The sequence below is a fragment of the Allobosea sp. BE125 genome, from assembly GCF_031456075.1.
GTDB lineage: Bacteria > Pseudomonadota > Alphaproteobacteria > Rhizobiales > Beijerinckiaceae > Allobosea.
The window spans coordinates 1-55,700 of sequence record NZ_JAVDTY010000002.1 but is presented as its reverse complement, the minus strand read 5'-3'; the positions used below and the strand labels follow the sequence as shown (position 1 = coordinate 55,700).

At 62.9% G+C, this 55,700-nt stretch carries 54 protein-coding genes, 1 tRNA gene and 1 pseudogene; 25 read left to right on the top strand and 31 right to left on the bottom strand.

Translation table 11 applies throughout. The annotated features are described in order from the left end of the window. Positions 1-267: 267 nt before the first annotated feature. Positions 268-966 (bottom strand): hypothetical protein, encoded by a 699-nt coding sequence (locus J2Y55_RS05585; protein WP_310148931.1) that lies wholly within the window; start codon positions 964-966, stop codon positions 268-270. Between the two features lie 437 nt (positions 967-1,403). Between J2Y55_RS05585 and J2Y55_RS05580 the strand changes: the two genes are divergently transcribed. Beyond that, positions 1,404-2,753 (top strand): tyrosine-type recombinase/integrase, encoded by a 1,350-nt coding sequence (locus J2Y55_RS05580; protein WP_310148929.1) that lies wholly within the window; start codon positions 1,404-1,406, stop codon positions 2,751-2,753. Then, positions 2,732-3,091 carry a hypothetical protein gene (locus tag J2Y55_RS05575; protein WP_310148926.1) on the top strand — a complete coding sequence of 120 codons (360 nt, stop codon included), beginning with the start codon at positions 2,732-2,734 and terminating at the stop codon, positions 3,089-3,091. Before J2Y55_RS05580 ends, J2Y55_RS05575 begins: the two co-directional genes overlap by 22 nt. 226 nt (positions 3,092-3,317) lie before the next feature. On the opposite strand, the gene J2Y55_RS05570 is transcribed toward J2Y55_RS05575, so the two are convergent. After that, positions 3,318-3,803 carry a hypothetical protein gene (locus tag J2Y55_RS05570; RefSeq protein ID WP_310148922.1) on the bottom strand — a complete coding sequence of 162 codons (486 nt, stop codon included), beginning with the start codon at positions 3,801-3,803 and terminating at the stop codon, positions 3,318-3,320. A gap of 1,029 nt (positions 3,804-4,832) precedes the next feature. Here J2Y55_RS05570 and J2Y55_RS05565 point away from each other — a divergent pair. Next, positions 4,833-5,900 (top strand): hypothetical protein, encoded by a 1,068-nt coding sequence (locus J2Y55_RS05565; protein ID WP_310148920.1) that lies wholly within the window; start codon positions 4,833-4,835, stop codon positions 5,898-5,900. Positions 5,901-6,154: 254 nt separating this feature from the next. Here the strand turns inward: J2Y55_RS05565 and J2Y55_RS05560 are convergent, their stop codons facing one another. Genes J2Y55_RS05560 through J2Y55_RS05550 form a run of 3 tightly spaced genes read right to left on the bottom strand, consistent with a single transcriptional unit; the run spans position 6,155 to position 7,914 of the window. Then, a complete protein-coding gene (locus J2Y55_RS05560) occupies positions 6,155-6,877 on the bottom strand; it encodes a hypothetical protein (RefSeq protein WP_310148918.1) in 723 nt (240 codons plus the stop codon). A gap of 27 nt (positions 6,878-6,904) precedes the next feature. Continuing rightward, the gene (locus J2Y55_RS05555) at positions 6,905-7,360 is read right to left on the bottom strand and encodes a hypothetical protein (protein ID WP_310148914.1); all 456 of its coding nucleotides are present in this window, start codon (positions 7,358-7,360) and stop codon (positions 6,905-6,907) included. Then, the gene (locus tag J2Y55_RS05550; RefSeq protein WP_310148911.1) at positions 7,357-7,914 is read right to left on the bottom strand and encodes a hypothetical protein; all 558 of its coding nucleotides are present in this window, start codon (positions 7,912-7,914) and stop codon (positions 7,357-7,359) included. The genes J2Y55_RS05555 and J2Y55_RS05550 overlap by 4 nt, the downstream gene beginning before the upstream one ends. A 659-nt stretch (positions 7,915-8,573) precedes the next feature. On the opposite strand from J2Y55_RS05550, the gene J2Y55_RS05545 reads away from it, so the two are divergent. The 3 genes from J2Y55_RS05545 to J2Y55_RS05535 all read left to right on the top strand — a co-directional run bounded on the left by J2Y55_RS05545 (position 8,574) and on the right by J2Y55_RS05535 (position 9,849). Beyond that, entirely contained in the window at positions 8,574-8,768 is a 195-nt protein-coding gene (locus J2Y55_RS05545) for a hypothetical protein (protein ID WP_310148908.1), read from the top strand. A 9-nt stretch (positions 8,769-8,777) separates the two neighbouring features. Then, positions 8,778-9,347 carry a recombinase family protein gene (locus tag J2Y55_RS05540; RefSeq protein WP_310148905.1) on the top strand — a complete coding sequence of 190 codons (570 nt, stop codon included), beginning with the start codon at positions 8,778-8,780 and terminating at the stop codon, positions 9,345-9,347. Positions 9,348-9,498: 151 nt separating this feature from the next. Further along, positions 9,499-9,849 (top strand): helix-turn-helix domain-containing protein, encoded by a 351-nt coding sequence (locus J2Y55_RS05535; RefSeq protein ID WP_310148902.1) that lies wholly within the window; start codon positions 9,499-9,501, stop codon positions 9,847-9,849. 261 nt (positions 9,850-10,110) lie between these two features. Here the strand turns inward: J2Y55_RS05535 and J2Y55_RS05530 are convergent, their stop codons facing one another. The 5 genes from J2Y55_RS05530 to J2Y55_RS05510 form a co-directional block, all read right to left on the bottom strand. After that, entirely contained in the window at positions 10,111-10,404 is a 294-nt protein-coding gene (locus tag J2Y55_RS05530; protein ID WP_310148899.1) for a hypothetical protein, read from the bottom strand. Then, the gene (locus J2Y55_RS05525; protein WP_310148896.1) at positions 10,401-10,988 is read right to left on the bottom strand and encodes a hypothetical protein; all 588 of its coding nucleotides are present in this window, start codon (positions 10,986-10,988) and stop codon (positions 10,401-10,403) included. Before J2Y55_RS05525 ends, J2Y55_RS05530 begins: the two co-directional genes overlap by 4 nt. A 238-nt stretch (positions 10,989-11,226) precedes the next feature. Continuing rightward, a complete protein-coding gene (locus J2Y55_RS05520; protein WP_310148892.1) occupies positions 11,227-13,767 on the bottom strand; it encodes a helicase RepA family protein in 2,541 nt (846 codons plus the stop codon). Positions 13,768-14,164: 397 nt separating this feature from the next. Beyond that, positions 14,165-14,995, bottom strand: coding sequence for a hypothetical protein (locus J2Y55_RS05515; RefSeq protein ID WP_310148888.1), 831 nt, complete (start codon positions 14,993-14,995; stop codon positions 14,165-14,167). A 9-nt stretch (positions 14,996-15,004) separates the two neighbouring features. Continuing rightward, the gene (locus J2Y55_RS05510) at positions 15,005-15,217 is read right to left on the bottom strand and encodes a helix-turn-helix domain-containing protein (RefSeq protein ID WP_310148885.1); all 213 of its coding nucleotides are present in this window, start codon (positions 15,215-15,217) and stop codon (positions 15,005-15,007) included. 547 nt (positions 15,218-15,764) lie between these two features. Between J2Y55_RS05510 and J2Y55_RS05505 the strand changes: the two genes are divergently transcribed. Beyond that, on the top strand, positions 15,765-16,937 hold the full coding sequence (locus J2Y55_RS05505; protein WP_310148882.1) for a DUF6161 domain-containing protein: 1,173 nt from the start codon (positions 15,765-15,767) through the stop codon (positions 16,935-16,937). Positions 16,938-17,359: 422 nt separating this feature from the next. On the opposite strand, the gene J2Y55_RS05500 is transcribed toward J2Y55_RS05505, so the two are convergent. From J2Y55_RS05500 to J2Y55_RS05480, 5 genes are all read right to left on the bottom strand, one after another. Beyond that, entirely contained in the window at positions 17,360-17,632 is a 273-nt protein-coding gene (locus J2Y55_RS05500) for a hypothetical protein (protein ID WP_310148880.1), read from the bottom strand. A 584-nt stretch (positions 17,633-18,216) separates the two neighbouring features. After that, a complete protein-coding gene (locus tag J2Y55_RS05495; protein WP_310148878.1) occupies positions 18,217-18,417 on the bottom strand; it encodes a hypothetical protein in 201 nt (66 codons plus the stop codon). Next, on the bottom strand, positions 18,398-19,126 hold the full coding sequence (locus J2Y55_RS05490; RefSeq protein ID WP_310150612.1) for an SOS response-associated peptidase: 729 nt from the start codon (positions 19,124-19,126) through the stop codon (positions 18,398-18,400). Before J2Y55_RS05490 ends, J2Y55_RS05495 begins: the two co-directional genes overlap by 20 nt. Before the next feature lie 218 nt (positions 19,127-19,344). Further along, complete coding sequence (locus J2Y55_RS05485) at positions 19,345-19,728, bottom strand: hypothetical protein (protein WP_310148876.1); 384 nt, start codon at positions 19,726-19,728, stop codon at positions 19,345-19,347. After that, positions 19,725-20,267: a hypothetical protein gene (locus J2Y55_RS05480; RefSeq protein WP_310148873.1), complete on the bottom strand. Its 543-nt coding sequence runs from the start codon at positions 20,265-20,267 to the stop codon at positions 19,725-19,727. The genes J2Y55_RS05485 and J2Y55_RS05480 overlap by 4 nt, the downstream gene beginning before the upstream one ends. Positions 20,268-20,374: 107 nt before the next feature. Here J2Y55_RS05480 and J2Y55_RS05475 point away from each other — a divergent pair, with 107 nt between their 5' ends. Then, entirely contained in the window at positions 20,375-21,319 is a 945-nt protein-coding gene (locus J2Y55_RS05475) for a peptidoglycan-binding domain-containing protein (RefSeq protein ID WP_310148871.1), read from the top strand. Then, positions 21,294-22,802, top strand: a complete 1,509-nt coding sequence (locus J2Y55_RS05470; protein WP_310148868.1) for a hypothetical protein — start codon at positions 21,294-21,296, stop codon at positions 22,800-22,802. Before J2Y55_RS05475 ends, J2Y55_RS05470 begins: the two co-directional genes overlap by 26 nt. A gap of 723 nt (positions 22,803-23,525) precedes the next feature. Here the strand turns inward: J2Y55_RS05470 and J2Y55_RS05465 are convergent. Next, positions 23,526-23,615: transfer RNA gene (locus J2Y55_RS05465), tRNA-Ser, on the bottom strand. A gap of 547 nt (positions 23,616-24,162) precedes the next feature. Between J2Y55_RS05465 and J2Y55_RS05460 the strand changes: the two genes are divergently transcribed. From J2Y55_RS05460 to tmk, 3 genes are all read left to right on the top strand, one after another. Continuing rightward, on the top strand, positions 24,163-25,242 hold the full coding sequence (locus J2Y55_RS05460) for a septal ring lytic transglycosylase RlpA family protein (protein ID WP_310148865.1): 1,080 nt from the start codon (positions 24,163-24,165) through the stop codon (positions 25,240-25,242). Positions 25,243-25,291: 49 nt separating this feature from the next. Then, a complete protein-coding gene (locus tag J2Y55_RS05455; RefSeq protein WP_310148860.1) occupies positions 25,292-26,512 on the top strand; it encodes a D-alanyl-D-alanine carboxypeptidase family protein in 1,221 nt (406 codons plus the stop codon). Between the two features lie 163 nt (positions 26,513-26,675). Then, positions 26,676-27,311, top strand: a complete 636-nt coding sequence (gene tmk, locus J2Y55_RS05450; protein WP_310148856.1) for a dTMP kinase — start codon at positions 26,676-26,678, stop codon at positions 27,309-27,311. Positions 27,312-27,349: 38 nt separating this feature from the next. Here tmk and J2Y55_RS05445 read toward each other — a convergent pair whose 3' ends face one another. From J2Y55_RS05445 to J2Y55_RS05415, 7 genes are all read right to left on the bottom strand, one after another. Then, positions 27,350-28,630, bottom strand: coding sequence for an MGH1-like glycoside hydrolase domain-containing protein (locus J2Y55_RS05445; RefSeq protein WP_310148853.1), 1,281 nt, complete (start codon positions 28,628-28,630; stop codon positions 27,350-27,352). A 22-nt stretch (positions 28,631-28,652) separates the two neighbouring features. After that, on the bottom strand, positions 28,653-29,699 hold the full coding sequence (locus J2Y55_RS05440; RefSeq protein ID WP_310148851.1) for an ABC transporter ATP-binding protein: 1,047 nt from the start codon (positions 29,697-29,699) through the stop codon (positions 28,653-28,655). 9 nt (positions 29,700-29,708) lie between these two features. After that, positions 29,709-30,515, bottom strand: a complete 807-nt coding sequence (locus J2Y55_RS05435; protein WP_310148848.1) for a carbohydrate ABC transporter permease — start codon at positions 30,513-30,515, stop codon at positions 29,709-29,711. Beyond that, positions 30,512-31,360 carry a carbohydrate ABC transporter permease gene (locus J2Y55_RS05430; protein ID WP_310148845.1) on the bottom strand — a complete coding sequence of 283 codons (849 nt, stop codon included), beginning with the start codon at positions 31,358-31,360 and terminating at the stop codon, positions 30,512-30,514. Before J2Y55_RS05430 ends, J2Y55_RS05435 begins: the two co-directional genes overlap by 4 nt. Before the next feature lie 157 nt (positions 31,361-31,517). Next, positions 31,518-32,801 carry an extracellular solute-binding protein gene (locus tag J2Y55_RS05425; protein ID WP_310148842.1) on the bottom strand — a complete coding sequence of 428 codons (1,284 nt, stop codon included), beginning with the start codon at positions 32,799-32,801 and terminating at the stop codon, positions 31,518-31,520. 77 nt (positions 32,802-32,878) lie between these two features. Beyond that, positions 32,879-33,886, bottom strand: coding sequence for a LacI family DNA-binding transcriptional regulator (locus J2Y55_RS05420; RefSeq protein WP_310148838.1), 1,008 nt, complete (start codon positions 33,884-33,886; stop codon positions 32,879-32,881). A gap of 245 nt (positions 33,887-34,131) precedes the next feature. Next, positions 34,132-34,995 (bottom strand): MurR/RpiR family transcriptional regulator, encoded by an 864-nt coding sequence (locus J2Y55_RS05415; protein ID WP_310148835.1) that lies wholly within the window; start codon positions 34,993-34,995, stop codon positions 34,132-34,134. Between the two features lie 158 nt (positions 34,996-35,153). Here J2Y55_RS05415 and J2Y55_RS05410 point away from each other — a divergent pair, with 158 nt between their 5' ends. The 8 genes from J2Y55_RS05410 (at position 35,154) to J2Y55_RS05375 (ending at position 42,871) form a co-directional block, all read left to right on the top strand. Next, complete coding sequence (locus J2Y55_RS05410) at positions 35,154-36,443, top strand: ABC transporter substrate-binding protein (protein ID WP_310148832.1); 1,290 nt, start codon at positions 35,154-35,156, stop codon at positions 36,441-36,443. A 70-nt stretch (positions 36,444-36,513) separates the two neighbouring features. Next, positions 36,514-37,434, top strand: a complete 921-nt coding sequence (locus J2Y55_RS05405) for a branched-chain amino acid ABC transporter permease (protein ID WP_310148828.1) — start codon at positions 36,514-36,516, stop codon at positions 37,432-37,434. Positions 37,435-37,438: 4 nt separating this feature from the next. Next, entirely contained in the window at positions 37,439-38,467 is a 1,029-nt protein-coding gene (locus J2Y55_RS05400; protein WP_310148825.1) for a branched-chain amino acid ABC transporter permease, read from the top strand. After that, the gene (locus J2Y55_RS05395; protein WP_310148822.1) at positions 38,467-39,216 is read left to right on the top strand and encodes an ABC transporter ATP-binding protein; all 750 of its coding nucleotides are present in this window, start codon (positions 38,467-38,469) and stop codon (positions 39,214-39,216) included. Before J2Y55_RS05400 ends, J2Y55_RS05395 begins: the two co-directional genes overlap by 1 nt. Continuing rightward, positions 39,209-39,904 (top strand): ABC transporter ATP-binding protein, encoded by a 696-nt coding sequence (locus J2Y55_RS05390; protein WP_310148820.1) that lies wholly within the window; start codon positions 39,209-39,211, stop codon positions 39,902-39,904. The genes J2Y55_RS05395 and J2Y55_RS05390 overlap by 8 nt, the downstream gene beginning before the upstream one ends. 1 nt (position 39,905) lies before the next feature. Beyond that, positions 39,906-40,544: an ATP-binding cassette domain-containing protein gene (locus tag J2Y55_RS05385; RefSeq protein WP_310148817.1), complete on the top strand. Its 639-nt coding sequence runs from the start codon at positions 39,906-39,908 to the stop codon at positions 40,542-40,544. After that, positions 40,541-41,362 carry an SDR family NAD(P)-dependent oxidoreductase gene (locus tag J2Y55_RS05380; protein ID WP_310148814.1) on the top strand — a complete coding sequence of 274 codons (822 nt, stop codon included), beginning with the start codon at positions 40,541-40,543 and terminating at the stop codon, positions 41,360-41,362. The genes J2Y55_RS05385 and J2Y55_RS05380 overlap by 4 nt, the downstream gene beginning before the upstream one ends. A 69-nt stretch (positions 41,363-41,431) precedes the next feature. Beyond that, a complete protein-coding gene (locus J2Y55_RS05375; RefSeq protein WP_310148811.1) occupies positions 41,432-42,871 on the top strand; it encodes an NAD-dependent succinate-semialdehyde dehydrogenase in 1,440 nt (479 codons plus the stop codon). A gap of 11 nt (positions 42,872-42,882) precedes the next feature. Here the strand turns inward: J2Y55_RS05375 and J2Y55_RS05370 are convergent, their stop codons facing one another. The 7 genes from J2Y55_RS05370 to J2Y55_RS05340 all read right to left on the bottom strand — a co-directional run bounded on the left by J2Y55_RS05370 (position 42,883) and on the right by J2Y55_RS05340 (position 49,207). Then, positions 42,883-43,152, bottom strand: coding sequence for a hypothetical protein (locus J2Y55_RS05370; protein ID WP_310148809.1), 270 nt, complete (start codon positions 43,150-43,152; stop codon positions 42,883-42,885). 52 nt (positions 43,153-43,204) lie between these two features. After that, positions 43,205-43,900, bottom strand: coding sequence for a GntR family transcriptional regulator (locus J2Y55_RS05365; protein WP_310148806.1), 696 nt, complete (start codon positions 43,898-43,900; stop codon positions 43,205-43,207). After that, a complete protein-coding gene (locus J2Y55_RS05360) occupies positions 43,897-44,934 on the bottom strand; it encodes a Gfo/Idh/MocA family protein (protein ID WP_310148803.1) in 1,038 nt (345 codons plus the stop codon). Before J2Y55_RS05360 ends, J2Y55_RS05365 begins: the two co-directional genes overlap by 4 nt. Beyond that, positions 44,934-46,091, bottom strand: a complete 1,158-nt coding sequence (locus J2Y55_RS05355; RefSeq protein WP_310148800.1) for an ABC transporter ATP-binding protein — start codon at positions 46,089-46,091, stop codon at positions 44,934-44,936. Before J2Y55_RS05355 ends, J2Y55_RS05360 begins: the two co-directional genes overlap by 1 nt. Positions 46,092-46,100: 9 nt before the next feature. Continuing rightward, positions 46,101-46,961, bottom strand: coding sequence for a carbohydrate ABC transporter permease (locus J2Y55_RS05350; RefSeq protein WP_310148797.1), 861 nt, complete (start codon positions 46,959-46,961; stop codon positions 46,101-46,103). A gap of 1 nt (position 46,962) precedes the next feature. Next, a complete protein-coding gene (locus J2Y55_RS05345; protein WP_310148795.1) occupies positions 46,963-47,823 on the bottom strand; it encodes a carbohydrate ABC transporter permease in 861 nt (286 codons plus the stop codon). Positions 47,824-47,926: 103 nt separating this feature from the next. Next, entirely contained in the window at positions 47,927-49,207 is a 1,281-nt protein-coding gene (locus J2Y55_RS05340) for an ABC transporter substrate-binding protein (RefSeq protein ID WP_310148791.1), read from the bottom strand. Positions 49,208-49,405: 198 nt separating this feature from the next. On the opposite strand from J2Y55_RS05340, the gene J2Y55_RS05335 reads away from it, so the two are divergent. The 5 genes from J2Y55_RS05335 to J2Y55_RS05315 all read left to right on the top strand — a co-directional run bounded on the left by J2Y55_RS05335 (position 49,406) and on the right by J2Y55_RS05315 (position 55,557). Next, positions 49,406-51,118, top strand: coding sequence for an IlvD/Edd family dehydratase (locus J2Y55_RS05335; protein ID WP_310148788.1), 1,713 nt, complete (start codon positions 49,406-49,408; stop codon positions 51,116-51,118). A gap of 151 nt (positions 51,119-51,269) precedes the next feature. Next, positions 51,270-52,340 carry a DNA polymerase III subunit delta' gene (locus J2Y55_RS05330; protein ID WP_310148785.1) on the top strand — a complete coding sequence of 357 codons (1,071 nt, stop codon included), beginning with the start codon at positions 51,270-51,272 and terminating at the stop codon, positions 52,338-52,340. A gap of 22 nt (positions 52,341-52,362) precedes the next feature. Further along, positions 52,363-53,922 (top strand): methionine--tRNA ligase, encoded by a 1,560-nt coding sequence (gene metG, locus J2Y55_RS05325; RefSeq protein WP_310148783.1) that lies wholly within the window; start codon positions 52,363-52,365, stop codon positions 53,920-53,922. Further along, positions 53,922-54,737 carry a TatD family hydrolase gene (locus J2Y55_RS05320; RefSeq protein WP_310148780.1) on the top strand — a complete coding sequence of 272 codons (816 nt, stop codon included), beginning with the start codon at positions 53,922-53,924 and terminating at the stop codon, positions 54,735-54,737. Before metG ends, J2Y55_RS05320 begins: the two co-directional genes overlap by 1 nt. A 13-nt stretch (positions 54,738-54,750) precedes the next feature. Next, positions 54,751-55,557: an MBL fold metallo-hydrolase gene (locus J2Y55_RS05315; protein ID WP_310148778.1), complete on the top strand. Its 807-nt coding sequence runs from the start codon at positions 54,751-54,753 to the stop codon at positions 55,555-55,557. A 43-nt stretch (positions 55,558-55,600) separates the two neighbouring features. Here J2Y55_RS05315 and J2Y55_RS05310 read toward each other — a convergent pair. After that, positions 55,601-55,700, bottom strand: a pseudogene (locus J2Y55_RS05310) (IS481 family transposase); the annotation flags it as partial.

Below are 55,700 nucleotides of genomic sequence, written 5' to 3'. Positions count from 1 at the left end.
CAGCGCCGGATTCGCTGGCGGCCTGGATTCTGGCGCATGGCGCGGCGATCCGGCGGGAGTGCGGCGATCAAATGTATCGAAATGTACCGCCGGGCCGCTCGCGCAGGTTTTGAGACAAACCGGCCGGGTGGCGGCAATATCCTGCGACGTGCGGCCGATAGCGTGCCCGGCAGGATCGGGAACCGGCGCTGTAGGCGGCAGGGGCATGAGGGGGGCGGACGCGTCTTCCCTAGGGGGGCTGACCGATTTTTAGCCGGATGTCCGTGGTCACTGCGGTAGGTCAACAGACCGAGAGCGAGCGTTCACTGCGATGAAATCTCTCAAGGCGACAGATGCCTTGTGTATCTGAGCGAAACTCAACTCGCGCCCCGTGGGCCAAAGCAAATTTCCCTTCCACGGCCATATCTGCCGAAATAGAAGTGAGTGCTCAGCCGCATATTCAATGCCGAGACCTATGATTTTTGTACTGAAGGCGTTGACGACCAGCTTTCCAAACCCAAACGTGATCATCTGCATGTTTTTGGCGAGGGTCTCAACGTCTTTAAATTCTTCACCGTTTCCATCGGACGTAACTAACGTGGAGGCGTACCTCTGCCACTTGGTATTCCATTCGGCTTGGCTGTGTTGTCCAATGAATATCTGCCAGCCGGGAGGAGGGCGGAGGTGGTCACGCACCCAAGTTCGATCCTCGAAAGTGGAGACCATATCGACCGGGTTATCGGCTTCCTGGACCATGATCTTCATGGCAACCCACGCTGCCAGCTTACGCTGGCTATCCTCATCAAGGACCAGTGGCTGAGCCTTGATAAGGGGCCCGAGAATGGGCCTCACGGTGGCCTCCCGCTGGCTCATCCAACCGTTGTTGCAGTCCCCGCAGACAGCCTTCACAGTCAGATTGAAGAGCGTCCCCTGAAAATGACGAACGTTCTCAACACTGGCAAAGTTAGGCTTTCCCTCGGGGGTCATATAGCGGGTGCGGCGGTGGGCGGCGTTAGGCCGAACGTCGAGAAGGCCATGCGCCCAGGAGGGCCAGATGTGTTCGCGTGTCAGGCCCCGGCCACCACAGAATAGGCAGGTCCTCGCTGGCTTCGGCCCATGTGTTACTGCCTTGCCGCGCATGCCCCCGGGTCTGCCCCATGCACTTTGTGCCGATTTTTCTAGGTCTTTTTTAAGGAGCCTTCTAGGTCAACCTTGCGATGATTTGCCGAGCTGGTTGAAAAATATACGGTTTTTGCAGCGCGAATTATGTGGCGGAGGGGTTGTCCGCCTCACTCTATGATCCGGCGGCTTCAATTGCGCTTAAAAATGGGCATTATCCAGAGATACTGGCGATTTCACTTGCCTATCCACTCTCATGATGTCTCATGATCGCAGTCAGAGCTTAGGGTGGATATTAGGGTAAGATGGCCCGCCAGATCAATCGACTGACAGCACGAACTGTCGCGGCGATCACAGAGCCGGGTCGCCACGCCGACGGTGGCAATCTCTATCTGGTCGTCGACAAGTCCGGCGCGAAGCGCTGGGTATTCCTCTATTGGCTGAACAAGAAGCTCCGCGAGAAGGGTCTCGGTAGTGCCGGCACGGTATCGCTGGCTCAGGCCCGCGACTTCGCTGGTGCGGCACGCCTGGCCTTGAAGAACGGCAAGGATCCGCTTGCTGCGGAGCCGGCTCTTCCTGTGGCGGACAAGCCAACGTTCGGGGCGGCGGCAGGCGACTACGTCAAGGCAATGGCGCCGGGCTGGCGCAACCCGAAGCACGTCGATCAATGGCGGACCACGCTTGGCATTAACGAGGCCGATGCGAGCAAGCTGCGGATCGACGCCGCCGCGGAGAAGGCGCACAGGTCCGCTCTGGCGGCTCTTCGCGCTCTGCGGGTTGACGAAGTCGAGACCGAGCACGTGCTGGCCGTGATCGCCCCGATCTGGAAAGAGAAGCCTGAGACTGCCTCAAGGCTCCGCGGCCGCATCGAGGCCGTTCTAGCCGCGGCAAGCGCAAAGGGGCAGCGCCGCAGCGCAAACCCAGCTCAGTGGCGCAACCACCTAGATCGACTGCTGCCGAAGCGCAGGAAGCTCTCTCGCGGCCATCACGCCGCCATGCCTTTTCCCGACGTGCCCGCCTTCATGAAACGGCTCACGGCGCTCAAGTCGCCTTCCGCGTGCGCGCTGCGGTTCACGATCCTGACAGCGGCGCGCTCGGGCGAAACGTTTGGTGCGACGTGGCGCGAGTTTGATCTCGAGCAGGCTGTGTGGACCGTGCCAGGCGCTCGCATGAAGGGCGGCCGAGAGCACCGGGTTCCGCTATCGGTACCGGCGGTCGCAGCGCTGGATGAGATGTCGAGGGTAGGGCGGGTGCCTGACGCATTCGTTTTCTTCGGCCGCAACACCCACAAGCCGCTCTCCAACATGGCGATGGACATGGTTCTGCGTCGGCTGCAGCTCGACGTGACTGTGCATGGCTTCCGATCATCGTTCCGCGACTGGTGCGGGGAAACGACGTCCTTTCCTCGCGAAGTGGCCGAGGCCGCGCTGGCGCATCTGGTCGGCGATGAAACGGAGCGCGCCTACCGCCGTGGCGATGCCCTGGCGAAGCGCCGAGAGCTCATGGAAGCTTGGGCGGCATTCTGCGCAGGAACCGAGCCTGCGGCAGAGCCTCCGGCGCCGGCCGTCATGCCAATGCCCGCCGCAAAGAAGCGCGCCAAGACCAAGAAACAGGAAGGGCAGGGGGAACAGGGATGCTTCGACATCTTTTTGTGAGTTCGGCTGTTTTGGTCCTTGTCGCCGGAGGCTGCACGACGAATGCTGAGATTGCTGCGCGGCGCGACGCAGAATTCCAGTCTCTCGTCGGCGGGACCATGGCCGACTTCATGCGCCGCACTGGCCTGACGCCAACCGACATGTATCCGACGAGCTCGGGCCGGACGTTCGTCATTTTAGGGCCGGTGAGTACGATCGTGCTGCCCGGCAGCTACGGCGTGCCGACGATAGCGGCGCAAGGGCAATGCCGCATGCTGATCGACACGGTCGCGATCGACGGGAAAGGCCTGGCCGATACATGGCGCGTGACTGGAATCACGAGAAACGGCTGTGGTTGAGCGAAACGCGCAAGCACCGACTGTTTGCCCAGCGGCAGCCGGCAACCTAGGCTTGGCCGCATCGGCATTGGTTTAGAAGCATGCGCACTGAACGATAGGAAGAAATCTGCGAGCTGAGTGACATATACGCCCGACACCTCCCGCGGCATTCGGCTGACGTAGCTGTTTCACCCCAAACATCGTCCGGAGCATCAGGGGCTCCGGGCTCGTCGGACTGGGTTTTGCTTCAGCCTTCGGCGGCGCGTTTTTCACGCCAGAGTTCTGCCATCGGAGCATGTGCATTCACGACATAAGGGCGAACCGCGTCCAGTGTGACCTTCATGTCGAGCACCTCTTTCGAGATCGCCGGGCGTGCGGCCGTATGCTCTTCGACATAAGCTTCCAACTCAGCGAAACTCATGTCGTATGGGCTTTTGCGGGCCTTCTTTCCGTCTTCGCGAACGATCGTCACTGCTCGCTTCAGCCTGTTACGCCGCCAAAAATCGATTTGGTTGTCGTCGAGCTCCGTTGCTCGACCACGCGTCTTGCACACCCGGTTGAGAAGTTCGGCCAAGGCAAGGCGGTTCAACTCACGTTGTTCAGCCGCCAACGTGGCTCCGTGCGACGCCTCCAGCATTTCGAAGATTGTGTCGGGGTCTCTGCGAGTGTCAGGCAGTGTCGCGATCAGCTTCGCGATGAGGGTACGCGTCTTCGGGGCAAGCGTCTTGGCCATCATGCAGCCTCAGCATAGCGAATCGGTTTAGCCAGTTTATCGCTGTGGGCAGCTTTGTCTCGATTTCACGATCGTCCAGGTAGATTAGCTCGATTTCTTCTGGGGATATGTCCAGACTGGCGAGTATGGCGATGGCTTGTCGTAGTTTGGACGAACGTTCGCACCGAACAGAGGCCGCTTGTTGAAGCGCCCTCCGTTGCTGGTCGAGACGACGGTCAACTGCTGTCTTCTTTGGGTACCAGCGGCCATCCGCGGCCTTCACTCGCTTGCCCATGACAAGCGCCATCGCCCTGGCCTCCGCTGGAGGTGGGCGCTTTCCATATTTCCGAACGTACTGCGTATACGCATCTTGACCGTGGTCGCGTTCGCAGTCGGAGATCTCCAGCAGGAGGAGTGCTCGACGATATTCGACTTCCACGCACACAGCATCCCCAGCCTCATTGACCGGAACTGCAGGCACGTCTTCGTCGCGGACGAGGCGGAGCATGGGCTTAGGCATGGATGACCTCCGAGCCAAGCATTTGCGACTACAGATTAACGTGGGGTTGCTCCAGGAAGCAGGGCGCCTGAGAAATCTCACCACGACCTGCGGCGACGGCTCCAGTGCTACGCGGTTTCGCAGCTAGTTTTGGACCTCCACTTCGCCAAGCCTCTCCAAGGCGGCAACCGATGCGAAATTCACGGGCGCATCGTCCGCGTCAGCTTCGCGCTGCGCTTCGAGTTCGAAGAAGCCATCGATCGCAATTCGCGTTGATGCCGCGCCGCCAAGCTGGGCCGGCTCGATGATCTTTATCGGTGCCGCGCGATGGGCGACCGCGCCGGGAGCGGCGGCTAGAACCAGGCGAGCGCCGCGGCACGGCTGCTGACACGGTCTCGTCCTCGGATGCGGGAAAATAGAAAGACAAACCTTCCGATTGAGGCAAGCCACGACCCGGTCGGATGACAGTGCTGTGCACGGCTACCCGCTTCTATTGATCGCCGCGCTCAGCCGCGCAATTCTACTGATCTACAAAAGGCAGCAGAGATTCGATGTTTATCCGCCCCACGGTCTTTGTTGTAGGCGCTGGTGCTAGTAGCGACGTCGGACTTCCCTTGGGGGCCGGACTGGTCAAGATCATTGGCGGAAAGGTTGATATTCGGCACGAAGATGCGTTCCGACAGACGCACGGAGACCCAGTAATCGCTGCCGCGATCAAACTTCGAAATGAGTTGAGTACGAAAGACGCGGGGGGCGCTCACCCATACTTTGCGCCGAATGTCTATTTCCAATCAGGTGGATCAATCGCCGCGTCAATGAGTCAGGCCATATCGATTGATAACTACCTACATACGCACTCGTCTGATGTTACAATAAATTGGATGGGTAAAGCAGGCATCGTCTCATCTATCCTTGAGGCGGAGTCAAAAAGCTCTATGTCTCACTCCCGTAATCGCGGCCGAATGCGATTGGATGATCTAGAAGATACTTGGTATAATGTATTCTTTCAAATGCTAACTGAAGGCGTTCTTAGGGAGGAATTGGAGTCTATTTTCACTAATGTATCTTTCATATGCTTTAATTACGACAGGTGCATCGAGCATTATCTTGCGAGTGCGATTGCGAATTATTTTCGAATAACATTGGACGGTGCTCAGCAGATCACTTCCCGGCTACAGATCATCCACCCCTATGGTCAGGTGGGGCGTTTGCCATGGCAAAGTGTAACTGGCGCAATCGACTTTGGTAAGGCACCTTCTGCTGATGAGCTCATCGAGCTTGTCGGTCAAATTAAAACTTTCACGGAGCAAATCGAGGAAGAAGATGTGCTCAAGCGGATGCACAGCGTATTAAGTCACGCGAAAAGGATCGTTTATTTAGGGTTTTCGTATGCGAATATAAACATGAAGTTAATGAATATATCTACAACGCAGCCGCCGGGTGGAATAAAGAGAGTATTTGGTACCGGATTTAATTTATCTTTACAAAATGTCGAATCAATAAAGGCGCAAATAACATCGTGTTTGCCTGGGCAGCACGCGCCTTTAACTAGCGTTTCAATCGCTAACTCAAAGGCCGCACCGTTCTTGAAGGATCACTGGAAGCCAATAATGGAATAGGGGTTGAACAGGCTGAACAACGCAGCAACAGCACCGCGACGAAAAGCCTGCCGTTGGGGAGGCGGCGGGCCTTTTGACCCCTGCCAGAACTAGGGGGTGGCCATCGCCAGGAAACCGGCTCTGCCCTCTTGTCGGCTCGCGGGGGCCTGTCAATGCATGCGGGCGCGGCGCGGAATTACGCCCACGGACCGGCGTTGGCTGGCGCGATCGGAAAGATGCAGAATTGAGCCCGCAGATCGGCCATCTTGCACCTATCAGCGAGCAAATAGCGAGTACGGGTTGATACCGCCGATCTGAAGGCCTGGATCCTTAAAGGGACCCATTCCAGTGTAACCGCCAGAGCCGTAGGCGTAGGGCGAAGCCGTGTTCGGGACGAAGTTTGCCTTAAGCGGGTCCGGAGTCGACAAGCCCGCGCTGACGCCGATCTTGCCGAGCCCGCCGGCCACATCGCCGAGCATCTTCATGCCCGAGCCCTTGGAATTGGCTGCCTCGAGCTCGTAAGGCAGCACCGCCGACGAGCCCTTCTTGAACCCGCCGATTTGACCGACCGTGATGGCGTCGCGCGCCGTGCCGCGGCCGAGCGTGCCGAGAAGATCGCCGAACGAGCGCATCCCGGCCAGCGTGTCGCCCTGCTTGTCGGTGAACGCCTTGGCCTGGCCTCGCGCCGTATTCTCGGCCTGGACGGTGACGTTGCTGGACGACTGCGGCAGCGCGACAGGGCCGGTCTGATCGACCGGCTGCGCCGTCTGAGCCTTGTAATAGTCGGCGAGCTGCGTCTTGCGATCGCCCTGTTGGGCCTCGAAATTCTGATACTGATCCTGCGCGTGCGCGTTCGTGGCGTCGGCCTGCTGGTCGTAGCCCTTCTGCCGGATACGCTCGGCCGCCATCGCGTCGTCGCGCGCGGACTGGACTTTCGACTGTGCGGAGGCGTTCGCGGCAGCCGCGACCCCGCTCAGAACGACGCCGGTGATGGTCAAGGGATCACAAATTGTCGCCTCCTATCGTTACTGCAACACAAGCGACGGTGGTTGCCGCGTCGCAAGCGTAACGTTGAGCTTCGACGCGATCCGGTCGCCTCGGCCGTCGATCTCGCGCTCGTTGAAGATGATGCCGAGTGTGAAAAAAGTGATGCGGAGATACGCCTGCCAGTCGGCTTGCAGGTGCGGATCCGGATCGACCACCAGAATGGCAAGCGCCTGCATGCCGAGATGGACCTTTTTCGGCTCGAGCCGTGAAGCGAGCACTTCGGCAAGAATAGGGCTGGCGGCCTCCGCAGCTATGGCGATTTCGCGAATGAGCTCGCTGTGCGGATCGCGCCAGCCAGTCTCGCCGAGTGTCGCTCCGCAGACGATTTCAATCGCCATCAAGGCGTTCCATGCCGGATCTTCGCCAGCAGCCGCTTTCAAAAGCCGGTCGCGTACCGTCTGGAGGCATTGCCGGAGGTCGGGTTGTTCCCTCATGCCGCGCGCTCCAGCGAAGAGGCGATGATCGCTGCGACTGCGGAATTCCGACGGTTTGCCGCGCGCTGCTGAATTCTATTGTTCAGGTCCTCGTTGTGAGCGCAATTGCGCATGATCCTGACAACGTCGACGGCATCGCGGATCACGTCGGGTCCGCGCCGAGCGCGCTCTTCGTCCGACTCGGCCAGATGGGCGGCGAGGACGAAGAGGCCGTCAAAACCCCGCATGATGACCCCGGCGGCCCTGTCGGGCGCGCGCCGAACCACAGCGAATTGTGCGTCGAGAATGCCCCGGATCAGATGATCTCGGGACTGGTGGGAGATGCGCTCGGGACGCCGTTTGCTGGCGGCGTTGGCCAGGAACAAGCAGGCGTGAGACAGCCGATAATAGGTATCCTCGGAAAAAACGGTGAGGCGCTCGAACTCGTCCATCGCCTTAGCGATGTCGATATCAAGCTCTTCCAGCCTGCGGCCGGGCAGTTGCCGGTCGGCGGTCGGCGAACCGTCGAAATCTTCGTTGAGGCCCTGCGGCCCAATCTGTTTGGATTGGTCCATTCCAATCTCCACCACGCCGGTGCGGTCGAGAGTGAATTTCGGCCTGATGACGCCGCGAAAAAAGCACCGAGAAAGCGGTCAATATCGCGGCGCTCGAATATCATGATAGGCTCTAGCAGTGACCAAAAGTTCCAGCGCGACGCGATTTTGTATGGACCGCGGGTGCTGACTTTGGACCGCGCGGCGGAGTGCAGCCAGGGGGCGGGGCCGGGCAGGGGCGAGGGTGCCGCGCGCCCCTCTGGCGGTCGAGGGCGGGGAGCGTGAGCGATGATGCCTGCAGATCTCCGTGCGCACTTCATAGGCGCGGTGGCGCACATGGTGGCCGACGAGCTTGCGGAACAGCCGCTCCCGCCCGCAGCGGCGGAGCGCATTGGCGCAATGCTCGCGGGCATTATTGAAGCGGCTGAAGAGCTGCGCCTTCAGCTCGCACCCCGTGCGGAGTCGGTTAGGTCTCCGACCGTCTCGCCGAGCCCGACGACAGCAAACGTTGTCGAGCTGCGAGCGCGGCGGCGTACCTAATCCCGTCCGAACCGTCTCATTTCGGTATACCCCAGCGGAGCAACTGCGTGAGACAAAAATTATGTCTCAATAGGGTTGACAATGGAATTTTGGGACGATAGCAAGAAAGGGCCTAGACCCTATTGAGAAAGATTGGTCCCATGTTGAACATTGAGACGAGCATCGGCGAAACCGAACTACGCAATTTCTGGACGGTTGCTCGTGAGCTAGCCGAAGCCAAAAGGAGACGGCGGTTCGGCGCAATTCGCAACGCCATCGATGAAATCGAAGCCATTGCGATGCACACGAAACGCCCGGCGCTGCGCACCGCTGCACAGCGACTCTTAGCGTCCTGAGGAAGGCCAATGACAATTTTCGGCTATGCGCGGGTTAGCTCCGTTGGTCAGGACCTCACGCTTCAACGTGAGGCCTTGCACGCCGCCGGGTGCACGATAATTCGTGAGGAGAAGGTCTCCGGTGCCTCTCGAGAGGGGCGCCGCGAACTCGAGACGGTTCTGGAATTCATCCGGCCGGGCGACACGTTGGTAGTCACGCGAATTGACCGGCTGGCGCGATCGATTGGCGATCTCCAGGACATCGTGCGATCGCTAAAGGCGCGCGGGGCGGTCCTCAAGGCAACTGAGCAGCCCATTGACACGGCGTCGGCGGCCGGCAAGGCGTTTCTCGACATGCTCGGCGTGTTTGCCGAGTTTGAGAACAACCTCCGGCGCGAGCGTCAGGCCGAAGGCATAGCCAAGGCGAAAGCCGCAGGCGTGTACCGCGGCCGTAAGCCGTCGGTGGATGGTGCTGCTGTCCGCAAACTGAGCGCCGAGGGCGTGGGTGCCAGTGAGATCGCGTCTCATCTCGGAATTGGCAGGGCGAGCGTCTATCGCGCACTCGAAGAAGCGGGTAGCGAGGGCAAGAAAAGAAAGTGACGGAAAATTTCAAATGTGCTTAGATTAATCGCTCAAAATTGGTCTAGGCAGCTGCGTTTTGTGCCAATAACCTGAATAACTGTATGTTAAAACTGATGGTGTTTGTTGATGTCGGCTGACAAGTCCGCTTTGACAGACGCCATTATTTTTTATGACCCTCTTATCGCTCAACAATTTGGGTGCCAGGGGTGTGGATAACGAAAACAACAAATTGAACTCTGGTCCGAACGATCTCCTTATAGAAGCCGAGGTCGCACGGATCCTGCGTCGGTCGACCAGCGCCATTAAACGCTATCGTTTGAGCGGAAAGCTCGCTTTCATCCCTGGCCGGCCTGTCCTCATCGCTCGCTCGGATCTTCTCGCCTTCATCGACAATGAAAAGCGTCGAGCCGCGCTGCTTCACCAACCCGAGGCCGCCAGGCTGAGCGATCGGGAACGACGCGTGGAAGAGGCACGAGCTTGGGCGCTCAAGGCTATCGCCAAGAAGCGCACTCCCCGTTGAGAACGAAGATCGAAAATGCGCCTGAGGAATGGCCACAGTTCCTGACGCAGGCTGGGGCCGCCGAGGCCATCGGGAGGCCAAAGAGGGTCATCGAAGATTTGCGTGTGTGAGGTGTTTTGCCTTACCTGCCTGGTCGGCCGGTGCTGATAGAGCGCGACGATCTTCTGTCACGGCTAAGTATGCGTCCTGCAACGCCTAGGGCGCACGGGCCAAATGATTCAAGATTATGGCGAAGCTCGCCGTGCTGTTGCGTCGTACAGCCTAGCTGAAGACGTCGGGCTCGGGCTCTGCATGACGCCTGGAAAGAAGCCCAGAAAGAGCGCTTTCGAGCTGTTGCGGCGTCATTTCATGAGGGTCGGTCTCGTCAAGCTGCGTCGCCCCGCGATCAAAATATCCGCCTGCCCGCAGGATCGAGGTCGCAGCGGAAGAACGGGCAGAGGGCTGAGCTTTCTTATCTCGGCAAACCTCAAGCGCCGCTTCAAAAGCTGCTTCCGCACCTTCGACCTGTATGCGCTCAATGAGGCGCTGTTTGCGCCGTTTGGCTTCGCCGTTCATCCAAAAATCCCTAGGTTTTCATTCGTAAGGCTGTCCAATCGAGCCTTGGCCTCACCCAACAGCCGGTTGAGCTCCGCGAATTCCGGGGCGGTGGAGGTGGCCAGCGAGGACGCCGGCTCGTCGAGTTTAACGTGTTTGACCCCGGGAAGGCGGGCAGATCGGCGCTTCGCCGCTGGGCCGGGCTTGTGAGCGGCCTGCCAGCGACGATACTGCTCCCGCTGTTCCGGCGTCATCGCCGCTAGGCGCCTCTCCCGCTTCCGCGCTGTAAGGTCGAGATCTCGCAGTTTGCCACCTAGCTTTGCGTCTGCTCCTGGTGCATTGGCCTTCGGCCATCGCGGCTTGTGCCAGTTGTCCCCCGACGGCGTCGAGCCGCCGTGGTAGACGCATCGCCCGTTGGCCATTGCGACCTGTCGGCAGGGCTCGCCAGTCGATTTCGATTTTGCCCCACACTTCGGCTTCAGATGCCGTTTCGCATTCAGCTCCACCATCAGGTGGCGGGCGCACGCCCGGCCTGCCTGCGTGCGGGTCCATGTCACGATGCGCCGCCCCCGGCGATCGAACTCGCGCGGCGTCTTCACCGGCATGCGCCAACTCCGCGCGCATGAGGTATCGCTGCGGCGAGAATTATCCAGGCCGATCGGACAATCCGTCCGTGATTTTGTTGGTGTTGAATATTGCTCGCACGCGGCCAACCCGGTGCAAACGGTAAACCGGTAGCCCCTAAAGGGTGGCTACCGGTTGTACCGGTTTTGATGCACGACCGGTAGTCGTCATTTTTCCGGTTTTCTACCGGTTTGTACCGAATAAGATAAGCTGCTGAATTCATTGGAAAATATCCGTGTAGCAACCGTGTACCGAATGCTCGCCGGACAGGGCGTCCGGAGAAGCTGCCGGGGTTGTCGTCGAAACCGAACCGGTAGAGGCATTTTCCGACCCGCGACCGTCCCGGATCGCTCTCAACGCCCACATTCCGCGGCTGATTTTCTCGACCTGATTTTTACCGGCCAGGTGGCGCAAGTGCGTCCTGAGCGTTTCGGCGTTGCTGCCCTTCAGCAATCCGCTGTCGCTTATCTCCTGCGCTGAAAATCCTCGCGCCGATGGTGACGTCTTGTGGAGACGTCTCAATGCGTCGAGGACTTCCTCCTCCGCGCGTGTTGCTGCACTCGATGCGTGGGCGTTGTCTTGCGATAGCTCCGCGTCGAATGCGACTGTGCAGCTCGAAACAACACGATCGTTTCGATCAAACCCGAGCACAACGCGGTTTAAGCGGAAGGCTCTTTTGAAGGCTCCTTCCATGTCGCGCTGCTTGGTGACCTCCATTTGGCCGGCGGTGACCTCGATCTCCGTGTCTGTGGCTGCGCGCAGCAAGGAATGCCCGCGGGCGCCCTTGGCTTGGTTCTTACCAGAATGGTGCACAATGATGACGTGCGCCTTGGTGACAGAACGAAGGCGGTCGATATGGCGGACCAGCTTGCCCATATCGACACTGCTGTTTTCGTCACCCCCCGCCAGCGCTCGCGACAGCGTATCGATGACGACCAGACCAACGCCATCGGCGGCACGGATAGCGGCAATCAGCGGTTCGAGATCAGCGTCGGCCCTGAGCAGGTCGACGCTGGACGGATAGAGATGAAATGCGGCGTCGTGTCGCCCGCTCTCGCAGACAAGTGCGTGCAGGCGTCGCATTGCGCCCCGGCCGCCCTCGGCCGCAACGTAAACGACCGGCAGGCCGGCGGTCCTCTGGCCTGCCCATGGGCTGCCGCAGGCGACGCTGAAGGCCAAGCTCATCGCGACAAACGTCTTACCGACGTTGCTATCGCCATAAAGGACAGACAGCGCACCCCGGTCGAGGAGTCCGTCAACAAGCGGCTCGACAGCGTCTTCTAGCCCGCGCTCGAGAACATCCGCGATCGACAAGAATTTCAGACCACTCGGCGCCTTGGACTGCTCCTGGAAAACTGATTGCGGGTCGTCGGCCGCATTCGGCTCGTCTTCGAGATCAGTGAAATGGGCGTCGAGATCGGGCCAAAGCACATACTGAATTCCGCCATGTGCCTGCGAGTGGATAATCGGGCGACCGCGCCCCTCGGCGTAAATGATTGCGAGGTTGCGACCGCCGCCGTACTCCGGCTCCAGCGGATCGGCGCACGTCTTCTCGTGGTACGCGCCAGGGTTTGCCAGGATCTCGGCGGGTGTGACCGTGCCTCCGTCGTCCAACACGATATCGATCGAGTTGCCGCTGAGCTCGTGCCGCTCGGCGGCGCCTCTCAGCGAGCGGCGGGCACGATCCTCCGATTCACCTTTTGCCATGCGCTCAGCAACGCGCTTTTCAATCCAGACGGCGCGCTGCGCTTCGGCCTCTTCCCGCAGGGCGTGGCGGATGTTTTCACATTGCGCCAGAAAGTCATGTTCTTCGTCGGGGCTAAGTGCGGGTAGGGCGCGAGTGTCGAGCAGTCCGCCATCCGAAACGGTTGGCTCGCGAGCGTTGGCGATATGTGCGAGCCCATCGCCTAGCTCGGCATTGGCCTCGTAGACAATCCGCTCTGGCGCAGACGCCGAAACGTCGACAGGAGAGCAAATACCCACGACGCCGGACTGTCGAACTGTGCCGAAGCCGTATCCGGCAATTATGAGACGTTTGTGCAGGCGCTCGACGAAATCGGCAGCGTCCAGGCCGTCAGCCACCACGTAATATCGATGCTGTCCGCTATCTGAGGTCTGTTCGCCGGTCGCGACATTCCAAACGCCCGTTGACGCGGAATTCCGGCACAGCGACGCAGCATCCCTGAAACCCGGGAAGACCTGGCGCAGGACAGCAGAAAGATCGCCCGCGGCTTCGATCTGGGAGCGCAAACTACCGGGATACGCCCGCGTATCGAAGTCGATCATGAGCAGGGAGGGGCCGGGCGCCGCGCGAAAGTGCTCGCTGGATCTTGCAATCGATCCCGGGTTTTCCCGAAGCTCCTTCTTAGTGACGACCTTGTGGGTATTTGCGCCAGCCGGCGGCGCGGTTGTCACGATCGCTTGGCGAGACGACAGCCCGCACAGCAACTCGGCGAGGCCGTGAAGAACGTCGGCAGGGCCGTCGCCGGTGAGCTGTGTTCGCGTGGCGGTGCCGTTCGAGAACTCGCCGCGCCCCGTCCCTTCAATCTTTCCCGTCGCTCCGATCTCGAAGTTTTTCGTGAGCGCACGTCGACTCTCAAGTGTCGTAAGGTTGATGGTGAGCACCGCGCGAGGCTGGCGAGCGCTTGATGTAGCTTCGGAAGCGCCTCGCATTTTCTGGGATAGGTAGTCAGCCAGTGACGGCTGCGGCATATGGCCGTTGATCCCGTTCGGCTTCGGCTCTATATTCGAGGTCGGCATTTGAAAATCCTTGCGGCCGGCCGTCGTTACAGCGACGCGCCGGCCGATTTGTTTTTCATAGGTTCGGGTTCACCCACGCCAGCCGCGGCCGGGAGCGGCACGCGCGACCCTGTCTCTCCTGAAGATTGCGAACGCTTTCCGGGCAGATCCGCAACGGCGAACGATCATTCGATGTCAGGCATGGGCGGCCGTCCGTCGTCGTTAGTTCGTGAGAGGAGAGGGCGGTGTGGACCCAGGTTCGGGATCGGCCGAGCAGGAGCGCGGCTTGAGCGACTGTCAGATGATCGGGCTCGTGGAACAGTGTGGCGTTCGACATGGTTTGCTCCGGGTTGGGATCTGCATCGTGTCCCGCGGCTAACCGCGAAAAAATGCCTATCTGACCGGCTGAAATCGCGGCCTAGGCGGTAGCCAGGAGCTCCGAGTTCTTTTGTTCGAGCTGCCGAGCTCCAACGCACAAGTCGAAGCGAGCATGAATGGCGCGGGCCAGGGCTGCTCCTTTAAGGCTGCGGAACCCCAAGGCCGGGGCGCGGTCATGGACGCGAAGAAACATCCCGATTTGCTGCGTAAGTTCGAAGTCGGTTCGGGCCACGAGATCGATCACGGCTTCGCGGTCCAGGCCGGCGCGCTTGCACGCCTGTAGCCATCTGCCGACCCGGGCAGATCGAGCGGCAAGCGCCCTCGCTACGTGGTCGCTTGTAAGGCGCGATGCCGCTCCGGGGATGCCGCCTGTGTTCAGCCAGTCCGCCAACGCCTTCGGGCCGGCGCACTTCGTAAGATGCTCCGCGGCGTAGATCACGTCCTGCGAGATCCGCCGGTCGTATTCGTTGTCACGAGCAGGCTTCGAGGGGGAGATGCGCTTCCTTCGCTCTCGCGTGGCATCCTTCTGGTCCGCTAACATGAGGCGCAGCCGCCAATCACCGACGATGTCGTCGATCATCGCGAGCCCGCCGGCCGCCTCGACCCAAGTCTCTGGCGCACCGCGCTCCAACAGTCGTTTTCGGGCAAGATCCCTGAAGCTCTGGTCTTGCCGCTCGAGGTGGGACCTCCACCGGTTCCACCACGCGGTGACCTCGGTGGCGTCGAGAGCCGCGTAAGCTTCGTCCGCTGCCGTCATCCACAAGGGCGGCACGAAGTCTCCGCTCACGGTCGCCTCGCATTCGCACAGGAACTCGAAGCGGCTGCCAGGCGCGGGCTGTGTCAGAAACCGGGATTTGTCGTCAGCACCCATCGTCGGGTCTCAGTCGAAAATCGAGGACGTCGACAACTGTGTCGCGGCCCCCAGGCTGAGCAAGGCGTCAACATCAGCACGCCGGAATAGCGTTCGACGCCCAATTTTCACGGAAGGGAGCCGGCCGGAGGCAACCAGGCGATAAACCGTCGCCTCGGAAATCCCGACATAGCTCCGCAGCTCTTTGGCGGTCAGTGCCGCCCTTTGTGACAGATCGCTCATTGCCCTCTCGCTCTTCGGTATGAGCAAGAGATGGGGTCAGAAGGAAGTGGCGTCAACAAGAAAATATCTGTGATATCAATGGCTTATAGAGATACAATAGACATACGTTCAACATACACATTGCTAGATCCGCCTGCGTTTGCAGGTATTTGGGCTGAAACCTCAGTTTCGAACCCAGGGCGGGATTCGATATCCGCAGAGTTCGCGATTTTGCTGTCTCCGCCTGCGGCAATGCCAGATGCAAAAGGTGCGGCACCCACCTTTCAGACATCTCGACGAAACAGGGATGGTCTCAGTTTTGGTTCGGCAGCGTCGCTCAATCCGGGCGAGGTCTCCCACGGTGGGACAAATGCGATGCTTCCGGTACCGCAATTATTGAGGTGCACTCTCCCATCCAAAACGTCGAGCCTCCGACGTTTGAGTGAAGATCACTGCGAGTGCTGCACATCGCGCTTCGCGGAAGGGCAATGACTAGCTTGCCGAGTTTGCGATTCTCACCCAGCGTCATACGAGAAATCAAAACTGGGGGAGTGAAATGGCGAGGAAAATGCGGGAGCCGCTGCTCACGGTCGATCTGGGCGAGAACGGAGGTCTTCGACTATTCTACGACCTCGACGAGGTCGACGCGTTTCTGGCTAACGAAAGCGCCGCGGCACCGGCGCGAATTTTAAGAGGCCACATTGGCGGTGCGGCCTGGCAGCGTATTGTAGACGCACAAAATATGGTTGCAAATGCGAGAGGCGACCCGACCTATCTCGACAGGCTTGCTGAAACTCTCGCAGCAGCTTTTGGCGATAGGATCCCGTTCAGCTTTCCAACAGCGAGCGGACCTAGGGGCAAGTATGTCCAGGACATTGCGGAACAGAGGGGCGACGGCGTCGCTGCCGGCGCCATTGGCTACTTTACAAACCAGTTGGGCAATCTGACGCAGAGCAGTGAGACGATCCAAGGAGCTCATCTCGCGGCAGCCTTTGACATCGGCATCGACGCGAACAGCGCGAAGAATTTTCGGTCGGCCTTCAAGTCAATCGCTGATCAAGGCACACGGCATCACCGCAAATTCGCTGACGATAGCGCAGAGCTGTTGGGCGAAATCTCGGACCAGAGAGACGTGGCTACGAAGCGTCTTCGACGAGCAGCTGTCAAATGGACCTCGCGGTATCGGCGCCGGCTGGCAGATGCCAAGCAGCGCTTCGATGCGGCGGAGAAAGACATCCGCAACGTCGAAGATACCTACAAAGTCCAGATGGCTCTCCAAGCGCCCGTGGCCTACTGGGAACAAAAGAAAACGCGCCACCAAGATAAAGCTGTTTTCTATCGCAGGGTCCTCTGCGTGTTCGGGATCGCGGCCACCGTAGCTCTGGGCTGGTTGCTGTTCGAGGTAGCAAACCGCGTTGTCGTCGAAGCTGGGAAGGGCGCCGGCACGGGCGCTCTCGCGTATGCTGGCATCGGTGTCTTCGTAACGACGATCGCGTTCTGGGCCGCCCGGATCATGGTGCGCCTGTTTATGAGCGAACACCATTTGGCGATTGATGCCGAGGAACGCGCGATCATGGTGCAGACCTATCTCGCCCTGAAGCTCAAGGAGCAGGTCGGTCCAGAGGATCTTAAAATCATTCTCACCGGCCTTTTCAAGTCGACATCCGACGGCATCGTCAAGGACGACGGAGCGCCGGATATCGGTATTGCTGCCCTTCTATCGAAAGCTGCATCCAAGTGAGGCCTCAAAGCTCGCTGGGAGCAATTTCGAGCCGCCGGGCGCAATTTTGAGGATCTAGAAGCGCGCGCAGGAGGCGCGGTGGTATAGACCGCCCGTCGGCGACGGCGACATGCTCTCGTCACGCCCATGGCGGGACGCGCCGGTGGCTGGTCAACGGCAGAATCCCGCTTTGGAGCCCGCTGAGCAGCTCCGTGGCAGTGCATGGCACCCGCGTCCGGCGCGGGCTCCATGGCCTTCCCGAACCCGCAACGGTTGCGGATTTGCCTCTAGCCTTCTCTCCGATCAGAATCATGGAGAGCAGATCGCGTCCGTGCTGGCCTGATCCTGGGGCAGCGTTGATAGCGCTTCCTGCGCCGCATCATTGGATCGCCGCTTGACCCGGGTCGAAGCCGCCTATGGCCTTCTCTAGTCAATCAGGCGTTTCATGACGTGGAAGACAAGATTTGGGCTGGAGGCGGCTGGTCGCCGCTCCTCACCTCGGCCTTCCGCAGCCCGATACCGGCAATATCGTTTGCCGAAAGCCGCTGCATAGCCTGGACCGATTTGTAATCCGCAGCCCTTGGATCCGCCTTTACTGCGGCAACACATTCCACTTCGGTGTCCAGCCCGACGTAGAAGATTTGGCGATATGGCACTCCACCTGGCACGCTGCCATCAACCGCTACTGCCCACGCCTGTTCGGCTAGATCGCTCATTGAATTTTCCCACTCGGTAAAGGGCTGAAGCAGCCAACCCATAATCGGACCGAAGCTAAAACCCGGTTGGCGCCAGACGATTTCAAGCCCAACGCAACTCTTAGAGTGTCCCTACGGCATACGATATCGCAATCGGCTTATTCTCCACCGTCGAGGCGCGCAGGAAGGAAATGAGCGGGTGGCTTGGCGATGGCCGGTCAAGCATTCGTCGAGATATGGTGGAGAGGATGAAGCTCAGGGTCAGAGAATGAAACACGCATTGAAGTGGACGTTCATAGCCCTGGGCGTGACGCTCCTTGCGCTGTTCCTGATGCCCTCAAGTGAAGTGCCATTTTCGAAATGTCGAGCGTCGTGGATAGCTCAATTCAAGCCCGACCTGGGTCCAAACTTCACTGCAACTATCCGAGACGGGCAGTACATGATTGCGTGTATGGGAGCTGAGCGCTTTGGAGATAACGGCTGCCCGCCAGGCATTGCCGTCGCACACGCTGCTTGTTTTTCGCGCCGTCCATTTTGATGCTCCGCCGGTAGCTAAGCCGCTTCGCCACCCTTCAAGGGGGCGGCTTCAAGCGGGCGCGACTTTCTCAGCCGATCTTCTCTTCCATGGCCACGCGCTGCTTCACGAGTTCATCCAGCAAAGATTGCTGATCCTCGATTCGAGATGCCAATTGCTCTTCAGCGGCGGCGCCAGACACGCCGGTCGCCTGCGCTGTCAAATCGGAGATGTTCTTGCGCAGGATTGCAATGCGATCGTCCAACTCACTCTTAGACATATCCAGCTTCATCCTTTTTCAGGCCACGTGCGACGATCTCGAGCGTACCGTCGGGGAGAGGACGCTGAAGCCCCCTCGCAAGTTCCCATGGCGCCGTCATCCAGGTCTCGCATTCTTCCGGCGTCGTCAGGATCACCGGCATGGCCTTGGGATGGACCGCGCCAACCTCTCGGTTGGGTTCGGTGGTTAGGAAAGCGAAAAGGTCGGTGGTTTCGATCCCCGTCTTGATCTTGCGGACGCCGGTCCATGTGGGCGTCCAGATCCCGGCGAAGAACGCCAGCAGCCGATCCGGCGCGAGAGCGAACCAGACGTCTTGCTTTGTGCCGTGATCGAACTCGCTGAAGCTGGTCAGCAGCACGACGCAGCGACTCTCGACGCCGAGCCACGGCTTCCAATGGTTGCTCGAGGTGTTGCGGACGTTGGTCGTCCCGCCGTCAGGCTCCATCTTCAGCAACTCTTCAAAGTCGACCGGCTTGCCCTTGGCCTCCAGCTTTCCCGCTCTTTTCTTCGCCGCGTCGAAGATAACTCGCTTCGACGACGGCATTCCCCATCGCACCATCGCGAGTTCGCGCACGCCGTCAGGGGCGTTCCGGACGATCGGGGCGGGGTAGTCCGGGAAGATGCCAGGCATCGGCGGCAGATTGCCGGTCGTGTTGCGCATCGCCCGCGCTAAAGCGATGATCGCCGCTTGGCCCTTGGTCATGCTGTACAGGTTGCACATTGGGTCAGGCCACCTGAGTCCAGAGGTCGCGCGGGTCCGCGTTGCGGGCGGCCTTCTCATTCTGCATCCGCCGCTGTTCGATCCGTGCTCGATAAGGGCCGTCTCAAGCAGATGGGCGATCATGCCGAACCCGCGACGCTTGGCGTCCTTCGTCAGTTCTTCGATGCGGGTTACCAGATCGTCGACACGGCGCAGCGGGATTAGAGGAACAACCGACATCACTCGTCCCCACCACCAACACGCCGATGGCGCGGCTTCTGCCCAGGCTCGGCCGGCAGCATGTCCGCCTTGCCGCCCTCGATCAAGCTGAGGCCGCCCACGGCCGGCGGGAGGTCAGGTGGCTTGGTTGCGCCAAGGTCAGGGCAATAGCCGCCGCAGCGGTCATTGGTCAGGACGATGCGACCGCTTCGGCTCCGCGGCCGGTTCGGACAGGTCGCGTGGAACCGCGAGATCAGCGCCGCGATCGTTTCGGTCGCGCCGAACTTCTCCGCGAGCCGGGCAAGGCGTGAATCGCCATATCGCCGGCAGCGCGTGCAGCGGAAGCGGGCCACGATCCAAGGATAATGCTCGAGCGTCGTCTCGTCGGTTGGCGCCTGGCTCACGGTTCTTCATCAGGCACCGCAGGCCGAGCGCCGCTCGAAAACAGACCCCGGAGATAGCCATGCGAAACTGAGCGGTGGGCGTCCGCCAGCAACACGGTCATGTCGTGCAGCACTGCGCGTAGCGCTGCCCGTTCGCTACCGTGTTCGGCGACGAGATCGTCGATCTCGCACTCGATCTCCGTCGCTGGATCGGTGTCTTTAAGCCGTTCCGCCACCATTGCGCCCGCCCTCAGAAAATGAGAACATAATGAGAACAAAGATGCCTTTGGAGTCAAGCCATGGCCAATGTCGAGGCGTTCTTTCTCCAGCCCTTCAAGACGCACCGCAAGCGCTTGGCACCGGGCGAATGCGTTCTTGCGAAGACGAAGCGCCATGCCCTGAATGAGAGCTTGCGGTTCGGGCGCACGGCCGAGGGCATGGTGGTGATTCATGTCACTGCCGATGACGAAACCGGCGAGGTCAGCGAATTCGACGTGCTCGAGCAGCATGATCCCGGAGGAAATCGAGGAGGAGACCCGCGTGCTGTAATCCCGATTCAACGAGAGGCATCGTGGCGCATCGGATAGTGACGTAAGGTTGTGCTTGACTCCATTTCGTGGTGCGGCAAATATCTCCGCCAATTCAGAATAATGAACGGCGGGGCGCGATGTTATCTTTAGGTGACAAGAATGATGCCGTTCGGTCATTGCAGGAGATGCTGAATTTCTTGCATTTTAAAGGAAGAATGCAGTACAAGACAAATTCGCCTTATATTCCTCTTGAGATTGACGGCGTATTCGGTCCAGACACTGAAGATGCTGTTTTAGATTTCCAGCGCGAGAATAATCTTTACGCGGACGGCCGAGTCGGTCCGATTACGCTGCACCAACTTGAGTCTGATTTCAGCAGGCGAAGCATTGAACTGACGTCTCCAGCGGCGATCCCCCAGCCTGATAGCTTGACGATCGAAACCTACAACGTGGATGCCTATGAGGAGGGGTACAAGCGCGTCAGGCTGCGCAGCGACACGATGATGGCCTTCATTGATGTGGCTGTCGCGCTGAGGAGGGCTGGTGGTCTCATGACGTCGTCAGGCGGCATCCGAAGCCTAGACACCCCCGTAAATGCTAACCGAAGCGCGACTTCCCTGCACTATTCGGGCCGAGCCCACGATTTGTACGTATGGGCTGCGATGCAAAACCCTGACAAAGATCCGTACGTGGCGCAGCGCTTGGGAGATCGCCGATATCGGGTTTTCGCGCGCTGCTGGCCAGAGCGAGCCGAAGACGGCGCGCTTCCACCTCAAACAACGATCAAGGACGTAGTCACCTATCAGCAGCGCAGCAAGGGCGTGGCCGCCACTGGGCATTTCATTGATCTGACCGCCCTTTTTGACAGTGCTGGCTTCAAGCCGATTCGTGCTCGGCAAAGCTTCGAAGCGGGAGGTGACCGGCTTGGGGCCGAATGGTGGCATTTCCAATGGGAGAAGGGACTAGTGCCCGGCGTCTCGACATTCGGCGACGAGCTACTGAAGATCTACACCAAGCCGACTTTAGAAAAATATCCACCTTGGGTTTATCGGAGCTATGTCTGGCAGAAAGATTGGTTTTAGCTATTTGATTTCCATCATTAATCTCGATGTAAGGACTTCGCTGATGAAGGCATTAGTTTCAGCGGCGGCATTTTTTATTTTGAGCGCTTTGCAGGTCTCAGCACAACCTGCGCCGGCAGCGACTTGTGGCGGAACAACCGGCAACGATAGCGCACGGATACTTCTGAGCAAGACGCTCAACCGGCCCGCTGGCGGAACAGGGTCTCCACTCCTAGCAAACTCGATCGCAGAGATATCGGGGCTTACATCTCCAGAACGGCCGCTAGCGTCGATCGTCACAGGCTCCGAAATCGCCATCAGGGTCAAGCGGCCCAGCTCTCTCGATATTGCTAACTGGAACCAAGCTTACACATTCGGTGCCGCTGAGACAGAACGCCGTGTGGATCCGACGTCCAAGGAAGCGGCGAAAGAAACCGCAATCTTCACGACGCTTCGGGAACGCTCGGGCGATGATCTGGTCGTCAGGCTCAATGCCCCAGGGGCTGCCCGTTCCTTTTTTTGGGACGATTGGAGCATCGTGATCGTTATCTGCAGCGGAAACGACGACAAGATCCTCGCCTATACGAATACGAAAATCACTGTCTGGCCAGCAAAGACTGTCATCATTATCTCGTTAGCTGCCTTGCTAATCTTTTGGTCGGCGATATCTTTTGCAGCTTGGCAGCTTAATGCCCAAAAGCTCGAACAACTGTGGCAGAAGCACTGCGAGAAGAAAAAATTTAAAGATTATTTGGCGGCTCGCCGCTACATTTGGAAAGCGTGGCAAGCTAGCAATCCCATCTTTATTGCACAGGACAGCCTCGGATATGGCAGTTTGGCGCGAGTGCAGATCCTATTTTTCACCACCGTCGTCGGGGTGGTTCTATTCTATATCTTCATCCATAGTGGTGAGCTTACCTCTGTTTCCAATACTATTCTCATTCTCCTTGGCATCATGGTCGCTGGCGGCACTTTCGCCCGCGCCACGCCAGACTGGTATGGATTGTCGAGCGCGACGCGAAGGGTGCTGCTCGGTGAGGGCTTGATCGTTAAACAGTTGGAGAAGCCCCGCTTTTCCGATCTGCTGGAGACTCAAGGCGAGATTGATGTGGCAAAAGTCCAGGCGCTGATGTTCACGGTGATCGTCGCTATGAGCATCGTGGCGAAGGGCTACGGCGGGCTCAATGCGTTCGAGTTGCCCGAGCAGTTCATTTATTTGCTCGGCATCAGCCAGAGCGCCTATGTTTTAGGAAAGTTCGTCCCCACGGATGTCAAGCAGCGCATAGAGCAAGATTTCGAGCAGCTCAGGCAAGCGGCTGACAAGTTGCTGATGGACCCCGCCAACCAGCAACTGATCAATGCCTTCAGTCAAGCAAAAAACTCGGCCTCCTACACCTTGAAGGAGGTATTCCTCGATCGCTTTCAGGAAAGCAAACTTGCAACTATGGGCTCTGATCGGTTCTCAGAGTTGAAGCCCGCGGCGGCTCCATCAGGCACGCCATAAAGTTCACTACAGATTTCATAAAGCAAATTACCCGGCCCAGCGGCGAAGCGCCAAAGGCAAACATGGCTCCCTCACAGGGCGGGGCGCTCACGGTGGCAGCGGCCGGCGGGCCGCCAGATCCCAAATGGACCGCGCGAGCGACTTCAGCTGCTGGTCGTGGTGCGCCGTGACCGCGTCAAAGCTCTACGCCTGCTCGATGAAGCAGCTACTGATCGCGGCCGACTGCTCGACCAGGCCGAGCTTGACGCGGTCGCGTGCATGTCACGGTGACCCTGCTGCTGGGCGGTGTTCAAGGTTGTGATCGCTCTATCTTGCTCCCCGCACTGCGAGGGTGACCTGCGCAATCTGCGAGGGAAGATCGAGCTGCTCCGTGGCAATCTGCCCGTTGACGAGAAAGTTCAGCCCGCCGCTCCCGTCGGTGATTCGTTGATTTTCAGGGTCTCGGCTGCCACCCCGGTCTGGCTCTTGCGACGCCGGTCTCAGCCATAGTGACCGATGCCGGGCAGGCGCGCGGCGATCTGCCAAACCTGCCACGGCGCGCGGCGTGGCGTTGCCATTGCAGCAAGCGCAGCCGTCACGCCCGGAGACGATAGAGCGTGCCGCCGAGGGCAATGACCGTGCCGGTGACGACGAGCGAATTCGGGGCTTAGGGTGCGAATTAGGGTGCGCTGCGATCGGAAAAATCAAAAATTAAGCGATATCAGCGCGTTGCGCCAAATTAATTGGCGGAAGGGGTGGGATTCGAACCCACGGTGGGCTTGCACCCACGGCGGTTTTCAAGACCGCTGCCTTAAACCACTCGGCCACCCTTCCGGTGTGCTTGTCATTGCCGGGCGCATCGTGTTTTGGCAAGCCCGCTTATCGCGCAGGTGAATTTCGCGCCCTATTCGCCTGTCCTCGGGTGGCGGAAAACTCCGGCCAAAACCGAAAAACCTCTGCAATGGCAGGACGATCCGTCTCGTATGCGTCGGTCTTGGTCGCTGGCCGCGGTCGGGGCGAAAGCCTGCATGTTTCGCCGCCGCGATCGCGTTGCAGGGCTGCCACGCGCGCCCAAAATCGCGCCTTGTCCCCGTCCCAGGTTGACACGTGCCGCATTTCCGACACCTTTGTGCTCGCCCAAGAGCACACAGGTTGTCGTTAACGGTGTCGCGATCCGCGATCCTCCGCTTAACGATCTCTTAATTGGATTGTCCGAAAACTTCGGTTTCGCCGCTGATGCGGCTGGCCGGTCTGTTGAGTTTTTCGGCGCAGAAAGCGGAACGACGGAATGACTCGAGGCGCATGCTCATCGGTCCCGGAATCGTCCTCCGACGCGTCCGAGCCAGGCGGCCTCAGCAGTTACACTCTGACAACGCGCGTCATGCGCATTGGTTGCGTCGCGCTTGCCGGGCTTTTCGTCGCCAATTGCGCGGGTAATCAGGTCGCCCAGCGCGGCCGCTCCAAGGAAATCGGCGCGTTCCCCCAGTCTAAATACGGCCCTGCCAGCCCGCGCGTCGTCGCGGAGGGCGAGGACGTGCCCAAGGGTGGCGGGCGCCAATTGATCGGCAAGACGTATTCGGTCGCCGGCAAGCGCTACACGCCTTATGAGAAGCCGGTCGGCTACACGGCGGTCGGCACCGCCTCCTGGTATGGCGAGGCCTTCCATGGCCGCCGCACCGCCAATGGCGAGGTCTATGATCGCAACGGCATCAGCGCCGCGCACCCGACCATGCCGCTGCCGGCCTATGCCCGCGTCACCAACGTACTGAACAACCGCTCGATCATCGTACGAGTCAATGATCGCGGTCCCTATCACGGCAACCGCCTGATGGACGTCTCGCAGAAGACCGCCGAGGCACTGGCCTTCCGCCATCTCGGCACGGCCCGCATCAAGCTCGAATATCTCGGCCAGGCCTCGCTGGCCGGCTCCGACGACAAGCTGCTTCTGGCAACCTTGCGCACGGACGGACAGCCGGCTTCGATCCCGGGCACCAGCGCCCCGACCATGGTTGCAAGCACCGCCCCGACAGCGGCCGGCCGCTACGCCAGCGCCAATCTCGACGAAGCGCCGGCCGAGCCGGCCCGGCCTGCCGTCTCGCAGCCGATCGCGCAGGCCTATGCCGCCGAGCCGGTCCGCACCATCGCGCCGAGTGCTCCGGTCGCTGCCAGCATGGTCTCGACAGCTTCCACGAGCTCGGCCAGTGCAAGTTCAGCCAGCGTGGGCGTTCCGGTCCGTGGCGCGCCGCTGCCGCCCAACCGCCCCTTCGACCTCGACACCATCGCCAATGCCGGCAAGCCGGTCGTCATGCAGCCGCGGGCGACGCCGCTCCCGCCCGTGCGCACCAATGTCGCAAGCCTGTTCGCTGCGCCCGAGCGCAGCCCCACCCAGCGCTTCTCGAACGCGCATCCGCTGGTGCGCGATCTCTCGCCCCAGAGTTTGCAGCCGCTATCGCGCAATTGAAGCCGTTCGGGCTTGACCGCCCGAGCCCGCCTCTGCTTCAGATCGGAGCATGAGCGCGCCTGTTACCAGCAGCGACGGATCTGATCGACGCTCTGCCGCCTTGCGGCTGGGCGTCGTTGCGTTTCTGAGCCTGGTCCTATCGCTGGTTGGAACGGGCCTGCGCGCCCAGAATTTTCAATCGCCGGCGCCTTATGCCGTCCTGCTCGACTCAGCCAGCGGCACGGTGCTTTACGAGAAGGCCGCCGACGAGCTGATGGTCCCGGCCAGCCTCGCCAAGATCGCGACGGCGCTCGTCGCCTTCCAGGAGATCACGCAGGGGCGCCTCACCCTCGATAGCGAGATCGGCATTTCCGAGAACGCCTGGCGCAAGGGCGGCGGCGTCTCGGGCGGCTCGACGATGTTTGCGATCCTGAACAGCCGGGTGAAGCTTTCGGACATTCTGCAGGGGCTCATCGTCCAGTCCGGCAATGATGCCGCGATCGCGCTGGCCGAGGCCATCGCCGGTGATGAGCCCACCTTCGCCCGGGTGATGACGGAGCGCGTGCGCGCACTCGGCCTGACAAAATCCGTCTTCCGCAACGCGACCGGGGTAGGCGACCCGGAGCAGAAGGTCACGGCTCGCGAACTGGCAAGGCTCGCCGACCACATCATCAAGACCTATCCCGAGCTCTACAAGATCTTCGGCCAGCGCGAATTCACCTGGAACAAGATCAAGCAGCAGAACCGCAACCCCTTGCTGGCGATGGAGATCGGCGCGGATGGCTTGAAGACCGGCAATATCGACGAGGCGGGCTTCGGCCTTGTCGGCTCGGCGGTCCAGAACGGTCAACGCCTGATCGTCGTGGTCAATGGCCTGAAGACCGCGCGCGACCGGGCGCAGGAAGCGCGCAAGCTGCTGGAATGGGGCTTTCGCGCCTTCGAGGCACGCAAGATCTTCGGGGAGGACGAAATCGTCGGCGAGGCCAGCGTCTTCGGCGGCGCGAAGGGTCGTGTCGCGCTGAAGGCGAAAGGGCCTGTCAGCCTGCTCCTGCCGCGTGGCGCGGGCGAGCGCCTCAATGCGCGGATCGTCTATCGCGGTCCGCTGGTCGCTCCGGTTCAGGAGGGAGCCGAGGTCGGGCGCCTGCTCGTCACGCGCGGCGAGGTCAAGACGCTCGAAGTCCCGCTCTACGCCGCCGAAACCGTCGAATCCGGCACCTTGCAGCGCCGCGCGCTCGATGCGGTGATGGAGCTCGCCACAGGCTGGGTGCGCAAGGTCTTGAAGCGGAGCTGAACGGCGCGCAACCCAAGCCGGGATATGTCGTCACGCCTGTAAGGTTGCGTTATCGGCTGCCCTCGAATCTCGTATGCAGTCTTCGGCATCCGTGCGGCACCGCGGCAAACTGGTTTTGATGGCAATGCACAAGCAGTCTCGGCACAAGCGGTCTCGCGGTTTCATGATCGCCCTCGAAGGCGTCGACGGCAGCGGCAAGTCGGGGTTGGCGCGTTCCTTGTCCGCCGCATTGCGGGACGCCGGGCACGAGGTGCTGGCGACCCATGAGCCGGGCGGCACGGAGGCCGGCGCCGCCTTGCGCAAGATCCTGCTGGCCAGCAACGCCTATGATTGGACGCCCACCGCCGAATTGCTGCTGATGAATGCCAGCCGGCGGCAGCATATCGACCAGGTCATCCTGCCCGCGCTTCAGGCCGGCAAGATCGTGCTCTGCGACCGCTTCGTCGGCTCGACGATCGCCTATCAGGGCGCGGGGCGGGGGCTCTCAGAAGCGCTGATCCTCGATCTTCACCGCCTGACCATCGAGAATCTCTGGCCCGACCTGACGCTGGTGCTCGATCTCGACCCCGAGATCGCCCTGGGGCGGAGCCGGATGCGGTTGCAGCAGTCGCAGATCGACGAAGGCCGATTCGAGGCGCTCGACCTGGCCTTCCATCGCCGCGTTCGCCAATCATTCCTGGACCAGGCTGCGAAACTGCCGGCCCCGTACAAGGTCGTCGATGCCGATCGGCCGCCCGCGATCGTGGAACGGGAGGCTTTGAGCCAGGTCAGCGAAATTCTGGCCGAGAGAATTGCCTGACTAAAGAGCCGTTTGGCTGGCTTCCTTCATAATCCGAATCAAAGCGCGGTCAGCGCCTGCGGGCTGCTTGGCGATCCGCTCCAGGACAGCCACATCGCCGCGGTCCAGGAAAAATCCGGACCGCCGCAGCCGGCACCGTCGCGCGGGTCGAAATACTCCCAGAAGCCATTGCGCCGGACGAGCTCGCCGCTGTCCTGTCGGAGCGTGTTGGCCTCCTCGCTCAAGCCATAGCCGGACAGGCCGTCGGCGATCATCCGGTTCATCATCAGCCAGACCGGCCCGCGCCAGTAGCGCGTGGCATCAAAACGCCTGTCGCGCGGGTCGGTGCTGGCGACGGAGAAGCCGGCCACAGCCCGCGTCGCTGCAAGGTACTCTTTGAGGGCCAGCGCGTCCTCCTGGCTGGCGGTCCGGGCATAGAGCGGCAGGAAAGCAGCGCAGGTGACAGCCTCGCTCAATTGGCCGCTGCGCAGGTCGAGCGAGCGATAGAGCCCGTCCGCGCCTTTCAAGCGCTGCATCGCTGTCTCGCTGCGCGCAATCCAATCGCGCAGGGCTGTGGCTTCATTCGAGAAGCCGAGTTCGTCCGCAAGCTTGAGCAGATCACGATCGGCGCGCAGCAGGATCGACTGGATGCCGAGATCGCAGACCCGGAAGGAGAGGGTGCGGGCGACCGACACCCCGTCCCAGGCCAGCGCCTTGGCTTCCTCGACCAGGGTCATGACGCGGTTGTAGAAATCATGGGTCGGGCGCTGCGTGGGGTCGACATGGCCGAGATCCTTGCGCAGATGCGCGACATCGACGCTTGGGACGACATGGCTCAGCGGCTCGTCCCAATCCGGCGAATTGTCCCGGCCCGATTCCCAGGGGTGAACCATGGTGACGAGTCCCGTGCCGTCCGGGTCGCGGATCTCGTGCCACCAGCGATGCGAGGCGAAGAGTTTGGGGAACAGGGCCGCGATGCGCGCTGCATCGCCGGCGGAGAGATCGTGCAGCACGCGCGCGGCGGTCGCCGCCACGGGCGGCTGGGAGATGCCGGAGGTCAGCGGCTGGCGCTGGATGCCCCAGGCCTCGGGGCCAGGGTAATAGCCCTCGGCCGGGGCGCGGAAGACGATATGCGGCACCATGCCGTCCTGCCATTGGCCTTCGAACAAGGTCTCCAGCTCGCGCCAGGCGCGGTCGAGATCGAAGGTCGCGAAGCCGAGCGCGACGAAGGCGGAATCCCAGTTCCACTGAAAGGGGTAGACCCGGCCATTGGGGACGGTGAAGCCGCCGCGGTCGTTGCGGCGGAGCACGGCGCGCGCCGCGTCATCGCGATCGGTCAAAGGGGTTGTCGACAACACAGGCTTAGGCTCCAGGATGGGTGCGACCGGTTTGCGGGTCGATCCAGACGATGCGGGTGGGGTCGAGCGCCAGGCCCAGCGTCGCGCCGGCATCGATCCGCGTGTTCGACGGGGCGACGATGCGGGCGAGGTCGCCGCCGACATGCCCGGTGAGGAGCAGGTGCGAGCCCATCGGCTCCGCGACCTTGACCTTGAACGGCAATCCGCTGGCGGTATCCGTCAATCGGGCATCCTCGCCGCGGAAGCCGAGGATGATCGGCCCATCGACGGGAGAAGCCAGCGTGATGCCGCCGAGCCTGGCGCTGCCGGCGGTGGCGGTAGTGTTGACGAAGTTCATCGGCGGCGAACCGACGAAGCCGCCGACGAAACGGGTCGCCGGCTTCGAATAGATCGTGGTCGGCGTGTCGATCTGGACGATATGGCCGCCATGCATCACCGCGATGCGGTCGGCGAGCCCCATCGCCTCGGTCTGGTCATGGGTGACATAGATCGTGGTCGTGCCGGCTTCGCGCAGCACGCTGCGCAGTTCCGCCCGCATCTCGAGCCTGAGCAGGGCGTCGAGATTGGAGAGCGGCTCGTCCATCAGCAGGACGGCGGGCTCGACGGCGAGCGCGCGCGCCACGGCGACGCGCTGACGCTGCCCGCCCGAGAGCTTGGCGGGGTAGCGTGCGAGATACTCCTCGATATGCAGCAGGGCGGCGGCCTTGCGCACCTGCGCCTCGACGCGGGCCTGATCGGCGCCCTTCATGCGCAGGCCGAAGGCGACGTTCTCGAACACGGTCATATGCGGGAAGACGGCATAGTTCTGGAAGACCATGGCAAGCCCGCGCTCGGATGGCTTGAGCGCCGAGACGTCGCGCTCGCCGATCACGACCTTGCCGGAGCTCTGCACATCGAGCCCCGCGATGATGCGCAGCAGCGTGGTCTTGCCGCAGCCGGAAGGGCCGAGCAGGGCGACGAATTCGCCGTCCGCGACGGAAAGCGAGATCTCCTGCAGGGCCACAGTGTTGCCGAACTGCTTGGCGACCTTGTCGATCAGGATGCCGGCCATGGGCGCCTCCTATTTGCTCGAGACGCCCCACATCGCGAACAGGTATTTCCTGACCGCGAAGATGAAGAGCACCGAAGGGACGATGAGAATGAAGCCGCCGGCGAAGCGATAATGCAGCGGCGATTCGGACAGGACCGCGAGCAGATAGGCCGTCAGCGTGCGCTCGCGCACGGTCAGCACCGAGGCGGCGAAGACCTCGTTCCAGGAGATCACGAAGGCGAAGATCGCGGCCGCCGCAATGCCCGGCAGGGCGAGCGGCAGCACCACCTTGCGGAAGGCCTGCCAGCGCGTGCAGCCGAAAACCCAGGCCGCCTCCTCATATTCGCGCGGGATGCCCATGAAGAGCGAGGAGGTCACCAGGGCCGCGAAAGGCAGCGCCAGCGCGGTGTGGACCAGCGAGACGCCCAGCGGCGTGTCGTAGAGCCCCACCTTGATGAAGATGACGGTCAGCGGCAGGGCCAGGATTGCGAGTGGGAAAGCCCGCGTCAGCAGCACCAGCAGGCGGAAAGCGCTCTGGCCCCGGAAGCTGAAGCGCGCCAGCGCATAGCCTGCCGGAGCTCCGAGCAGGATCGAGAACAGCATGGTGAGCGAGGCGGCGATGAGCGAATTCAGCGCCGCGTTCCAGACGCCCTCGATCTTCAGGAAGGCCGCGAGCGCGGCGAAGGAAGTCTCCGTGGGGGCGAGCGATTTCGGCCATTTGAACACGGCCATCCGTCCGCCCATCGCGCCGAGCCCGATCAGGTAGATCGGCACCAGAACCCAGGCGCAGAGCATCAGGATGCCGGTGATGTAGAGCCATTTGCGGGGCGCGCTCATGCTTGCGCCTCCGGATCGACGCGCAGCGCCTTGAGATAGATCACCGTCGCTGCCAGCGAGATCGCCATGATCAGCACGGCATAGGCTGCGGCGACGCCGTAATTCTGGTTCTCGTTCTGCCAGGTATAGGCTTCGCCGACGATGATCGGGAAATTGCGCCCGCCCAGCGCATAGACGACCGCGAAGACCTCGAAGGCCAGCACGGTCCGCAGGATCAGCGCCGATTGCAGGCTGGGCTTCAGCAAGGGCAGCGTGATCTTGCGGAATTTGGTCCAGGGGCTCGCGCCGAAGATGTCTGCCGCCTCGCCGAACTCCTTGGGAATGAGCTGGATGCCGGCGACGAGGATGATCAGGACGATCGCGGTCGCGCGCCAGACCTCCGCCAGCACGACGGCGAAGAACAGGGCGACGGGGGTCTCGCTGTTGAGATAGGCGGTCGGCCCGCTGATCAGGCCGAATTGGAACAGCAGCGTGTTGAGATAGCCGGAATCCTGCAGGATCGCGAGCCAGACGAGGCCGGCCGCGAGATCGGAGACGCCGAGCGGGATCGTCCAGATCCACAGCACGAGCTCGCGTCCGCGCGTCATCTTCTGCAGCATCAGGCCCATGACCAGCGCCAGCGCCACCTGCAGCGGGATCACCACGATGACGAGCGCGAAGGTGTTGCGCAGCGCCGTCGGGAAATTGAGATCGCCGGCCATGCGAGCGTAGTTGGCGAGCGAGAGCCCTTGCCCACCATCGAAGGAGAGCAGGATGGTCTGGCCAAGCGGCACCAGGAAGAAGGCCGCAAGAAATGCGACCGAGGGTGCAATCAGCAGATAGGGCAGCCAGCGTGGCTGGGGCATGGGGGAACTTTCCGCTTGTAAACTAAACCGCGACGTCGTCCCGGGCGGAGCGCAGCGCAGGCCCGGGACCCATGCCGGAGCGCTATTCGGAAAGCGTCAGACATGGGTCCCGGGTCTCCCTTTGGTCGCCCGGGACGACAGGTGGCGCCAGAACCACTCAGGTCACCGGGCAGGCGCCCTGGCTCGGCTTGTCCGGAGCCCAGCAAGGCGCTGCTGTCTGGGTCATCAGCGCGCGCAGGGTCTCGGCCTGGGAATCGAGTACCGCGCGGACCGGTTCGCCCCGCAGCACGATGCGCTGGAAGGTGTCGAAATAGACCTTGTTGAACTCGCCGCCCTTGTCGCCGAGGCCGACCGGCAGCAGGGCGACGATCGCGTCCTTCGCGCCTTGCGTCTTGGCGATGCCGTCAGCCAGCAGCTTGACGCCGGCCGGCAGATCGGCGGGAAGCGGTGCGTTGATGACCGGGAAGAAGCCGACCTCCATGGCGGTGGCGATCTGCGTCGCCGGCTTGAGCAGATGCTCGATCACGGCCGCGGCCTGGGCCCGGTTCGGCGCATCCTTGGCGATGGCGAGGCCGGCGACCACCGGCATATAGGCGCGACCCTGGCTGCCGGCCGGCGGCGGCACGACGAGATATTTGTCGGGCTCGGCGGTCAGCGCATCCTTGACCCGGGCGATATGGTCCCAGGCGATCCAGACCTCGCCGGCCATCAAGGGTTCCTGCATGAAATTATAGTTGTTGGCGTTGGGATTGACCGTCGCCCAGAGCGCCTTGAAGTCAGTCCAGCCCTTTTCGGCGGCGGCCGAGCGGAACTCTGTCACCATCGAGCCGGTATAGGAGGGCACAAGATTGCCCTGGAGGAAACGGGCGAACAGGCCTTTGGGGCCGGCCGGGAAGCCGATGCGGCGCTGGCCGGTCTTGTCCTGGATCGCCTTGCCCCAGGCCGCGAGCTGCTCGTAGGTCAAGGCGTTGACGTCGGCGCCCGCTGGGAGGAAGGGCAAAGCCTCCTTCCTGACGACGAGGACATAGGTCGCCTGCATCCAGGGGATGTATTGCTGCGTGGATGTGCCGAGCTTGCCGAGTTCCATCAAACCGGCGGGGATGCCGCTTGCGCCGAGTTTGGCCGCGACATCGTCGATGGCGTCGAGCGAGGCCGTCGGCGCCAGAGGCTGCAATTCGCCATGCAAGGCACCCATCAGGCTGATCGTGCGCTTGCCGGCGGCCTGCTCCGCCTTCATGCGTACGGCGAATTGCGGCGGCTCTTCAACGACATAGGTGGTTTTCGGTACGCCCTTGAGCAGCACCTCGCGCACCTTCTGCGCCTCGTCGATCGGGCGCAATTGCGTCGAGAGAAAAACGAGATCCTGCGCCTTCACGACTGGTGCGGCGAGAACGGCTCCCGCCATCATGGCGGCGAGCGCCAGCTGGTTGAGTGTCTTCATGGCTTCCTCCCTGGCTCGCTTGCTTTGATTGGCTTCGGAAGCGGCGGCTGCGAGACGCCCGCGTCTTCCGTGATGGCTCAGCCTCGCGCCTCCCCGAGGGATGCGCGCGGGATGAACTCGACCGGGTTGATCTCGGTCATGTCGCGCGGATCGGCGCCGCCGATGCGCGCCAGCGCCATTTCGGCGAGGCGGCGACCCGTCGCGGCGATCGGTAATTCCATGGTGGCGAGCGCCGGGTCGGAGAAAGCGGCTGCCGGGATGTTGTCGTGGCCGATGATCGCGATGTCGCGCCCGGCCACGAGACCCCGCTCGCGCACGGCGCGCATCGCGCCCAACGCCATGCTGTCGGTGGCGCAGAGCAGCGCGCTTGGCGGCTCCGCCTGCGCCAGCATGACGCTCGCCGCGCGATAGCCGCCGGCCTCGGTCGCGCTGTCCTCGACGATCTCGCCGGGAAGTCCGGCATCGCGCATGGCGCGGGCGAACCCGCTGCGGCGCAGATGCGCGAAGGTGAAGGCGGATGGCGCGGCGAGATGGCCGATCCTGCGATGGCCGAGGCCGGTCAATCGCAATGCGGCGTCATGGAAGGCGGCTTCGCCATCGCCGTCGACATAGGCATAGGGCTCGGCGAAATCGCTGCGTCCCATCGCGACGAAGGGGAAGCCGATATCGGTGAGATAGCGTAGGCGCGCATCCTCGCGCCGGGTCCGGACGACGATGATCGCGTCGGTGCGCCGGCCTTCGATGAGGCGGCGATAGGTCTTGAGTTCGTCGGGGCCGGGCAGGGCGGCGATCAGCGTCAGATCGTAGCCTTGCTGGGCGAGCCGTTCGCCGGTCGATCTCAGCAACTCGATATAGAGCGGTTCGTTGAAATGGCCGGGCTCGGCCGGGAGCACCATGGTGACGATCTCGGTCAGTCCGCGCCGCAGCCGCCTGGCCGCGGAATTGGGCCGGTAGCCGGTCGTCTCTGCCGCGGCGAGCACGCGCTCGCGTGTGGCGACTGCGACATCGCCATAGCCGTCGAGCGCCCGCGACACGGTCGTGATCGACAACCCCAGCATTCGCGCCAACTCGCGCAATGAACTCATCGGCCGCCTCTGCCTTTCGGTTGAGAGCGACGGATCCCGATCTCAGCCTGCGCGGCAGGATAATGCCATCCGAAACGTTTTGGAAGAGCTGCCGAAGGGCCGCGAAGCCGAGGAGCCGTTCAGCGAGCAGTCAAGCAGGCGTGAGTTCGAGACGAGGCAGCTTCCCTGATCAGGGGGAGAGGGAAGCGTTGCGCAAGCGGCTTAGAGGCAGGCTGAAATGGCTTTCTGACGGCCTAGGTCAGGTGTCAGGTCTTCCCAAGTCCAGTGATGAATGTCTGCGCCAAGGCGATGGCTCCGGAAATCGGCCTGAACTGGCTGGTGACGGAGTTGTCGACGAAGAAAACCAGCTCCGCATGGCGCGCGAGAGGACTCTCCGGCACGTCCGTCAGAGCGAGAATGCGCTTTCCGCTCAGATGCGTGTCGAGCGTGATGTCGACCACAGCCTGCGTATACGGCGTGAAGGCGATAGCGACCAGGAGATCAGTCGGCCGCATGGCGGCGATCTGTTCGGCCGCCATGCCACTGCCGAAATCCAGTAGGCTGCACGGACGTTCGGACCGCGTCAGCCCATAGGCAAGATAGCTTGCGATCGGGCGCGAGCGGCGCAAGCCCGCGATGTAGATATGGTCAGCCTGCCGCAGCATCGTCGTCGCCTGGGCCAGCGCCTCGGACGAAATGGTTCGGCGGAGGTCTTCGAGCGAGGCGATCAGGGCGTCGATGCTGTCGTCGAGCAGTGCGCCGAAATCAGCGGCCAGCCCCGGCGCCACCTGCTTGGCGTAGACCTCCTCGCGCGCCCCCGGAGCGCCCTCGATTAATCGATGGCGGAAAATGCGCTGCATCTCGGAGAAGCCGCTGTAGCCGAATTCCTTGGCGAAACGGATCAGCGTCGATGGCTGGATGTTCAATTCGCCGGCGATGGTGACGACGGTCTGCAGGGCGAAGTTGTTGGGCTGTTCGAGCGCAGCCCGCGCGATGCGCTGAAGATGTGGGCTGAGCTGCTCAAAACGGTTGCGGATGCGCTGGCGAAGCGCCTCGAAGGTCTCCTGGCCGGAGCCTTTGGGCAGATCTGCGGCAGCTTGGTCGGTGTTTTTGAATGAATTTTCGTTCATTCCGTTCTATAGCGTGCCCGGCAGGGGAGGAAAAGCATTCTCTTTCATGGAGGGTTGACAGATATAAAACGAATATTCATGCTCTTTGAAAATTCATTCGGTTATCCAACCGAAGCGTGAAGGCGGGCCAGAACCCGTCCCTCTTGGGGAGAGCGTCGATGTCGAAGATCAGGATTACGCGGCGCGCCATTCTCGGTGCGGCCACCGCCGGAGGCGCCATTTCGCTGTTTGCCGGCCCGTGGAAGCACAATCGCGTCTGGGCGCAGGGCGCGTCCAAGCCGATCCGGATCGGCATCACAGCCGATGCCAGCGGCCAGTACGCCAACTCCGGCGCCAGCGACAAACGCGGCATGATGATGGCGATCACCGAAGCCAATGAGCGCGGCGGCGTGCTTGGCCGCAAGATCGAGTTCGTGCACATCGACACAGAAACCACCGCCGCGACCGGCAGTCGTGTCGCCGAGCGCATGATCAGCCGCGAGCAATGCGGTTTCCTCGTCGGCGCGGTCCATTCCGGCGTGGCCAACGCGATCAGCCAGGTCGCCCAGAAATACGGCGTGATCTACATCAACACGAACTCGTCCTCGCCGACCGAGGCCGGCCAGAACTGCCACCGCGTCAAGTTCGTTTTCGACGGCAACGGCACCAACTTCGCCAAGGCGGCGGTCAAGAGCGCGATCGAGCGCTTCGGGCCCGACTGGATGCTCCTGACCAACGATTATGTCTGGGGCCACGACACCGCCGCGGCAACCAAGTCCCTGCTGAAGGAGTATGGCGGCAAGGTCATCGAGGAGGTGCTGATCCCGCAGGGCACACGCGACTTCACCTCGGCCTTGCTGAAGGTGCAGCAGCGCAAGCCCGGCGTCATCTCTGCAGCGATCGGCGGCGACGACCAGAAGGCGATGCGCCAGCAGGTCGCGCAGCTCGGCATGGGCGACAAACCGGCCTGGATCAACAGCCAGCAGGATTGGGACGACGTCTACGGCCTGCCGGTCGACAACCTCTTCGGCGTCTTCGGCACCACCTGGTATTATCGCCTCGATCTTCCGGGCGTGGCCGACTTCGTCAAGCGCTACCAGACGATGTATCCCGAGACCGCCATGCGCTCGCCCGGCAACGTCTTCTACAATGGCTACATGTCGATCCGGGAGCTTCTCGGCGCCATCGAGCGGGCCGGCACAACCAACAACATCGCCGTGATCAAGGCGCTCGAGGGCCATAAGATGCCGGCCAGGGATCGCATGCAGCATTTCGATGCGACGATCGACGCCGAAACCCATCAGGTCCAGCAGACCATCTACCTCGCAACCGCCAACCGCGCGGCGAAAGAGAAGGACGATCTCTTCGAGATCCTGAGCCATGCCAAGCCGGACGACGTGCGCGACACGGACTCCGCCAAGCTCTGCAAGCTGGAGCCCTACGACAAGACACCGACCTTCGACGCCTGACTCGTCCTGCCATCCGCGGCCCGCACACGGTCGCGGAGCGCGCCCTCGACCGCATCAGGACGGACGACGCATGATCGATCTACTGCCTCATCTCATCAATGGCCTGACGCTGGGCCTGCTCTTCGCCCTCATCGCCCTTGGCTTCACGCTGATCGTGGGCGTGATGGAGGTGATCAATCTCGCCCATGGCTCGCTGTTCGCGCTCGGCGCCTATTTCGCGCTAACGGTGATCGCAGGCAGCTGGTTTTCGAGCACGCCCTTCGGTGCTTGGTGGCTGAGCCTTCCGCTCGGCCTGCGCTATGTGCTGGCGCTCGCGATCGGGCCGGCACTTGCGGGACTGGCCGGCATGCTGCTCGAGCTCTGCCTGCGCCCGACCTATGGCAAGCTGCCGCTCTACGGCCTGCTCCTGACCTTCGGCGCGGCTCTTGTGGTCGAGGAGTTGATCCGGCTGGTCTGGGGCACGGGCGAGCAGAACCTCGCTTTGCCCCAGGCGATCAACGGGGCCTTCCTGCTGAACGGCATGATCTTCTCGACCTACCGCTTTTTCGCATCCGGCTTCAGTATCGTCGCCATCGCCGCCGTCTGGCTCTTCCTGGAGCGCACCTCGGCTGGCGCCGTGATCAAGGCCGGCGCGCATGACAGCGAGATGGTCCGCGCGCTCGGCTACGATCTCGCCAGGCTCAGGCTTTTGGTCTTTGGGTTCGGCGCCGCGCTGGCGGGGCTCGCCGGCGTGGTGATGGTGCCGATCTGGGGCCTGCGTCCGCATGTCGGCGTCGACATCGTCATCCCGGCCTTCCTCATCATCGTCATCGGCGGCGTCGGCAGCTTCTGGGGCGCCGTCATCGCGGCCCTGCTGGTCGGCCTGGCCATCGGAATCACCGGTGCCTATGCGGCCGCCTGGTCGACGATGTCGATGTACCTGCTTCTGATCGCGATCCTCGGCTTCCGTAGTCGCGGGCTGCTCGGTCGCAAGAGCGCCTTGGAAAATTGACGCCATGATCTCGCTCTCGGACATCCCCATCCGCCCGCGCGCCTGGATCACGCCCCCGATGCTGGTTCTGGCCGTGCTGCTGCTGGCGGCGCCGAACCTGCTGCCCGCCATCGGGCTCTACCAGTATCTCGGCATTGAGATCACGATCTGGATCACCTTCGCGCTCGGGTTCAACCTGCTGTTCGGTTATGCGGGGCTGCACTCCTTCGGCCATGGCGCCTATCTCGGCATCGGCGCCTATGCATTCGGGCTGTTCCAGCACCATGTCGCGGTCAGCCTCTGGGGCGGCCTCCTGGCGGCCGTGCTTGCGGCAGGCGTCGCAGGCGCCCTTGTCGGAGCATTCCTCTCCCACCGCCGCGGCATCTACTATGCGCTGTTGACGATCGGCTTCGGCCAGATCTTCTGGTTTCTCGCCATGAAGCTCCATAGCGTCACCGGCGGCGAGGACGGGCTGCTCGGCATTCCGCGCCCGCCGCTGACGCTCGGGCCTTGGCAGGTCGCGCTCACCGACAACCGCGCGCTGTTCTACTTCGCGGCAGTGCTGCTGATGGTCGTGGTCGTGCTCTGCTGGCGGCTGGCGAACTCGCCCTTCGGCCGCGTGCTGCAGGCTATTCGCCAGAACGAGACCCGCGCGCGCTTCGTCGGCTACGAAGTCTGGCGCTTCAAATGGGCCGTCTTCACACTCTCCGCGGTGATCGCCGGCCTCGCCGGAAGCCTGCTCGCGATGGCCCAGCAGAGCGCCTATCCCGATGTGATGAGCCTGCATCAGTCGGGCCTCGTCGTGATGATGGTCCTCGTCGGTGGCGGCCTCGTCAGCTTCTGGGGCCCGGTGCTGGGCGTGATCTTCTACTTCGTCGCCCGGGATGTCCTCGGCGGCCTGACCGAGACCTGGCTGCTCTGGTACGGCCTGATTTTCATGGCGATGGTCATGCTGCGGCCCGAAGGGCTGGCGGGCATGCTGTATGGCCTGCTGCGGCGCAGCCCGCCTCGGCGGCCTGGCTCCGTTTCCGCCGCCGCGACGGAGGCCGCGTGATGGCGCTGTTTGAGGTCCGCAACATCCACAAGCGCTTCGGCTCGCGCGTCGTGCTGGAGAATATCTCGCTGTCTTTCGAGGCAGGCCAGGTCAGCGGCATCATGGGCCCCAACGGTGCCGGCAAGTCGACCTGCTTCCATGTCCTCACCGGCCAGCACCGCCCGGATCGCGGCGAGGTCGTGTTCGATGGGCAGCGGATCTCGGGCTTGCCGCCTCAGCGCATCGCCCGGATGGGCGTCTCGCGCTCCTTCCAGCTGATGAACCTCTTCGACGATACGGTCGTCATCGAGAACGTCATGCTGGCGCTGCCGGCCTTCCGGACGCGCCGTCTTCACGCCATGTCGGCGGTGTTCTCGGACAGCGTCCTGATCGACCAGGCGCTGGCCGTGCTCGATCAGGTCGGCCTCGCCGCGCGGGCCTGGGACGCGGCCGCCTCGCTCAGCTATGGCGATCGCCGCGCGCTTGAGATCGCCGTCGCCCTCGCGGCCGAACCTCGCATCCTCTTCCTGGACGAGCCGACATCGGGCCTCGGTGCCGAGGCTACGCGGCGCTTCGCTCTGCTCGTGAAGCGGCTGCGCGAGCGCTACACGATCGTGATGATCGAGCACGACATGCGCTTCCTGTTCGAGCTCGCCGACAGGATCTCGGTGATCCACTGGGGCCAGGTCATCGCCGAGGGCACGCCAGCACAGCTTGGCGACAACAAGTGGGTGCGGCGCTCGACATTGGCGGAGGCGACCCATGCTTGAGGTCCGCGACATCGAAACCTTCTACGGCGAGACGCAGGCCCTGTTTGGCACCTCGCTGCGGGTCGGCGAAGCTGAGGTCGTCTCGCTGCTCGGCGCCAACGGCGCCGGCAAGACCACGACCATCCGCTCGATCCTGGGGCTGAACCCGCCGCGGCGCGGGCAGATCCATTTCGACGGGCAGGACATCACCAAGCACCCGACTCATCGCATCTCGGCCATGGGCATCGGCTGGGTGCCAGACGACCGCCGCGTCTTCCCGACGCTGACCGTCGCGCGCAACCTGCAGATCGGCATGCGCAAGACCCGTTTCCGGTCCTGGCAGGTCAGCGAGATGTTCTCGATCTTCTCGGCGCTCGAACATCTGATGCCGCGCGAATGCGAGAACCTCTCCGGCGGCGAGATGCAGATGGTCGCGATCTCGCGGGCGCTGCTGGGTTCGCCCGGCCTCGTCTTGCTCGACGAGCCGAGCCAGGGTCTCGCGCCCAAGATCGTCCAGGACGTGCTGTCGACGGTGCGCCGCCTCAAGGCCGAGGGCATCTCCGTCCTGATCGTCGAGCAGAACGCACTCGCCGCGCTCGAGGTCTCGGATCGCGCCTACGTCATGGACCGCGGCCGGATCGTCCATGAGGGACCGGCCCGCGCGCTACTCGACGACAGTTGCCGGCGCCAGCGCCTGATCGGAATGTGACATGAGCGCCATGCTTGACGTCAGTAACCTGTCGAAGATCTACACGCGTGGCCGGTTCGACCGAACGCCGACCTTCCGGCTCGACGCAGATTTCCGCATCGAAGAGCCGGCGATCGTCGGCATGATGGGCCCCAACGGCTCCGGCAAGACGACGCTGTTTGAGCTGATCACCGGCTCGAACAGCCCGACGGACGGCAAGGTCGAGGTCTGCGGCCGCAACATCCACCGCGTCCGCACCGACGAGCGCGACCGGCTCGCAATCCACTACCACCAGTCCTACCAGGTCAGGCATTTCCGGTCTTTGCGTCCCAATGCCCTGATGGAGCGCGCCGACAGCCAATACCCGCTGGTCCATCTCTTCGACGAACCGCAGTTCAACACGCAGGACGGCTATATCGGCTTCATGCTGGACTTCTTCCGGCGGCTGCGAGCTGAGGGCCGGCTGGTCTTCCTCTGTGTCCATCCCAATGAGCGCTTCCACCTCGAGATCCTCGAGGAGATCTGCGAGCGCTTCATCTTCGTCAACAAGGGCGTCGTCACGCCGCTGCCGGACTATGCCGGGCTGCTCGCCTTCGAGCCGGCCCGCGCCTATCTCGGCAACCTGCTGACCGATCGCGCCGCCGTGGAGGACGCCGCGTGAACCAACTCGCCACCAATCTGACCCCGCAGATCGACCTCGACGCGATGGACAGGCTGTTCGACATCAAGGGCCTGCGCATCTTCCTGCCCGGCGGCTACGGCGCACTCGGCGAGGCGATCGCGATGGCGCTGACGCGGCGCGGGGCCCATTGCGCCATCGCCGGCCCCAATGGCGGAAAGGCGGCCGCACTTGCGCAAAAGCTGGCTTGCGTTGGCGTCGACACCTACGGCTTCGAACTCGATGCGCGCAGGCCAGCCGCGATCGCAGAGGTCGCCGACCGCGCCGCCGAGGCCATGGGCGGCATCGACGTGCTGGTCAACTGCGTCGGCGTCCAGCGCGAGCAGTCGCTGCTCGACGTCACCGAGGAGACCTTCGACGAGGTCTACGAGACCAATCTGAAATCGGCGATGTTCCTGGCTCAGGCCGTGGCACGCCACCAGATCTCGCAAGGCGGCGGCGGGCGGCAGATCCACCTGCTCTCCGTGCGCTCGCAACTCGCGCTGCGCGGGCGCGGCTACTCGGCATATTGCGCCACCAAAGGTGGCCTCGTCATGCTGGTCAAGCAGCATGCGATGGAACTCGCGCCGCACAACATTACCGTCAACGCGGTTGCGCCGACCTTCATCCAGTCCGAGCGTATCCGGCCCCACCTTGAGCGCGACGGCTTTCGCGATTTCATCCTCGACCGCAATCCGCTCGGTCGGATCGGCGAGCCGGTCGAAGTCGTCGGCCAGATCATCACCTTCGCCGCGCCGGCCGGCAGCTACATGACCGGCCAGATCGTCTACGTCGATGGCGGCGTCACCGCGAGCCAATGACGGCCGGAAGACGGCGCGCTTCGCTTCAACCGGCCGCGCCAAACTTGTCTCGAACATCCTGGAGGCTCCATGCCCGACTTGATTCCCAAGCTGCTGATCGGCGGCGAATTCCGCGCTCAGACGGCGCTCGAGCCGTTGCGGGTCATCAACCCCTGCACCGAGGAGTTGCTCTGGACGGCTCCGCGCGCCGGCCCAGCCGAGGTTGAAGAAGCGCTTCATCACGCGCGTGCCGCACTGAAAACCTGGTCGAGGGTGCATGGTTGGGAGCGGGCCAAGGTGCTGCGCGGCATCGCCCGAGCGATGGAAGCGCGCAAGGGCGCGCTGGCGAGCGCATTGTCCTATGAGATCGGCCGGCCGATCGCCCAATCCGAGGGTGAAGTCCTGATCGCGATCGAGCAATTCGACTGGTTTGCCGGCGAGGCCGAGCGCCTTTTTGGCGAGACAATTCCCTCCCGCCAGGGCGGGCGCCTGGCCACGGCGCTGGAGCCGGTAGGCATCGTCGCCGCCTTCACCGCCTGGAATTTCCCGATCAATCTGCTCGCCCGCAAGATCGCGCCGGCGCTCGCCGCCGGCTGCCCGATCATCTGCCGCCCCTCCGAGCAGGCGCCGCTGACCTCGACGCTGATCGCAGACGCCTGTGCGGAAGGCGGAGCTCCGGCTGGCACCGTCCAGATGCTCTTCGGCCCGGCAGAGACGATCACGCCTCTCCTGATGGCTGCCGAGGAGGTCCGCAAGATTTCACTGACCGGCTCGACGCGCGTCGGTCAGATGCTGCTGGCCGAGGCCGCCAAGACCGTCAAGCGTTGCTCGATGGAACTCGGCGGCCATGCCCCCGTCGTGATCTGCGAGGATGCCGATGTCGACAGCGCCGCGACAGTGTGTGCGCTGTTCAAGTTCCGCAACGCCGGCCAGGTCTGCATCGCGCCGAACCGCTTCTATGTGCATGAAAGCCTGGCCGAACGTTTCGCCAGCGGCATGGTCAGGGCTGCCGAGGCTCTGGTGCTGGGCGACAGTCAGAACCGGGCGACGACGATGGGCCCGCTGACGCTCGCCAGCCAGCGCGACCGCGTCGAGGCGCTATCTGCCGATACGGAAGCTTCGGGCGCGCGTCGCCTCACCGGCGGGCGCCGCCCGGCCAACCGGAACAAGGGCTTCTATTTCGAACCAACCGTCTTCTCCGACGTGCCCGACGGCGCCCGTATCATGCGCGACGAGCCCTTTGGCCCGCTGGCGCCGATCGCCACCTTCCGAACGCTGGACGACGCGATCGAGCGGGCGAATTCGACGCCCTATGGCCTGGCTGCCTATGGCTTCACTGCCAGTCAGCGTAGCGCGGAGGCGCTTAGCGCAGAACTCAAGGCTGGCATGGTCGGAGTCAACACCTTCATGATCGCCCATGCCGAGGCCCCCTTTGGCGGCGTCGATCATTCCGGCATGGGCCGAGAAGGCGGCCGGCAAGCCATCCAGGACTATCTCAACGTGAAGCTGACCCATTTCATGGCGGCGTAAAGCGGGGACTATCAGCGGATGGGATGTTGGCTTGTGAGGGAGCCTCGAGAGAGGCTTTCGCTCAAAGCCGGACGTTCGACGCGTGGCCAGCCAACTTTTCGATCTAAGGCTTTGCTCTCGTATTCGCCGCCATCTCGCGAAATTGTCCCGACAACCCTCTCCAGCGCGGCCTCGTCGATATCGCTGGGCGCGACGCGCACGCTCTCGCGTGCCAGGGTCGCGGCGATGGCACTGGCAAACTCGCCGCCCGCGCCGAGCACCCGCGCGGTCTTTCCCTTCAAGCCGGGTTCCATCTTCAGTCCGGTTCTGCGCTGGAAGCGCTTGGCGCAGCGCTCAATCAACGAGACCGAGCTGCGTCCTGCCCGCGATCGACGCGGTGCGTGCGAGATAATCGGCCTTGCTGGACTGCATGTGATCGATGTTGATCTGCGCGAGCGCCCAGGAATCCGTGCCTTGGAGCAGCTCGATCATGATGTCGTGCTGGCGCAATGAGAGCCGCAAACCCTCGCGGTCGGCGAGGTTCTTCGCCCGCATCGGCAAGGTCAGGCCCATGTAATCCTGCAGGCTGCGCACCAGATACGGATTGCCGCAGGCGCTGAACAAAGCGATGTGGAACGCGTCATTGGTCTCGTGGATGCCGCGCAGATCGCCGGCCTCGGCGTGGCGGGCATAATCCGCCTGGATCGCCTTCAGCCGCATGATGAGTTCGGCTGGTGCCGGCAGCGCGATCATCAGCACCGCCTGCCGGGTTAGCATCTCGCGGACTTCGTAGATCTGTCGGACCTCTTCGGCCGAGTAGGAGCAGACGGTCGCGCCGATATTCTTCTCGCGGCGGACGACGCCGGTGCGTTCCAGCTGAACCAAAGCCTGCCGGATGAAGTGCCGCGTCGCGCCGTAGCGGGCCATCAGGCTGTCCTCGACAAGCCGCGAGCCCGGCGCGAGACGCCCGAAGATGATGTCCTCCTCGAGCCGGCGGAGGATTTCCGCCTGTTCCTCAACACGCGATGCCGATGCCGATGCTTCGCTCATGCCGCGTGTCCTTCTGTTCTGCTTTTGCCCGCCGATTCCCAGCTGGAGAGGCGATAGCAATCCTCAACCAGACGCAATGTTTCGAGATTGTCCTCGGGCGAGGTCTCGAACGGCGTATTCTCGCGCAGGCTGCGGAGGAAATGGGCGAGCGTCGCGGTGTAGGCCCCTTGATAGACCGCAGCCTGATCGAAGCTGATCCGCTCTTCATCGCCTCCACTCGTGAAGACGAGTTCGGCTCCATCGAGGCGGATCATCCCGCGCTCGCCGAGGAGGGTGAGGCGATCGACCTGTTCAGGCTGCGCGCCATATGCGGCAAAGCTCGCGAAGACCGAAACCCCTGCACCGCCGGCCGTTTCGAGATGCAGGACCGCACCGTCCTCACCGAGAATCTCGGGACAGGTCCGGCTCAGCACAGCCGCACGCACGCTCATCGGGCCGAGCAGCATGCGCAGCGTATCGAGATGGTGGATCAGCACTTCGGCCACGAGCATCCTCTGCTCGCCGCGCAGCATAGGTTGTCGCTCCAGAGCGGTCAGCCGCCCCTCCGCATTCGGCACCGTGCCTGAGGTGACAAGCGACAGTGAGGCCGCCTTGACCTTGCCGATCCGGCCCTGCGCAATCCATTGCGCGGCCTGGCGGTAATAGGCACGGAAGCGCCAGTTCTCATGCACCATCAGCCGAACCCGGCCCGTCATGTCAGCGACCAGTTGCCGGGCCTCGTCCAGGGTCGGAGCCAGCGGCTTCTGGCACAGGATAGGTAGCCCGTGATCGGCTGCCAGACGAACCAATTCGGCATGGGCGGCACGTGGCGCGGCGATGTCAACCGCATCGAGGCCGCCTGCCGCCAGCATCTCGCTTGCGCTCCGGTAGCGTGCACCGATACCGAATTCAGCGGCGCGGTTTTCGCTCGCTTTATCCGACGGATCGGCAATCGCCACGATCACGGCCTCCTCGGCAAGCGCCTGCCAGCCGCGCAGATGGTAGAGCGTGACCCAGCCGGCTCCGATCAGCCCGATCCTGAGCGGCAAAGCCATCAATGGGATTTCCGCTGGGCGGCGGCTTTTTGCGCGGCAGGCGTGGTCGCCAAGGCGGGAACCGCCCGGCCGGTCTGACCGTCGAACAGATAGGTGGCCTCAGCGGAAAAGAAGAGTTCGACGGCTTCGCCCGGCGCGGCCACGACATTGCGCGGCAGGCGCGCGATGCACTCCGTGCCGCCTTCAGTCTCGACCAGAAGCAGCGTCTCGGCGCCGAGCGGTTCGACGGCGATGGTACGGCCCCTGATCGAGCCATGCGGCTGGCCGTTCAACGCTGCCGCATCGATCAGCAAATCCTCGGCACGCACGCCGAGTGTCACCTCGCACCCGGCGATGCCGGCAAGCGTGGCGTCAGACCAGCGCGTCAGCGGCGCATCGACTGCGGCACTGCGCGCATGCAGGGCATCGGGGGCGATCGTCGCCTTCAGCAGGTTCATCGGTGGCGAGCCCAGGAAGCGCGCCACGAAAGTGTCCGCCGGCTGCCAGTAGACCTCCAGCGGCGCACCGATCTGCGCGACCCGGCCGGCATTCATCACGCAGATGCGCGTGCCCATGGTCATCGCTTCGACCTGGTCGTGCGTGACGTAGATCATGGTCGAACCGAGCCGATGATGCTGCTTGATGATCTCGCTACGCGTGTTGACCCGAAGCGCGGCATCGAGATTCGAGAGCGGCTCGTCGAACAGGAAGACCTGCGGCTCGCGCACCATGGCGCGGCCAAGCGCGACGCGCTGCCGCTGCCCGCCCGACAGCGCGCTCGGACGACGCGCCAGCAGCGGGGTCAGGCCGAGCAGCCCGGCCGCGTCCTTGACGCGTCGATCGACCTCGTCGGAGGCGATCTTGCGTCGGCGCAGGCCGAAGGCGAGGTTTTCCGCGACACTCATATGCGGGTAAAGTGCGTAGGACTGGAACACCATCGCAATGTCGCGATCCTTGGCCGGCACGTTGTTGACGGCCCGCCCATTGATCGACAGCGTGCCGCTGCTGATCGTCTCCAGCCCTGCTATCATCCGCAGCGTCGTCGACTTGCCGCAGCCCGAGGGGCCGAGCAGCACCATGAACTCGCCATCCCCGATGGCGAGGTCGATATCGTCGACCACCACCGGGCCGCTGCTGCCATAGCGCTTGCTGATCTTGTCGAGTCCGACGACGGCCATGGCAGTCTCCTACTTGATCGCGCCGGCAGTCATGCCGCGGATGAGTTTCTCGGAGAAGAAGACATAGGCGATGATGACCGGGATGACCGAAATCATCACGCCCGTCGCAATCATGCCGATGTCCTGGAAATGGTCGCCCATGAAGGCGCGGATGCCAATCGGCAGCGTGCGCTTCTCCGGGTCGGTGATTAGCACCACCGCGAACAGGAACTCGTTCCAGAGCTGGATGAAGTTCAGGATCAGCGTGGTCGCGATCGCCGGCATGCCGACAGGCAGGACGATGCGCCAGAATATCTCCAGATCGCCATAGCCGTCCATCTTGGCGGCGTCGAACAGGTCCTGCGGGATGCGGGCGAAGAACCCTTCCAGCAGGTAGACCGTCAGCGGCAGCTGCAGCGAGACATAGACGAGGCTGAGGCCGAGCAGGCTGTTGTAGAGATTGTAGTCGACCAGGATCTGATAGAGCGAGATCAGCGTGATCTGCGGCGGGAAGATGATCGACGAGAACAGGATGCCGTAGATCAGCCGGTTGCCGCGGAAGCGATAGCGCGCCAGCGCATGTGCGGCCGCCGCCCCGATCAGCGTAACGACCGCCACGGCTCCGACCACGACCAGCGTCGAATTCCAGAAATAGGTCGCGAAGTCGGAATCGACCCAGGCGCTCCTGAACTGCTCCCAGTGGAACGGCCGTGGCCAGGCATAGTGGTCAGCGCTGATCTCGGCGGTGGTGCGCACGGACATCGTCGCCAGCCAGAGGAAGGGGCCGAGCGTATAGAGGGTGTAGACAGCAAGGATCAGGGCAAGCGCGCCACGGCTGAACAGGCGTGGCATTGGCGCGGGGCGTTGCGCGAGAGCGGAGCTTTGCGCCATCTCAATACTCCAGCCGGTCGCGCGTGCTCAGGAGACGGTTGAGGATCACGACGGAGGCGCACACGACGAGGAACCACACCGTCGCGATCGCCGACGGATAGCCGAGATCGAAGGTGTTCCAGTTGAATGCGCGCTTGTAGACATAGGTCGAGACCGTCTCGGTCGCCCAGAGCGGGCCCCCCTGCGTCATGATCCAGACGAGGTCGAAGATCTTCATCTTGCCGATGAACGCCAGGATGTAGAGTGAAAGCAGCGTTGGCCGCAGCATCGGAATGATGATGTAGCGGAGCTTTTCGCCCCAACCGCAATTGTCGAGTTCAGACGCCTCGAGCACCTCGCGCGGCAGCGAATGGATCGCGGCGAGGCAGACCACCATGTTGAACCCGGCCCATTTCCAGGCATGGGTAACGATGACCGACGCCAGGGCAAGATGGGGATCGCCGAGCCAGGACGAGGCGAGGCCATCGAGCCCGACCGCGCGCAGCATCGCATTCAGGATGCCCCAATCGTAGTTGAAGATCCACATCCACAGGATCGCGACCACGACATAGGACAGCAGCACCGGCGTGAACCAGGCGACGCGCAGGAAGCGGGCGAACGGAACCCCGGCATAGAGCGCCAGCGCCAGCAGCAGGCCAGTCGCGACATCGAGCACCGGCGCAACGAACGACCAGATCAGCGTATTGCGCACCGCGATCCAGAAGGTCTCGTCGGAGACCAGCTCGCGATAATTGGCGAGGCCGACGAAGGTGGCCTCGATCCCCTCGATCGTGAAGAAGCTGTCGAAGATGGTCCGAAAGGCCGGATAGGCGGTTAGCCCGCAATAGACCAGCAGCGCCGGCGCCAAGAATATCACAAGCACGACGCGGCTCGCGCGGCGGGGGTCGGCTAGCGACCGGGCGGTGGTGGACGCCTCCCGGTCGTTCGTCTTGACGTTCAAGGCAATCGCCTCTGGCATGGTCGGCTCACTTCTTCAGGCAAGCGCCGTCCATCTTCTCGGCTGCCTCCTGAACGCTCAGCAAGCCTGCCGGGAAGGCGTTGTTCATGACCTGGACATAGGTGTCGGCGCATTTGGCCCGATAGTAGAGCAGCGGCGTGCCGAAGAAGTATTTCGCGTCCTTGTTGCGTGCGTTCAGCTCAGCGAAATAATCCTTCCGTGGGCTCACGATCTTGTCCTGATCGGATTTGAGCCCGCTCTGGAGCGAGACTTCGCCGATCCACTTCGTGCCATTTTCGGGTGTTGCCATGGATTTCAGCATGGCCCCAGCGCAATCCTTGTTCTTGCTCTTGGAGAACATCACGAAGCTACCGCCGATCGCCAGCGTCTTGCATTCCGGGCAATTGCCCTTGTCCATGGCCGGGAATTTCATGATGCCGAGCGGAAAGTTCGCGGGCATGCCGCCCTTTTCGGGCTCGGCGAAGGCGCGTCCGGTGAACCAACTCGGATCAGGGAAGGTCAGCGCGCCCGGCGTATTGTAGAAATAGAAATGGGATTCGCCGAGCTTCAGTGTCGCGAAGCTCTTGGGATAGGCGCCGGCGTCGACCAGTTGCTTGACCCAGTTCATGACCTCGACGACACGCGGGTCTTTGAAAGACAGCTCGCCGTTGAGCAGCTTGGCGTAGTCGTCGGAGCCGAGCTTGCGCAGCAGCGACTCGAACAACAACTGGCCGCCCGGGAAGGGCCGGTCGCCGACGCCTTGCGAAACCGGCGTGATGCCGGCGGCCGCGCCCTTTTTCACCAGATCGAGGAACTGTGCCTGAGACAACTGGAAGGACGCGGGAACATCGACGCCGACCTTCTTGACCAGATCCTTGTTGTAATAGAGCTCGACCGTATAGGCCTCGACAGGCACGCCGTAGACCTTGCCCTTCGAGGCCCAGGCCGGCTTGGCCCAATCCTCCAGATTCGCCAGATCGACATAGGAATCGAGCGGCTCCAGGAAGCCGCCTGCCAGGAACTCCGGCTGGTCGGGCTCCATGTAGAAGATGTCCGGCGCCTGGCCGGTGCGCACGGCCGACTTCGCCTGGGTGTAGATGTCGGCTTTCGGGATGAAGCTGAGCTTCACCGAGCATTGCTTGTTGGCCGCCTCGAATTCCTTCACGCGGGCCGCAACCCAGTCCTTCTTGGCCGGCTCGTCGGGCCAATTGCTCCACATCGTGATCTGCTTCTCCTGGGCGAGCGCGAGGCCCGCATGGCCGAGGGAAGCAGCCGTCAGGACGGCTAAACCGATAGCGCGAAGTCTCATGATGCGTCTCCTCCGAGATTGGTTGTTATTATTTTGCGGGGAGGCTACCCGGGCGCATCAGATTGTCAATAATTAATATCTAATGGGAGCTCCACGTGCGTTATTGAGGCGAATGCCGGCATTTATTATTGACAATAAAAGGCTTCGCGGAGATGTTTCGCCGCGACTTGGCCGGCCTCGGCCGCAGGAGGAACGATAATGGCCAAAGGCCTGCGCAAGGGACTGACGAGCTATGGCGACGAGGGGTTTGCGCTGTTCCTGCGCAAGGCCTTCATCAAGGCGATGGGCTATTCCGACGATGCGCTGGATCGTCCGATCGTCGGCATCACCAACACCTACAGCGACTACAACCCCTGCCATGGCAATGCGCCGGCACTGATCGAGGCGGTGAAGCGCGGCGTCATGCTGTCGGGGGCGATGCCGATGGTGTTCCCGACCATCTCGATCCATGAAAGCTTCGCCCATCCGACCTCGATGTTCCTGCGCAATCTGATGGCGATGGACACCGAGGAGATGATCCGGGCCCAGCCGATGGACGCGATCGTCGTGATCGGCGGCTGCGACAAGACATTGCCGGCGCAGATCATGGCGGCCGCGAGCGTCGACCTGCCCACCGTCGTGGTCCCGGTCGGGCCGATGGTGGTCGGCCACCACAAGGGCGAGGTGCTGGGCGCCTGCACGGATTGCCGGCGTCTATGGAGCGCGCATCGCGCCGGTGAGATCGACGAGGCCGAGATCGAGACCGTGAACAGCCGCCTGGCGCCTTCCGTCGGGACCTGCATGGTGATGGGCACGGCCTCGACCATGGCCTGCATCACCGAGGCGCTTGGCCTGTCATTGCCGATGAGCGCGACGATTCCAGCCCCCCATGCCGAGCGTATCCGCTTGGCCGAAGCCAGCGGCGCGGCCGCCGCCCGCATGGCGGTCGATGGCGGTCCGCGGCCCAGCGAGTTGCTGACGCCGCAGGCCTTCCGCAATGCGACGGTCGTGATGCAGGCGATCGGCGGCTCGACCAACGGCATCATCCACCTGACCGCGATCGCCAATCGCACGCCGCATCGCTACGACCTCGACATGCTCGACGAGATCGGCCGCAAGGTGCCGGTCCTGGTCGATCTCAAGCCCTCGGGCGCCCATTATATGGAGCATTTCCACCATGCCGGCGGCGTGCCCAAGCTGCTCGCCCAGCTCGGCGAATTGATCGACCTCGATGCCGGCACGGTCGCGGGCGGGACATTGCGCGATATCGTCGCCAAGGCCGAGGATGTGCCGGGGCAGGACGTGATCCGGCCGCGCTCGGCCCCGATCAAGGCCGAGGGCTCGATGGCGGTGCTCTACGGCAATCTCGCCCCGGGCGGTGCGATCATCAAGCAGGCGGCGGCATCCGCGCGCCTGCTCCAGCATACCGGCCGGGCGGTGGTGTTCGACTCGGTCGAGGACATGGCGGCCCGCATCGACGATCCCGAGCTAGACGTCAGCGCGGACGATGTTCTCGTGTTGCGCAACACCGGTCCGAAAGGCGCGCCCGGCATGCCTGAGGCCGGCTATCTGCCGATTCCGAAGAAGCTCGGCCGCCAGGGCGTCAAGGACATGGTGCGGATTTCCGATGCCCGCATGAGCGGCACGGCCTTCGGCACGATCGTGCTGCATATCACGCCGGAATCGGCCGTCGGCGGGCCGCTTGCGCTGGTCGAGAGCGGCGACATGATCCGTCTCGACCTGGCCGGCCGCCGCATCGATCTCCTGATCGACGATGGCGAATTCGAGCGCCGCAGATCCCTGCTGAAGACCTCGCCTTCGCCCGCAATGCCCAAGCGCGGCTATGCGCGGCTGTTCCAGCAAACCGTGCTGCAGGCCGATGAAGGCTGCGATTTCGACTTCATGGTCCGCCCGCCTGATGAGGCGTCGTGACAGTCCTCCCGGGTCTCGTCGGCCTGAGGCCACCACTTCTCGCATTGGGCGCATCGATCGCGGTGGTTGACGTTTCCACCGTGCCGGAAACGCTTGCCGTCGTGGTCAGGATTGTGCTCCACCAGCGCCTGCGATTGTCACAGGACGCCTGATGCGCGCGACGAGCGACGAACCCGACCGGTTGCCGAATGCCCCGCACCCGCGCGAGACGCTGGCGCTCGTTGGGCATGGCACGCAGGAGCAGGACTTTCTCGAAGCGTTGCGCTCGGGCCGGATGCACCATGCCTGGCTGCTGGGCGGGCCGGAAGGCATCGGCAAGGCGAGCTTCGCCTATCGCGCCGCGCGTTTCATGCTGGCGGCCGGTGACCCGGCCCGGCGTGCGGCAGATGTCGCCTCGCTCGCCATGGCGGAAGAGGATCCCGCCAGCCGGCGCATCATGGCGCAATCTCATCCCGATCTGCATGTACTGCGCCGGACGCAGAAGCCCGATGGCAAGGGCTACACCAGCAATATCCCGGTCGATTCGGTTCGCCGCGTGCTCGACCGCTTCGGTTCGAGCGCGGCCGAAGGCGGCTGGCGCGTCGCCATCGTCGATTCCGCCGAGGATATGGACCGCTCGGCCGCCAATGCCCTGCTGAAGCTGCTGGAGGAACCGCCGCCGCGCGCGCTCTTCCTGATCGTGGCGCATGCGCCCGGCCGCATGCTGCCGACGATCCGCTCGCGCTGCCGGCTCCTGACCTTCGCGGCTCTGGATGAGGCCGCTATCGCGCAGGCTGGCCGGATCGCGCTGGAGCGAATGGGCGATCCCTTCGACGAATCGGCCCTGTTGCGCGCAGCCAGCTTCAGCGACGGCTCGGTGCGCCGCGCGCTCACCTATGTCGATCCTGAGACGTTGGCGCTGGTCGAGGCCGTGCGGGCTCGGCTTGATGCGCTTCCAGGCATCGACCTCACGGCTTTGCTGGCGCTCGCCGAGGATGTCGCCGGCAAGGCGGGCGAGGGCGACTTCGCGGTGATGATCGACACCATCCAGAGCTGGCTCGGCGACCATCTCCATGCCCATGCCGCAGCAAGTCCGGCGCGCCTTGCACCGCTGGCGGAGGTATGGGAAAAGCTGGGACGCGCGGCCCGAGAGGTGGACACCTATAACCTCGATCGCCGCCCTCTCGTGATGACGATGTTTCATGATCTGTCGGATGCGGTTGCCCGCTCGCGCGCAGCGTGAAGCGAACCCTTCGGACCGGACTATGGCCACGGCGCCCAAATTCTATCTGACGACCGCCATTCACTACACGAATGGTCCCCCCCATATCGGCCACGCCTATGAGATGGTGGCGTCGGACGCGATCGCGCGCTTCAAGCGGCTCGACGGCTACGACGTCTTTGCCATGACCGGAACCGACGAGCATGGCCAGAAGGTGCAGCGTACGGCAGCACAAAATGACCTTGCACCAAAGGCTTACGTCGATCAGATCGCGGAACGCTTCAAGCAGATGGAGGCGCGCCTCGGCTGCTCTTTCGACCGCTTCATCCGCACCACCGACGCAGACCATCTGCCTTCGACGCATGAGCTCTGGCGGCGCCTGGAAGCCAATGGCGACATCTACCTCGCCAAATATGCCGGCTGGTACTCGGTACGCGACGAGGCCTTCTACGCCGAGAAGGAAACCACGCTGCAGCCCGACGGAACGCGGCTCGGCGGGCAGGGCACCCCGGTGGAGTGGGTCGAGGAGGAGAGCTATTTCTTCCGCCTCAGCGCCTATCAGGACCGTCTCCTGAAGCTCTATGAGGAGGTGCCGAATTTCATCTCGCCGGAGACGCGCAAGAACGAGGTCGTCAGCTTCGTAAGGAGCGGGCTGGAGGATTTCTCGGTCAGCCGCACCACCTTCGACTGGGGGCTGTCGGTTCCGGGCGCACCGAACCACGTCATGTATGTCTGGGTCGACGCCCTCAACAACTACCTGACCGGCTGCGGCTTCCCTGACGAGAACAATCCGCGCTGGCATTACTGGCCGGCCGATGTCCACATCATCGGCAAGGACATCGTGCGCTTCCACGCCATCTATTGGCCCGCCATGCTGATGTCTGCCGGTCTCCCGGTGCCTAAGCGCGTCTTCGGTCACGGCTTCCTGCTCTCCAAGGGCGAGAAGATGTCGAAGTCGCTGGGCAATGTCGTCGACCCGTTCGAGCTGGCGGACGCCTACGGCGTCGACCAACTACGCTATTTCTTCCTGCGCGAGGTCTCCTTCGGCCAGGACGGCAATTACAGCCATGAAGCGATCGTCGGGCGCATCAACGCCGACCTTGCCAATGATCTCGGCAATCTGGCGCAGCGCTCGCTCTCGATGATCGCCAAGAACTGCGAGGGCAGGGTGCCTGCCTGCGGCGCGCTGACAGAAGGCGACGACGCCATGCTCGCGCTCGCCGATGGCGCGCTCGCCAAGGCCCGCGACGCCATGCAGGATTTTGCCCTGCATAGCCTGCTGGCCGAGCTCTGGGCCCTGGTTGCCGAGGCGAACCGCTATTTCGCCGCGAACGAACCCTGGCGCTTGACCAAGAGCGATCCTGCGCGCCGCGACACCGTGCTCTATGTCACGGCCGAGGTGCTGCGGCAGGTCGCGATCCTGGTGCAACCGGTGATGCCTGAAGCGTCCGCCAAGCTACTCGATCTGCTGGGCGTCGCGCCTGACGCCCGCAGCTTCGCCGCGTTGGGCAAGTCCGGCCGCCTGGCCGCCGGGATCGCGCTTCCGGTGCCGAGCGGCATCTTCCCGCGCTATATCGAGCCGGAGGCCGGCGAGGGCGCCTGATGCTGATCGATACGCATTGCCATCTCGATTTCCCCGATTTCACTGAGGACCTCGACGCCTTCGTCGCGCGCGCCGAGGCCGCCGGCGTCGGCCGCATGGTCACGATCTCGACCCGCGTGGCGCGCTTTCCAACCTATGCGGCAATCGCCGAACGCTTCCCCTCGGTCTGGTGCAGCGTCGGCACGCATCCCCATGGCGCGCATGAGGAACTCGATGTCACGGCCGAGCAGCTGGTTGCGCTGTCGCGCCATCCGCGCTGTGTCGCCATCGGCGAGGCCGGGCTCGACTATCACTACGACAAGAGCCCGCGTGAGGCGCAGGCTCAAGGCTTGCGCACCCATATCGCCGCTGCGCGGATGACGCAGCTGCCGCTCGTCATTCACGCCCGCCAGGCCGATGACGACATGATCGCGATCCTGCGGGAGGAGATGGGGAAGGGCGCCTTCCCCGCCATCCTGCATTGCTTCACGGCAGGCGAGGCGCTGGCGCTTGCCGGGGTCGAGATGGGGCTTTACGTGTCCTTCTCCGGAATCCTGACTTTCAAGACCTCGGAGGAGCTGCGCCGGATCGCGCGGCTCGTGCCGAGCGACCGCCTCCTGGTCGAGACGGATGCGCCTTATCTCGCGCCCGTCCCGTTCAGAGGCAAGCGCAACGAGCCATCCTATGTCGTTGAAACGGCGAAGGTTCTGGGTGAAGCGATCGGCGTTGGATTCGACGAGATCGCGGCCCTGACCACGGCCAATGCACGCCGTTGCTACTGGAAGATGGACCACGCCGCACCCCAGGCCCAACGCCCAGAGGCCCAATGCTCATGAGACTTCGCTTAGCATGGCGCTGACGGTCACCATCCTCGGCTGCGGCTCGTCTGGCGGCGTGCCGCGCCCCGGCTCCGGCTGGGGGGCCTGCGATCCCGCCGAGCCGAAGAACCGGCGGCGGCGCTGCTCGATCCTGGTCGAAAGCGTCGGCCCGAATGGAACGACCAGCCTGATCGTCGACACCTCGCCCGATCTGCGCGAGCAATTGATCGACGCCGGCGTGATGCATCTCGATGCGGTGCTGGTCACGCATGACCATGCCGACCACACCCACGGCATCGACGACATGCGCGCGCTGGTCATGCATATGCGCCGCAGGCTGCCGGTCTACGCTGACGAGCGTACATCCGCGACGCTTGCCCTCCGTTTCGGCTATATCTTCGAGACGCCGCCCGGCAGCACCTATCCGCCGATCCTGGATCTGAAGCCGATGCGGGTCGGCAGCCCCTTGACGGTAGAGGGAGCCGGGAAGCCCATAGAAGCGCTGCCTTTCGCCGTCGAGCATGGTCCGGGCTATGAATCGCTCGGCTTCCGTTTCGGCGACCTGGCCTATCTCCCGGATGTCAGCGTCCTGCCGGCGCAGGCCAAGGCTGCGATGGCCGGTCTCGACATCCTGATCCTCGATTGCCTGCGCGAGACGCCGCATCCGAGCCATTTCAACCTGGAGCAGTCGCTGGCGGCGATCGCAGAACTCAAGCCGCGCCGCACGATCCTGACCAATCTGCATAGCGATCTCGACTATGCGGTCCTGTCCCGGCGCTTGCCGGCGGGGATCGAGGCGGCCTTCGACGGCATGACGATCACGTCGAAGACCGGGTAGGGCGCCTTAGGTGAGATTCTCGGGGCAAGCCCGAGAATGACATCTAGTTGTGGAGCCTCAACAGGTTGTCCTCGTCGAGAGCGAGTCTGCTGATTGGGGTTTTGGCCTGGATACCGCCGTGCGGTCGATGCCAGTTGTAATGG

Excerpts from the sequence above, each read along its gene's own strand:
- J2Y55_RS05585 (WP_310148931.1), bottom strand. The coding sequence starts at position 966 with ATGACCCCCGAGGGAAAGCCTAACTTTGCCAGTGTTGAGAACGTTCGT.
- J2Y55_RS05580 (WP_310148929.1), top strand. The coding sequence starts at position 1,404 with ATGGCCCGCCAGATCAATCGACTGACAGCACGAACTGTCGCGGCGATC.
- J2Y55_RS05575 (WP_310148926.1), top strand. The coding sequence starts at position 2,732 with ATGCTTCGACATCTTTTTGTGAGTTCGGCTGTTTTGGTCCTTGTCGCC.
- J2Y55_RS05570 (WP_310148922.1), bottom strand. The coding sequence starts at position 3,803 with ATGGCCAAGACGCTTGCCCCGAAGACGCGTACCCTCATCGCGAAGCTG.
- J2Y55_RS05565 (WP_310148920.1), top strand. The coding sequence starts at position 4,833 with ATGTTTATCCGCCCCACGGTCTTTGTTGTAGGCGCTGGTGCTAGTAGC.
- J2Y55_RS05555 (WP_310148914.1), bottom strand. The coding sequence starts at position 7,360 with ATGAGGGAACAACCCGACCTCCGGCAATGCCTCCAGACGGTACGCGAC.
- J2Y55_RS05550 (WP_310148911.1), bottom strand. The coding sequence starts at position 7,914 with ATGGACCAATCCAAACAGATTGGGCCGCAGGGCCTCAACGAAGATTTC.
- J2Y55_RS05545 (WP_310148908.1), top strand. The coding sequence starts at position 8,574 with ATGTTGAACATTGAGACGAGCATCGGCGAAACCGAACTACGCAATTTC.
- J2Y55_RS05540 (WP_310148905.1), top strand. The coding sequence starts at position 8,778 with ATGACAATTTTCGGCTATGCGCGGGTTAGCTCCGTTGGTCAGGACCTC.
- J2Y55_RS05535 (WP_310148902.1), top strand. The coding sequence starts at position 9,499 with ATGACCCTCTTATCGCTCAACAATTTGGGTGCCAGGGGTGTGGATAAC.
- J2Y55_RS05530 (WP_310148899.1), bottom strand. The coding sequence starts at position 10,404 with ATGAACGGCGAAGCCAAACGGCGCAAACAGCGCCTCATTGAGCGCATA.
- J2Y55_RS05525 (WP_310148896.1), bottom strand. The coding sequence starts at position 10,988 with ATGCCGGTGAAGACGCCGCGCGAGTTCGATCGCCGGGGGCGGCGCATC.
- J2Y55_RS05520 (WP_310148892.1), bottom strand. The coding sequence starts at position 13,767 with ATGCCGACCTCGAATATAGAGCCGAAGCCGAACGGGATCAACGGCCAT.
- J2Y55_RS05515 (WP_310148888.1), bottom strand. The coding sequence starts at position 14,995 with ATGGGTGCTGACGACAAATCCCGGTTTCTGACACAGCCCGCGCCTGGC.
- J2Y55_RS05510 (WP_310148885.1), bottom strand. The coding sequence starts at position 15,217 with ATGAGCGATCTGTCACAAAGGGCGGCACTGACCGCCAAAGAGCTGCGG.
- J2Y55_RS05505 (WP_310148882.1), top strand. The coding sequence starts at position 15,765 with ATGCGGGAGCCGCTGCTCACGGTCGATCTGGGCGAGAACGGAGGTCTT.
- J2Y55_RS05500 (WP_310148880.1), bottom strand. The coding sequence starts at position 17,632 with ATGAGCGATCTAGCCGAACAGGCGTGGGCAGTAGCGGTTGATGGCAGC.
- J2Y55_RS05495 (WP_310148878.1), bottom strand. The coding sequence starts at position 18,417 with ATGAAGCTGGATATGTCTAAGAGTGAGTTGGACGATCGCATTGCAATC.
- J2Y55_RS05490 (WP_310150612.1), bottom strand. The coding sequence starts at position 19,126 with ATGTGCAACCTGTACAGCATGACCAAGGGCCAAGCGGCGATCATCGCT.
- J2Y55_RS05475 (WP_310148871.1), top strand. The coding sequence starts at position 20,375 with ATGTTATCTTTAGGTGACAAGAATGATGCCGTTCGGTCATTGCAGGAG.
- J2Y55_RS05470 (WP_310148868.1), top strand. The coding sequence starts at position 21,294 with ATGTCTGGCAGAAAGATTGGTTTTAGCTATTTGATTTCCATCATTAAT.
- J2Y55_RS05460 (WP_310148865.1), top strand. The coding sequence starts at position 24,163 with ATGCGCATTGGTTGCGTCGCGCTTGCCGGGCTTTTCGTCGCCAATTGC.
- J2Y55_RS05455 (WP_310148860.1), top strand. The coding sequence starts at position 25,292 with ATGAGCGCGCCTGTTACCAGCAGCGACGGATCTGATCGACGCTCTGCC.
- tmk (WP_310148856.1), top strand. The coding sequence starts at position 26,676 with ATGATCGCCCTCGAAGGCGTCGACGGCAGCGGCAAGTCGGGGTTGGCG.
- J2Y55_RS05440 (WP_310148851.1), bottom strand. The coding sequence starts at position 29,699 with ATGGCCGGCATCCTGATCGACAAGGTCGCCAAGCAGTTCGGCAACACT.
- J2Y55_RS05435 (WP_310148848.1), bottom strand. The coding sequence starts at position 30,515 with ATGAGCGCGCCCCGCAAATGGCTCTACATCACCGGCATCCTGATGCTC.
- J2Y55_RS05430 (WP_310148845.1), bottom strand. The coding sequence starts at position 31,360 with ATGCCCCAGCCACGCTGGCTGCCCTATCTGCTGATTGCACCCTCGGTC.
- J2Y55_RS05425 (WP_310148842.1), bottom strand. The coding sequence starts at position 32,801 with ATGAAGACACTCAACCAGCTGGCGCTCGCCGCCATGATGGCGGGAGCC.
- J2Y55_RS05420 (WP_310148838.1), bottom strand. The coding sequence starts at position 33,886 with ATGAGTTCATTGCGCGAGTTGGCGCGAATGCTGGGGTTGTCGATCACG.
- J2Y55_RS05415 (WP_310148835.1), bottom strand. The coding sequence starts at position 34,995 with ATGAACGAAAATTCATTCAAAAACACCGACCAAGCTGCCGCAGATCTG.
- J2Y55_RS05410 (WP_310148832.1), top strand. The coding sequence starts at position 35,154 with ATGTCGAAGATCAGGATTACGCGGCGCGCCATTCTCGGTGCGGCCACC.
- J2Y55_RS05405 (WP_310148828.1), top strand. The coding sequence starts at position 36,514 with ATGATCGATCTACTGCCTCATCTCATCAATGGCCTGACGCTGGGCCTG.
- J2Y55_RS05400 (WP_310148825.1), top strand. The coding sequence starts at position 37,439 with ATGATCTCGCTCTCGGACATCCCCATCCGCCCGCGCGCCTGGATCACG.
- J2Y55_RS05395 (WP_310148822.1), top strand. The coding sequence starts at position 38,467 with ATGGCGCTGTTTGAGGTCCGCAACATCCACAAGCGCTTCGGCTCGCGC.
- J2Y55_RS05390 (WP_310148820.1), top strand. The coding sequence starts at position 39,209 with ATGCTTGAGGTCCGCGACATCGAAACCTTCTACGGCGAGACGCAGGCC.
- J2Y55_RS05385 (WP_310148817.1), top strand. The coding sequence starts at position 39,906 with ATGAGCGCCATGCTTGACGTCAGTAACCTGTCGAAGATCTACACGCGT.
- J2Y55_RS05375 (WP_310148811.1), top strand. The coding sequence starts at position 41,432 with ATGCCCGACTTGATTCCCAAGCTGCTGATCGGCGGCGAATTCCGCGCT.
- J2Y55_RS05365 (WP_310148806.1), bottom strand. The coding sequence starts at position 43,900 with ATGAGCGAAGCATCGGCATCGGCATCGCGTGTTGAGGAACAGGCGGAA.
- J2Y55_RS05360 (WP_310148803.1), bottom strand. The coding sequence starts at position 44,934 with ATGGCTTTGCCGCTCAGGATCGGGCTGATCGGAGCCGGCTGGGTCACG.
- J2Y55_RS05355 (WP_310148800.1), bottom strand. The coding sequence starts at position 46,091 with ATGGCCGTCGTCGGACTCGACAAGATCAGCAAGCGCTATGGCAGCAGC.
- J2Y55_RS05350 (WP_310148797.1), bottom strand. The coding sequence starts at position 46,961 with ATGGCGCAAAGCTCCGCTCTCGCGCAACGCCCCGCGCCAATGCCACGC.
- J2Y55_RS05340 (WP_310148791.1), bottom strand. The coding sequence starts at position 49,207 with ATGAGACTTCGCGCTATCGGTTTAGCCGTCCTGACGGCTGCTTCCCTC.
- J2Y55_RS05335 (WP_310148788.1), top strand. The coding sequence starts at position 49,406 with ATGGCCAAAGGCCTGCGCAAGGGACTGACGAGCTATGGCGACGAGGGG.
- J2Y55_RS05330 (WP_310148785.1), top strand. The coding sequence starts at position 51,270 with ATGCGCGCGACGAGCGACGAACCCGACCGGTTGCCGAATGCCCCGCAC.
- metG (WP_310148783.1), top strand. The coding sequence starts at position 52,363 with ATGGCCACGGCGCCCAAATTCTATCTGACGACCGCCATTCACTACACG.
- J2Y55_RS05320 (WP_310148780.1), top strand. The coding sequence starts at position 53,922 with ATGCTGATCGATACGCATTGCCATCTCGATTTCCCCGATTTCACTGAG.
- J2Y55_RS05315 (WP_310148778.1), top strand. The coding sequence starts at position 54,751 with ATGGCGCTGACGGTCACCATCCTCGGCTGCGGCTCGTCTGGCGGCGTG.